Source organism: Pseudomonas sp. NMS19W, assembly GCF_051554255.1.
Classification (GTDB): Bacteria; Pseudomonadota; Gammaproteobacteria; order Pseudomonadales; family Pseudomonadaceae; genus Aquipseudomonas; species Aquipseudomonas kribbensis.
This window is the reverse complement of record NZ_CP136718.1, coordinates 5,001-62,671: the sequence shown is the minus strand read 5'-3', so window position 1 is coordinate 62,671 and position 57,671 is coordinate 5,001. Positions and strand designations below refer to the sequence as shown.

General features: G+C 61.9%; 32 protein-coding genes, 3 rRNA genes and 1 pseudogene (2 of these 36 cut by a window edge). 13 read left to right on the top strand and 23 right to left on the bottom strand.

From position 1 onward, the window contains the following. Window positions 1-79 carry the 5' portion of a sulfotransferase family protein gene (locus R1A29_RS00195; protein WP_085712623.1) on the bottom strand. It extends 767 nt beyond the left edge of the window, so 79 of the gene's 846 nt are visible here — the first part of the coding sequence; its start codon is at window positions 77-79; the stop codon falls past the left edge of the window. Window positions 80-217: 138 nt separating this feature from the next. Further along, entirely contained in the window at window positions 218-1,813 is a 1,596-nt protein-coding gene (locus R1A29_RS00190; protein ID WP_438300317.1) for a glycosyltransferase family 39 protein, read from the bottom strand. A gap of 241 nt (window positions 1,814-2,054) precedes the next feature. Between R1A29_RS00190 and R1A29_RS00185 the strand changes: the two genes are divergently transcribed. Both R1A29_RS00185 and R1A29_RS00180 read left to right on the top strand, forming a co-directional pair. Further along, window positions 2,055-2,642, top strand: a complete 588-nt coding sequence (locus R1A29_RS00185; RefSeq protein ID WP_085733413.1) for a phage tail protein — start codon at window positions 2,055-2,057, stop codon at window positions 2,640-2,642. A gap of 60 nt (window positions 2,643-2,702) precedes the next feature. Continuing rightward, window positions 2,703-3,014 carry a DUF6916 family protein gene (locus tag R1A29_RS00180; protein ID WP_248738721.1) on the top strand — a complete coding sequence of 104 codons (312 nt, stop codon included), beginning with the start codon at window positions 2,703-2,705 and terminating at the stop codon, window positions 3,012-3,014. Window positions 3,015-3,023: 9 nt separating this feature from the next. Here R1A29_RS00180 and R1A29_RS00175 read toward each other — a convergent pair whose 3' ends face one another. The 15 genes and pseudogenes from R1A29_RS00175 to R1A29_RS00105 form a co-directional block, all read right to left on the bottom strand. Then, window positions 3,024-3,512, bottom strand: coding sequence for a GNAT family N-acetyltransferase (locus R1A29_RS00175; RefSeq protein WP_438300316.1), 489 nt, complete (start codon window positions 3,510-3,512; stop codon window positions 3,024-3,026). A gap of 11 nt (window positions 3,513-3,523) precedes the next feature. Continuing rightward, a complete protein-coding gene (locus R1A29_RS00170; protein WP_438300315.1) occupies window positions 3,524-5,620 on the bottom strand; it encodes an HlyD family efflux transporter periplasmic adaptor subunit in 2,097 nt (698 codons plus the stop codon). After that, a complete protein-coding gene (locus R1A29_RS00165) occupies window positions 5,621-6,940 on the bottom strand; it encodes an efflux RND transporter periplasmic adaptor subunit (protein WP_438300314.1) in 1,320 nt (439 codons plus the stop codon). Then, on the bottom strand, window positions 6,937-7,716 hold the full coding sequence (locus tag R1A29_RS00160; protein ID WP_438300313.1) for an efflux RND transporter periplasmic adaptor subunit: 780 nt from the start codon (window positions 7,714-7,716) through the stop codon (window positions 6,937-6,939). The genes R1A29_RS00165 and R1A29_RS00160 overlap by 4 nt, the downstream gene beginning before the upstream one ends. Window positions 7,717-7,799: 83 nt before the next feature. Continuing rightward, window positions 7,800-9,250 (bottom strand): annotated as a pseudogene (locus R1A29_RS00155) (efflux transporter outer membrane subunit). Continuing rightward, window positions 9,247-10,317, bottom strand: coding sequence for an HlyD family secretion protein (locus R1A29_RS00150; protein ID WP_085733425.1), 1,071 nt, complete (start codon window positions 10,315-10,317; stop codon window positions 9,247-9,249). The pseudogene R1A29_RS00155 and the gene R1A29_RS00150 overlap by 4 nt, the downstream one beginning before the upstream one ends. Before the next feature lie 19 nt (window positions 10,318-10,336). Beyond that, window positions 10,337-11,872: an MFS transporter gene (locus R1A29_RS00145; protein ID WP_438300312.1), complete on the bottom strand. Its 1,536-nt coding sequence runs from the start codon at window positions 11,870-11,872 to the stop codon at window positions 10,337-10,339. Between the two features lie 101 nt (window positions 11,873-11,973). After that, complete coding sequence (locus tag R1A29_RS00140) at window positions 11,974-12,891, bottom strand: LysR family transcriptional regulator (protein WP_438300311.1); 918 nt, start codon at window positions 12,889-12,891, stop codon at window positions 11,974-11,976. Window positions 12,892-12,949: 58 nt separating this feature from the next. Next, a complete protein-coding gene (locus R1A29_RS00135; protein WP_438300310.1) occupies window positions 12,950-13,816 on the bottom strand; it encodes an ABC transporter permease in 867 nt (288 codons plus the stop codon). Window positions 13,817-13,836: 20 nt separating this feature from the next. Then, on the bottom strand, window positions 13,837-14,697 hold the full coding sequence (locus tag R1A29_RS00130) for an ABC transporter ATP-binding protein (protein WP_438300309.1): 861 nt from the start codon (window positions 14,695-14,697) through the stop codon (window positions 13,837-13,839). A 5-nt stretch (window positions 14,698-14,702) separates the two neighbouring features. After that, on the bottom strand, window positions 14,703-15,728 hold the full coding sequence (locus tag R1A29_RS00125; protein ID WP_134825062.1) for an ABC transporter substrate-binding protein: 1,026 nt from the start codon (window positions 15,726-15,728) through the stop codon (window positions 14,703-14,705). A gap of 18 nt (window positions 15,729-15,746) precedes the next feature. Next, entirely contained in the window at window positions 15,747-16,643 is an 897-nt protein-coding gene (locus R1A29_RS00120; protein ID WP_438300308.1) for a TauD/TfdA dioxygenase family protein, read from the bottom strand. A gap of 287 nt (window positions 16,644-16,930) precedes the next feature. Then, window positions 16,931-18,298, bottom strand: coding sequence for an HlyD family type I secretion periplasmic adaptor subunit (locus R1A29_RS00115; RefSeq protein WP_085712607.1), 1,368 nt, complete (start codon window positions 18,296-18,298; stop codon window positions 16,931-16,933). After that, the gene (locus R1A29_RS00110; RefSeq protein WP_438300307.1) at window positions 18,288-20,444 is read right to left on the bottom strand and encodes a type I secretion system permease/ATPase; all 2,157 of its coding nucleotides are present in this window, start codon (window positions 20,442-20,444) and stop codon (window positions 18,288-18,290) included. The genes R1A29_RS00115 and R1A29_RS00110 overlap by 11 nt, the downstream gene beginning before the upstream one ends. A 34-nt stretch (window positions 20,445-20,478) precedes the next feature. After that, a complete protein-coding gene (locus tag R1A29_RS00105) occupies window positions 20,479-21,831 on the bottom strand; it encodes a TolC family outer membrane protein (protein ID WP_085712605.1) in 1,353 nt (450 codons plus the stop codon). 360 nt (window positions 21,832-22,191) lie between these two features. Here R1A29_RS00105 and R1A29_RS00100 point away from each other — a divergent pair, with 360 nt between their 5' ends. Next, entirely contained in the window at window positions 22,192-38,424 is a 16,233-nt protein-coding gene (locus tag R1A29_RS00100; RefSeq protein WP_438300306.1) for an immunoglobulin-like domain-containing protein, read from the top strand. Window positions 38,425-38,572: 148 nt separating this feature from the next. Continuing rightward, the gene (locus R1A29_RS00095; protein ID WP_438300305.1) at window positions 38,573-38,911 is read left to right on the top strand and encodes a tryptophan synthase subunit beta; all 339 of its coding nucleotides are present in this window, start codon (window positions 38,573-38,575) and stop codon (window positions 38,909-38,911) included. A 214-nt stretch (window positions 38,912-39,125) separates the two neighbouring features. Here R1A29_RS00095 and lapD read toward each other — a convergent pair whose 3' ends face one another. Together lapD and lapG are read right to left on the bottom strand one after the other, a co-directional pair. After that, window positions 39,126-41,072, bottom strand: a complete 1,947-nt coding sequence (gene lapD, locus R1A29_RS00090) for a cyclic di-GMP receptor LapD (RefSeq protein WP_438300304.1) — start codon at window positions 41,070-41,072, stop codon at window positions 39,126-39,128. Between the two features lie 14 nt (window positions 41,073-41,086). Beyond that, window positions 41,087-41,779, bottom strand: coding sequence for a cysteine protease LapG (gene lapG, locus R1A29_RS00085; RefSeq protein WP_119428526.1), 693 nt, complete (start codon window positions 41,777-41,779; stop codon window positions 41,087-41,089). Between the two features lie 195 nt (window positions 41,780-41,974). On the opposite strand from lapG, the gene R1A29_RS00080 reads away from it, so the two are divergent. From R1A29_RS00080 to R1A29_RS00060, 5 genes are all read left to right on the top strand, one after another. After that, window positions 41,975-42,685 (top strand): GntR family transcriptional regulator, encoded by a 711-nt coding sequence (locus R1A29_RS00080; RefSeq protein ID WP_438300303.1) that lies wholly within the window; start codon window positions 41,975-41,977, stop codon window positions 42,683-42,685. Between the two features lie 752 nt (window positions 42,686-43,437). After that, window positions 43,438-44,211 carry a DUF3050 domain-containing protein gene (locus R1A29_RS00075; protein WP_408987243.1) on the top strand — a complete coding sequence of 258 codons (774 nt, stop codon included), beginning with the start codon at window positions 43,438-43,440 and terminating at the stop codon, window positions 44,209-44,211. Continuing rightward, window positions 44,208-45,137: a diiron oxygenase gene (locus tag R1A29_RS00070; RefSeq protein WP_127796537.1), complete on the top strand. Its 930-nt coding sequence runs from the start codon at window positions 44,208-44,210 to the stop codon at window positions 45,135-45,137. Before R1A29_RS00075 ends, R1A29_RS00070 begins: the two co-directional genes overlap by 4 nt. Before the next feature lie 13 nt (window positions 45,138-45,150). Continuing rightward, window positions 45,151-48,540: an amino acid adenylation domain-containing protein gene (locus R1A29_RS00065; protein ID WP_438300302.1), complete on the top strand. Its 3,390-nt coding sequence runs from the start codon at window positions 45,151-45,153 to the stop codon at window positions 48,538-48,540. A 23-nt stretch (window positions 48,541-48,563) separates the two neighbouring features. Further along, window positions 48,564-49,031 (top strand): SRPBCC family protein, encoded by a 468-nt coding sequence (locus R1A29_RS00060; RefSeq protein WP_085748542.1) that lies wholly within the window; start codon window positions 48,564-48,566, stop codon window positions 49,029-49,031. Between the two features lie 58 nt (window positions 49,032-49,089). Here the strand turns inward: R1A29_RS00060 and R1A29_RS00055 are convergent, their stop codons facing one another. Further along, on the bottom strand, window positions 49,090-50,970 hold the full coding sequence (locus R1A29_RS00055; protein WP_085712595.1) for a methyl-accepting chemotaxis protein: 1,881 nt from the start codon (window positions 50,968-50,970) through the stop codon (window positions 49,090-49,092). A 311-nt stretch (window positions 50,971-51,281) separates the two neighbouring features. Here R1A29_RS00055 and R1A29_RS00050 point away from each other — a divergent pair, with 311 nt between their 5' ends. The 4 genes from R1A29_RS00050 to R1A29_RS00035 all read left to right on the top strand — a co-directional run bounded on the left by R1A29_RS00050 (window position 51,282) and on the right by R1A29_RS00035 (window position 56,638). Then, window positions 51,282-51,782: a sigma-70 family RNA polymerase sigma factor gene (locus tag R1A29_RS00050; protein WP_438300301.1), complete on the top strand. Its 501-nt coding sequence runs from the start codon at window positions 51,282-51,284 to the stop codon at window positions 51,780-51,782. After that, window positions 51,782-52,795, top strand: a complete 1,014-nt coding sequence (locus R1A29_RS00045) for a FecR domain-containing protein (RefSeq protein ID WP_438300300.1) — start codon at window positions 51,782-51,784, stop codon at window positions 52,793-52,795. Before R1A29_RS00050 ends, R1A29_RS00045 begins: the two co-directional genes overlap by 1 nt. 86 nt (window positions 52,796-52,881) lie before the next feature. Then, a complete protein-coding gene (locus R1A29_RS00040; RefSeq protein WP_438300299.1) occupies window positions 52,882-55,383 on the top strand; it encodes a TonB-dependent siderophore receptor in 2,502 nt (833 codons plus the stop codon). A gap of 76 nt (window positions 55,384-55,459) precedes the next feature. After that, on the top strand, window positions 55,460-56,638 hold the full coding sequence (locus tag R1A29_RS00035; protein WP_438300298.1) for a PepSY-associated TM helix domain-containing protein: 1,179 nt from the start codon (window positions 55,460-55,462) through the stop codon (window positions 56,636-56,638). Window positions 56,639-56,711: 73 nt separating this feature from the next. Here R1A29_RS00035 and rrf (R1A29_RS00030) read toward each other — a convergent pair. The 3 genes from rrf (R1A29_RS00030) to R1A29_RS00020 all read right to left on the bottom strand — a co-directional run. After that, window positions 56,712-56,827 (bottom strand): 5S ribosomal RNA (rrf, locus tag R1A29_RS00030). 106 nt (window positions 56,828-56,933) lie between these two features. Further along, window positions 56,934-57,049: ribosomal RNA gene (gene rrf, locus R1A29_RS00025) — 5S ribosomal RNA — on the bottom strand. 155 nt (window positions 57,050-57,204) lie between these two features. After that, window positions 57,205-57,671 (bottom strand): 23S ribosomal RNA (locus R1A29_RS00020); it runs 2,424 nt beyond the window's last position.

The following is a 57,671-nucleotide window of genomic DNA, read 5'->3' as shown; positions in this document are numbered from 1 at the left end:
GCAAAAGGATCGCAGAAAGGAGGGTCGAGCCCGAGCGCGGCAAGCCGGAGATAAAGTGGAACTGCTGCAATCCCTTCACCTTACTTTGTAAGTCCTTTTGTCCGACGAGCGTAGTCCAACAATACCCTTTCGACTAGTAGTGTTTTGACATCAACATAGAGCAAAACGGACTTGTTAGACCATTTCTTATCGCGAACAGTAAGGTGAAGCGTTTAAGTCATTCCCCGTTGGTACGATCGTCCTTTTCCAGAACGAAAAGTCGTGCTTTCGCCCCGCCAGCATTGGACTGCTCACGCAACTGCCAGGTCTTGGGCAGAGGCAGGAACGGGTCCGCGACTTCCGGGTCCAGGTCACCGATCAGCCAGACCCGTGAACTGTCCTTCGGCAGATCGGCGAGACGATCCAGATAAACCTCATCGGACACCAGTGTGCCGAAACCGTAATGGTTCGGACGTGTCGAGCGCCCGTCGGCGGCAGGCGGCGTATACAAGCGGATTTGCGCATCCGTGCGGTTGTAGTAGACGTAGCTCAGGTACCAGAGCATATCGCTGGTAACGATCCGGTCACCGCTGACGAAGTGATGGTTGATGTGATCGACCATGACATTGAACTGGTCATTCGGATCGACCGTGGCGTTGGTGTTCACCCCGACCATTTCGATACCGACAAACGCCACCAGCACCGCCAGCGCCCATACGCGAACGCGGCTGTACAGTCGGTCGATGGCCAGCGCCGCCAGCATCGGCAAACCCAATGCATAAGCCGTCAGATAGCGCTCGATGAACACCGGGCTGATGAACGACACCGCGAACACCAGAAACAACGGCACACCGGTATAGAGCGCCAGCAACACGCTGCCATGGTTCACGCTGCGGTCACGGGCGACAGCCACGCCCGCCAGCGCCAGCATCGCCAGCGGCATGCCGCAGAACAGCAATAGCGGAAGATGATCGCCCTCGTTCTGGATCAGCCACAGCCAGATCATCGACGGCAACGAGGACAGAGTCACCGGGTCTTCCCAGCCCACATCGCCACCGACCTTGAGTTCCTCCATGTGCTGCGTCAGATCGAGCAGGTTCGGCAGCCACGGCAGGTAGAGCGCGACAATGGCCAGATTGGCCAGCCACCAGTCCTTGCGCTGGATATGTCGCAGGCGATAGCCCGGCAACAGGCGGATCAGCCCCAGATACAGCCAGTGGCTCAGCGCCGCCAGCACCGCGAAGTAGTGGGTGTACAACGCGGCGCCCATCAGCAGCGCATAGATCACCAGATACCGTCGGCGCTGCGGGCGTCTGACCCAGCAGATCAACGCCAGGGTAGTGCCGACCAGCAGCAGGCCGAGCAGCGAGTACATGCGCACTTCCTGGCTGTAGCGCACCGCCGTCGGCAGCAGCGCCAGCAGTACCCCGGCGATGATCGCGGCGCGACGGGTCGCCAGACGATCGACCAGGCACATGCCCAGGCCGACCGTGGCGATGCCGGCCAGGGCACTGAGGCTGCGGATCGACAGGATGCCGTCGCCGAAGAACCCGATCCAGCCATGCAGCAGCATGAAGTAAAACGGCGGATGCACATCGAACGCGGCGTGCTCCCAGATGCCACTAAGCGAATAGTTCGCCAACAGCAGGCTGGAGCCTTCGTCGCCCCAGATCGCGGCGGCGGTCAGGTCATAAAACCGCACGACGGTCGCCAACAGCAGAATCGGTATCAGCCACTGCTGGCGAACCCAGCGCAGCAGACGCCGGACACCGGCATTCGGTGCGGCAAACGGGTCCTGGGTATCCCCCAGCGGAGTCTCTCGACGCGCTTCCATCAACCTTCCCTTACGGTATTCCGAGTAAAAAACAGCGCCATTCATTGCGCACACTGTAGGCCAGAGCCGAAGCCGACGCGCGGGCGCGACGACGTCCGGCAAGTCCGCCGATCCGGGTCTACGCTACGGCTTGGCGTGACCTGCCCGCGCAAATGGAAGGCGTCAGTAAAACGTTTCGACCTGCCCGGCAACACAGGCTAACGCGCGGCGCGCCAACCACATAACAGAAGGATGAGGAACCATGGAAGTCTTTATGGGTACGATTCAACCGTTCGCCTTCAACTTCGCTCCCAGTGGCTGGGCCCTGTGTAATGGACAGATTCTTTCCATTGCGCAATACAACGCGCTGTTCGCGTTGCTGGGCACTTACTACGGCGGCAACGGCACGACCAACTTTCAGTTGCCCAACCTGCAGGGCCGCGTGCCAATGGCCCAGGGCAACGGCCTGGGCCTGACGCCGCGCGTCATCGGTCAGGTGGCCGGCACGGAAAGCGTCACCGCCACCATTGCCAACATGCCCAACCACACCCACGCGATGACCGGTCTTACCGCCAACACGGCCTTGTCGCTGGCGGTACCCGCCAGCAATCCGGCGACCGTACCGACTGCCACCAATTCCTACATCGGTGCTTCCGGCGGCGGCCCCGGCTCGGCGAACATCTATTCCGACGCCCAGGGCGCCACGCCGGTGCCACTCAAAGGGGTGACCACCACCGTCACCGGCGACATTTCCTCCACCGGCGGCAGCCAGCCGCTGGGCATCATGAACCCCTTCCTGGTCCTCAACTTCAGCGTTGCTCTGAACGGTCTCTTTCCGTCGCGCAACTGAGCAATCGTCCGGGGGCCTCGCGCCCCCGGACGTTTCGTTTTTTTTCTCTGGAGTCAGACCATGCTGCAATCGGTTCAGATCGAACATCTCCAGCCGTTGCTGGGGCAACAACGCACACTGCACCTGCCGGATGGCACGGCGCTGCCGATTCAACTCGCCCACCTTGAAGAAGTCCCGTCGGCGAAAATGCGCTACAGCGAACGCATGCCCTTCTGCCTCGAATTCAACAGCCTGGAGCCGACGGAATTTGTCGACGGTCTGTGCGCACTGGAGCTGCCGGAGTTCGGCCGGGTGGAGGACATTTTCGTGTCACGGGTGCCGGCGATGGGGCGGGATCCGCAGTTGGGCTATTTCTGCATTTCCTTCAACTGAAACACCGGACTACTGCGGATACCAGACCAACCGCTCCGCCGCCGGATTGCGCTCTTCCACCGCAAACCCCAGCGCCAGATAATGCTGGCGCGCATGGGGATTGTTGGCCCAGACCACCGTCGCCACCGGGCAGCGCACTTGCTGCGCGGCCTTCTGCACACCTTGCAGCACCGTACGACCGTAACCCTTGCCCCGGGCCTGAGGGATAAAGGCGATGTACAACACGCGAATTTCGTTGGGGCCGAAATCGGTGCTCAGCGCGCCAATGGCCGTGCCGAGTTTTTCCACGACGTAGTGCATGGCATTCGGATGGTTTTCACCCATGCCCTGCTCCTGCACCTGAAACTGCTGGGCAACGATTTGCTGCACCTGTTCCTGCTCGCCGTCGATCCATTGCAGATCCGGCCGCGCCGATTGATACAGGCTTTGCAGAAAGGGGCCGTCAGTGGCCCGCGAAGGCCGCACCACCAATCCGTCCGCTGCCAGGTTTTCCGTCATCTTCATGCTCCCTAGAAACCGCTTTCCCTGACCCCCAGCGCCGCCAGCCGACGCCAGGCCACGCCGAGCACCGATTCGCCGCTGCCCTGCAGAACCACCACGCCGCGTAAAGGCTGTACCGGCGTCGGTGGCTGATCCAGCGTAGTCAATCGCGCGCCGTATTGCGCCTGCACCGGCTCAGCCCGTTGCTGTTGATCGCGGCGTACGGCAATCGGCCCGTGATGGTCGGAGGTCAGGGCTTCCTGATCGACATAGGCCACGCCGTTGGTATCAATTTCATCAAGCTTCACGGTGATCGCCGGATGCATCGGATCATCGGCGATAAACCGCCCGGTGGCCCCCGGTTTGACCCGCCACAGTTCGGCCTCGGCCACATAACCACGCAGTCGCGAGCCGTCTTCGACCACCCGGGCCAGTGCATCCTTGCTCGACAGCCAGCGGCCCGGCGTCAGGTTCGGCAATAAGTCGCGCACAGTGCCGGCATGGGGTGCCCGCAGCAGCAGGCGTTCGCGGCGGGCGGACAGGCCTCGGTATTCCGCCACGGCTTCGGCGAGGCGTTGTTCGACGATGCCGGCGTCGGCAGCGGTTTCGCTGCGGCCGGCCTGACGGCGCATCAGCAATTGTTGAATCTGGATTTCCCGGCGGACGATGGCCTGTCGCGAATCGAGGTCCGGCGACTCCAGTTCGATCAGCACGTCGCCCTGAGCGACCTTCTGGCCGTCCGCAACCTTCACCGTTTTGACCCGCGCCGCCACCGGCGCATGCAACGCACTGGCCCGACCGCCCTCAAGCATCGTCGGCAGTTCCACCGCGCTGCGCCACGGCACGATCAGCACCAGCAACAGACCAAGCACCGCCAGGCTGCTGAGCAGCACGCGCGGGCCGTGAGCCTGTTCGCGGCGGCTCCACCACTGGCGCCACTCACTCATGATCGGCAGAAAGATGAACCACACCAGTTCCACCAGCATCAGGAAAATCCCCAACACCTTGAAGAACAGGTGATAGACCGCCAGCGCGATCCCGAAAAACAACGCCGCACGCCATAACCACGAGCCATACCCCCAGATCAGCAAACGCCGCTGCATCGCCGGCGACCAAGGCTCCGGCGCCGGTGCGCCATAGCCGAACAAGAACTCACGCAGGCGCCAGCGACAAAACGCAAAGGCCCGGCCCTGAAGGTTGTCGACTTCCCACAGATCGCTGAGCAGAAAGTAGCCATCGAAACGCATGAACGGGTTGAGATTGACCACCAGCGTGGTGATCCAGGTCGCACTGGCGAGCATGAACGCCGCCGTGCGTGCCGGGCCGTCCGGCAGCAACGACCAGACCAATAATGCGATGCAGGCCAGCAGCAATTCCGCCAGCACCCCGCCGGCACCGATCAGCAGCCGCGCACGTCGGTCATTGACCCGCCAGGCATCGCTGACATCGGTATAAAACATCGGCAGCAAGACCATGAACGCCACGCCCATGCTCTGCACCCGACACCCGGCACGCTTGGCCATGAACGCATGGCCGAACTCGTGGCAGAGCTTGGCGAAGAACAGCGCCACACCGAACGAAATCGCCCCGCCGAGGCTGAACAGGTGCGGAAAGGTGCCGACAAATCGCTGCCAGTCCCGCGACACCAGAAACACCCCGAGTCCGAGGGTTGCCGGAAAACCGTAGCGCAGGATTCTCGGCCCGAAGCGCTGCAGCCACGGCCACGCCCGATTGAGAAACGCGTCCGGGCGCCACAATGGAATACGAAAGAACAGATATTGATGCAGCAAGATTTTCCACAGGCTCTGGCGTTGCGCGAGGGCCTTGAGCTGATAGCTGGCGCGTTGCTGATCGTCGAGGGCGCTGATCAGGTCATGCCCGCGCAGGAACGTCAGCAATTGCTCCAGCTCCACACCATCGAGCGGCAAGCCCGGTTCGCGGTTGGCGGCGCGCAGCACTTGCTCCGGATCGCCCAGCGACCAGTGGCGCAACAGACGCATCGCCGCCGTGCCGAGTTTGAAATAGCGCCCGCGCACCGGGTCGGCCAGGGTCCAGCGCGGCGAGCCGTCCAATGCCGGCGCTGCCGGCGACAATTGCAGGTCGGCACGCAGGCTCGGCAGGTTCATTTACAGGCCCACGCTCTGACGCAAACCGGCCAGTGGGCGGCGCAGCAGATACAGCGCCAGCGGCGCGCGGTCGCCGAAGATCTTCGCCGTGCCGCGCAGGCCGATGCGCGGCGGTGCGTCGGTAAAATTCGCATCCAGCCGATAGGCCAGTTGGCCGCCGGCGGTGGGCTGCGCTTCGTAGGCCGAACGCTCGAGTCGAGCGACATGGCGTTGCAAAGGATCGCTGTCGAGGAACAATGCAATGTCGGCGCCCGGCTCCAGCGAAATCGCGTCCCCCACCGCCAGCTCGATACGCAATTCGGCCTGGCTCGGGTCGGCGATTTCCATCAATCGCTCGCCGGTCTGCACCGGTTTGCCGGTCCAGCGCTCGGCGTCGGCGAACACCGCAATGCCGTCGCGTTCGGCGCGCACTTCGCTGCGGTTGAGCAGTTCCCGGGCGTAATCCCGTTCGGCGCGCTTTTGCTCGACGCGGGCGGCCAGCAGATCCACCCGAGAGCTGGATTCGGCATCGGCGAATGCACGTTGGGAATTAGCTTTGAGTTCGGCTTCGGCCACACCGAGCGCACGCTCGGCGACATCGGCCTGGGCCTTGAGGGTGGTACTTTCGTAGCGCAGCAGCAGATCGCCGGTCTTCACGTTCTGATTGGGTTTGACCAGAAACTCGGCGATCACCCCGTCCAGCGGCGCCGCCACCACACGCCCACCCAAGGGCACCACTTCCGCCGGGGCCAGCACCGACTGGCGCACCGGAATCAACAAACCGAGCAGCAGCACAGCGACCAGCGCCACCTGGCGTTTGCGGGTCCAGCGCAGCCGCCACGGCTTGCGCGGTTGCAAGGCCAGCCAGGCGTGGCTGTAGCTGTCGCCCAGTTGCGACAACAACACTTGTTCGGAAGGGTTCCACGGCACGTCACGGGCCAGCCACAAGCCGCCGAACACCTGGCCCTCGCGGTCGATCAGCGGCAGCCAGAACACCTGCAGCGCCGACAGACTGCGCCAGTCGCTCTGGATCGATTCGCTGACCATCTCCGGCGCGATCACCCGCGCCACCTTCAGCACATCCTGCTTGAACAACTGCGCCACGGCCTGCTCGACGAACGCCACGAACGGTGCATTCGGCTCCACCGCACTAACGCCGGTCACCGCCTGCACCTTACCGGCGATCAGTAGCGCCGCATGCCGATAACCAAATAGCGGCTGCCCGTCATTGACCAGGCTGTAGGCCAACTGCGAAGCATCACGGGCGGCGCGGGTCTGCCGTTCGAGATCGAGAAACCGCGCGAACACCTGCTCGGCGCCGCCGCTCACCGGGGCGTTCACTTGAACTCCGGAAAACGCGCGGTGCCGCTCATGCCGGCGAGCAGGCCTTTGGCTTCAGGGAGTGTGGCGACCAGCAACAGCGTCTGGCTGCCCTCATCGATCCGTGCGCCAAGGCGTTTGACCGTAGCGTCGATGGGCTGGCCGGTTTCATCGGGAACAAAACTGAAGGTCTGGCCGGGCTTGAGCTTGGCCATCCAGCGCGACGGCACCAGCAAATGGATTTCCAGGGTACGGTTGTCGACCACATCGAGCAGCGGCGCCCCGGCCGACACGCTTTCGTAGCGTTGCACCTTGCGCTCGACCACTTGCCCGTCGAACGGCGCAACCACGCTGCAACGTTTGACCTGGACTTGATAAACCTGGGATTGCGCCTGGGTCTCGCTGACCTTGGCCTCGGCCCGGGCCACTTCGAAACGCCCGACGGAATTGAGCGCCGCCAGTTGCCGGTTGTGCGCCAGCTCTTCGCCGGCGCCACGGCTGGCGGCTTGCGCGGCATTCAACTGGGCCTGATAGGCCGAACAGTCGAATTTCGCCAGGGTATCGCCCTTCTTGAACGACTCGCCCTCGCTGAACGGCAACTCGACAATCCGCCCGGACAACTCACTGGCCAACGTCGCCTGGTCCCGAGCCCGCAACACACCCCGCGCTTCGCTGCTGGCCGAGGCATTGGCGGCCCCAGCGTTATCCTGCAGCGGATCGTCTGGCACAGGCGTTTGCGCCTGAACTGCACACGTTACAAAGGTCAATCCGACAACCCAACCACGAAAACGCCGCATAACCGTTACTCCCTGACGGATGAGCGGAGTCTACGACAGCGGGGTTTAGCGTCAAGCGAAAGGCCATCATTCGAGTGCGAGAATCAACGCTGCACCATCTCCCCCACCGGATACACCGACTCCCACCCCCGCCCAACGCCCGGTACAACCCGACCATCGCCAGTGAAACGCCGGTGGAGCTTTCCACCCATTGTTCCTGGGTGGCGAGCAGTGCGCCTTGCACGGTGAGGACGTTGACGAAGTCGGCCACGCCTTCGACGTATTGCTGTTGCGCGGTGCGCAGGGCGATCTGGTTCTGGCGCACGGCTTCGGCGAGGCTGTCGCGGCGGCGCTGGCTGGCGTTGTAGGCGGTCAACTGGTCGTCGATCTCGTGCCAGGCGCGCAGCACGGTCTGTTGATAACCGATGGCGGCTTCCTGCTGCTGGGCTTCGCGCAGTTGCAGCACGCCGCGCAGGCGGCCGCCGTCGAACAGCGGCAGGCTGAATTGCGGGCCGATGCCAAAGGCGCGCGAACCCCATGAGCCGAAATCACTGAGTTGCATGGCCTGCGAGCCGAGGTTGCCGGACAGGGTGATGCGCGGATAGAAATCGCCCTTGGCCACACCGATGTTGGCGGTGGCGGCATGCAGCCGGGCTTCGGCCTGGCGAATGTCCGGGCGGCGCTCGGCCAGTTGCGACGGCAGGCCGATGGCGACTTGTGGCGGCGACTGCGGCACGGGCGCGTCTGTGGATAACTCTTTGGCCAGCGCCTGCGGCGGTTCGCCCATCAACAGGCTGATGGCGTTGATCAATTGCGCCTGACGTTGCTCCAGGGCCGGCAGTCGCGATTCGATAGCCGCCACTTGCGCGGCCGCTTCGGCCACGTCGAGATCGGTGGCCACGCCGTCGTTGAGGCGCAGTTGCGAGAGCTTCAGGCTGTGCCGCGCGACATCGAGGTTCTGCTCGGTGACCGCGCGGGTGTTCTGCACGCCGCGCAACTGGATGTAGTTCTGCGCGGTGTCCGCGAGTACCGCCAGCAGAACGCCGCGCCGGTCGTTTTCCGCCACTTCGAGGTTGGCGTCGGCAGCTTCGGTTTCCCGGCGCACACGGCCCCAGAAGTCCAGCTCCCAGGAAGCAGAGAAACCGGCATCCCACAGGTTGAAGGCGGAATCGCCGTTGTGCCCGGACGGGTCGTTCAAGCCTTCGCCGCTGTTGCGTTTTCGGGCGTAGCTGCCGGTGGCGGCGGTCGTTGGATAACGGTCGGCGGTGATCACCTGACGTGCGGCGCGGCTTTGTTGCAGGCGGCTGCTGGCCAGTTTCAGGTCGAGGTTGCTGCTCACGGCGCGTTGGGTCAGGGCGGAAAGTTGCGCGTCGTGAAAGACTTCCCACCAGTGCTCGTTCAGGGGTTCGCTGACGGCCTGGCTGGGTGCGGATTTGCCGGGCTTGGCCCAGTCGGCAATCTGCGTGGCTTCGGGCTTCTGGAAGTCCGGGCCGACGGTACAGGCTGCCAATGCCGAAAGGCTCAGGGCAATCGTCATGGACTGGACACGATTCATCGCTGCGTCACCTCACGCACCGACGTCGCCGAGCTTTTGGTATCAATGCTCGCCTCCACCGACATGCCCACCCGCAAGCGCTCGGCCAGTGGCTGGCCCGGTTCCAGCAGGATTTTCACCGGAATCCGCTGCACGACTTTGGTGAAGTTGCCGGTGGCGTTGTCCGGTTTGACGGCGGCGAAGGTCACGCCGGTGGCCGGAGCGATGCTTTCGACGCGACCGCTCAGGGCTTCGCCGCCGAGACTGTCGACCCGAACGACAACATCCTGTCCGGGTTGCACATCGGTGAGCTGGGTTTCCTGAAAGTTGGCGACCACATAGGCCTGCTTCAGCGGCACCACCGCCAGCAGCTTGCTGCCCGGCGTCACATAGGCGCCGACCCGCACGGCACGCTCGCCGATCATGCCGTCCTGGGGCGCAGTGATGCGCGTGTAGGACAGCTCGAAACTGGCGATTTCCAGTGCCGCCTGCGCCTGTTTCAGGCTGCCTTCGGCGGCATCGCGCTGCGCTGTCAGAATCTCGACCTGTTTGCGCTCCGCCGCCAGTTTGGCCGTGGCGGTGTCCAGCCGCGCAGTCGCCTGATCGATGCGAGTACGCGCCTGTTGCGCATTCTGCACGGTGCCGGCACCGACGCCGGCCAGGTGGTTGTAGCGATTCAATTCCTGCTGGGCGAAGGCCATTTCAGCCTTGGCCGAGACCACTGATGCCTGCGCCTGAGCGATCACCGAGGTCTGCCGCTCCAGGGTGGCTTTGGCGTTTTGCAATTGAGCCCGGGCAACCACGGTGTGTGCATCGGCAGCTTCGGCGGCGGCGCGCAGGTCGCGATCATCGATCAGCGCCAGCAATTGCCCGGCCTTGACCTGCTGGTTGTCTTCCACCAGCACTTCCTTGATGAACCCTGCCACACGCGGCACCACCAGAGTGAAATCGGCGGAGACGAACGCATCGTTGGTGTTCTGCTGAGTACGCTTGCCGAACAGGCCGGGCATCGCCAAATACACCAGCACGCCGACTGCCAGCGCGGCGGCCACGGCCACCGCGAGTTTTTGCTTTGCTTGAGTCGTCATAAAAAACCTTCTGTTTCAGTCAGGTCGGTGCGCGTGGCGGATAGATCCGCGTCGGCAGCCAGAAAATCAGCAGGATCAGCGCCACCGCGACGCCGGCCATGCACAGATAAAGATCCGAAGAAGTCAGCACCACCGCCTGTTCGTGCAGGCGATGGGCGAGGCCGGGGTCGTTGCTTGCGGCCAGCGGTGAGTTGCCGAGGCGATCGACCAGCATCGTCGAGTGAAAATGCAGGCGCGCCGTTGTCAGTGCCTCGATGACCCCGGTGGCGACCACGGCCGCCAGGCCTTTCACGGTGTTGAACCAGGCCGAAGCGAACGGCCCGTCCTGGGGCTGGATGCTGCCGGTCGAGAGCATCAGCAACGGCAGCACCGCCATAGGCTGACCGAAAATCTGCAGCCATTGCAGGACGTAGAAATTGTTGCGAATCCACACCGAAGTCAGCTGCGATCCGCCCAGGCAGGACAGGACCAGCATGCTCAACCCGATCCCGAGCACCCAGCGGCAATCGACCCAACGCAGATTGCACAGCGCCGCCACCAGCGGCAGCGCGATCAGTTGCGGCAACGCCGCCAGCAGCATGATTGGCGCAGTCTGCACCGGCCGGTAACCCTGCACCTGAGCCAGATAACTCGATGGAATCAGCACCACCGCCAGCAACACCACCAACACCCCGGCCAGGGTCATCAGGGCGAACGACAGGTTGCGAATGCCGAGCATCTGCAACTTGAAAAACGGAATCGGCTGCGACCACTCATGGATCAGAAACGCCACCAGCAGCAGCGAACCGGCACCGAGCAGTGCGCAGATCAGATTCGACTCAAACCAGTCCAGGCGATTGCCCTGCAACAGACCGATCACCAGCATGCAGATCGCCGGAAAGCCCAGCAGCAGACCTTTCCAGTTGAAGGTCTTGAGACGCTCCAGCCGCAGCGGGTCCTGAGGGATGCCGTACGCCACCATCGCCATGGCGATCAGGCACGGCACGATGATTTGCCAGAACGTCCATTGCCAGCCGACGTATTCGGTCCACAACCCGGCCAGCGGTGTACCGAGGCCTGGGCCAAACGTGGCGGTCAGGGCGTAACCGGCGAGGCCGTAAAGCTTGAAGTTGGGTGGCAGAAACCGCAGCGCAACGGTCATCAGCATCGGCGGCAACGCACCGCCGGCCAGGCCTTGCAGAATGCGCATCAGCAGCAGGCTTTCGTAGTTCGGGGCGAACGGACAGAGCACCCCGAGCAGGGTGAACAGGCCGATGGCACACAGGGTGAAGCGACGCAGGGAAAAGGTCACCGAGCACCACGGCGCAAACGCCATGGCCGCCACCGAGGTCGCGGTGTAGCTGGCGACCAGCCAGGTGCCTTCGTCGTAGCCGATACTCAGGGCGCCGCGAATGTCGGCCAGGGCGACCTTGGTCACCATCTCGTTGAGGCCCGACACCAGCACCGCCAGCAGCACACCGACCAGGCCGATGATGATCCGTGCCCCGAACACCGGTGGCGCGGCGGCCATCGGAGCGGCAGCGGCAATCGGCGCCGTGACCGTCAGGGATGTCATGCAGGCAAACTCCGGAGGAAGAATACCGGAGCATGGTAGTGGGGCTTAGTGCTGACGAAAATTGACTTCTTGGCAGTTTATAAGTGCATCAGACGCAATCATCAGGGCTGCGCTGCGAGCCAGGTTTCATCGCAGCAGGTCTTGAGGGTTTCCCGCAGCCAGCGGTGGGCCGGATCCTTGTCGAAACGCGGGTGCCAGGCCTGGGTCAGCATCAGGGTCGGAAGCGGAATCGGCAGGTCGAACGAGCGCAGTTTCAAACCCAGCCGTCGCACGCTGAGCAGCGCTTCCTTGGGCACCGGCAGGATCAGGTCGGAGTCCGGCAGGGCGAACATTGCCGCGTGGAAACTCGGTGCGATTACGGCCACCCGCCGCTCCAGGCCCAGCGCATTCAGCGCAGTGTCGATAGGCCCACGGGCGATGCCCCGGCGGGACATGCTGATGTGGGAAAATCCGGCGTAACGTTCAGCGGTAATTTCACCATCCAGCAGCGGATGATCCTCACGTACCAGACCGACGAAGTGGGTGGAAAACAGATTCTGTATTTTGACTTCCGGCGTCACCGGACGGGTGTTGCTGACACTCAGGTCGATCCGCCCTTCACGCAGCGCTTCATCGTCGCCGTCGCCCTCGGGGACGAAGCGCAACTCACAGTGCGGTGCCAGTTGATCGAGGGTATCGAACAGCTTGCCGCCGTACACGCCGACGAAAAAGTCGTTGGCGCGAATGCTGAAGCGTCGGCGCAACGTGCCCAGATCCACGGCATCTGCCGAGCGAAACAGCAACGCCGCCTGCTCGACCACATCGCGCACCTGCTCGCGCAGTTCCAGCGCCTTGGGCGTCGGCACCAGTCCCCGGCCGGCACGTACCAGAATCGGATCGCCGATGGCTTCGCGGATCCGTGTCAGCGTGCGGCTCATGGCCGCCGGGCTGAGGTTCATCCGCCGCGCGGCGCCGACCACGCTGCCCTCGTCGAGCAAGGCGTCGAGGGCGACCAACAGGTTCATGTCCGGGAGTTGCATGCTGAGCACTCGTGACCGATCAGGATTGATTTGCACGCAATGCTAGCAGATCAAACAATCAGCGCTGCATGCCCCAGCGCTTCACCGTCACCCGCTCCAGCGTGTCGAACACCAGATTCTCCACCAGCAGACCGATGAGGATCACCACCGCCAGACCGGCAAAAACCTTGTCGGTGTACAGCTCGTTGCGGTTCTGGAAGATGTACCAGCCCAGGCCACCCTTGCCGCTGGTGGCGCCGAACACCAGTTCGGCGGCGATCAGGGTGCGCCAGGCGAAGGCCCAGCCGATTTTCAGCCCGGCGAGGATCGACGGCAGCGCCGCCGGAATCAGGATGAACAACACGAAGCGCATGCCCTTCAAGCCGTAATTGCGCCCGGCCATGCGCAGGGTTTCCGAGACGCCGAGGAACCCGGCGTAAGTGTTCAGCGCCAGCGCCCACAGCACCGAATGCACCAGCACGAAAATCAGGCTGTTCTGGCCCAGTCCGAACCACAGCAACGCCAGCGGCAACAACGCAATCGCCGGCAGCGGGTTGAACATCGAGGTCAGGGTACTCAGCAAGTCCCGGCCGAATTGGGTCGAGACCGCCAGCGTGGTCAGGGCAAACGCCAGGACGATGCCGATCAGGTAACCCTTGAGCAACACCACCAGCGAGATCCACACCTTGCCCAGCAATTCACCGCTGAGCAGGCCGTCATACAGTGCATGACTGGTCTGCAAAAAGCTCGGCAGCAGCAGATCGTTGTTCTGCACCCGGGCGACCACTTCCCAGAGCACTGCAAGCAGAATCAGGATCAGGCTTTTGCGCAACCAACCCTGTTGCCACAGGCGCTGGCCCAGCGGCAGTTCGCGCTCCACCGGCACGCTGGTCAGCGGTTGCAGATCGTTTTCGAATTCTTGACGTACGGATGATGAATGGCTCATCGGGCAATCCTCCGGGTGGCTCAATAAGCGATGCGAATGTCGTTGAAATCGTGCTCGCGCTCGCTTTCCGGCGACTGCCCTTCATCGAACAACAAGCGGTGAATACGCCGCGCCGATTCCTGAAACGCCACGCCGCCAAGGCTGTGCAGATCGTATTGATGACTGTGCACTTCCGCCCTCACCCGGCCCGGATGCGGCGACAGCAACAGGATGCGATTGCCCACCACCAGCGCTTCTTCAATCGAGTGGGTGACGAACAGCAGGGTGAAACGCACCTCCTCCCAGAGCAGCAGCAACTCCTCCTGCATCTTGCGCCGGGTCAGGGCGTCCAGCGCGGCGAACGGCTCGTCCATCAGCAGGATTTTCGGCTGCATCGCCAGCGCTCGGGCGATCGCCACCCGCGCCTTCATGCCGCCGGACAAGGTGTGCGGATAAGCATCGGCGAACGCCGCCAGACCGACCTTTTCCAGATAGTGCAGCGCACGCTCTTCGGCTTCCTTTTTCTTCAGCGTGCGCGAAGCCAGCAGCGGAAACATCACATTCTGTTTAACGGTTTTCCAAGGCGGCAGTTGATCGAATTCCTGGAACACCACGATCCGGTCCGGCCCCGGCGCGTCGACTCGCTGACCTTGCAGACGGATCTCACCCTCGCACGGCGCAATGAACCCGGCGACGGCTTTGAGCAAGGTGGATTTACCGCAGCCGGACGGACCGAGCAGCACAAAACGATCCTGTTGATCGACTTCGAAACTGACCTGATGGGTGGCGCGCACGACGCGCTGCGGCGTGCGGTATTCGAGGCTGACCTGATCGACCGCCAGCAGCGCCTGCGCCGTGGCGATCGGGTTGCTGGCCGCGTGGCCTTGCAAAGGGGCGTTCATCTCGATCAGCTCCCTTGCAGCGGTTTGGCGTCCTGGAAGAAGTAATCCTTCCACGATTCAGGTTTGTTCTTGATCGCGCCGACGCGGTAGAGGAACTCGGCGAGCGGGTAGGTGTTTTTCGGCGTGACGCTGAATTCGAACTGCGGGTTGTCGATGATTTTCAGCAGCTCGGCGCGGTCGATCTTGGCTTTGGTCACGCGGATGTAGGTGTCCGCCGCTGCGCCTTTGTCGTTCTGTGCAAACTGCGCGGCTTCGGTCAGGGCTTCGACGAATGCCTTGTAGGTTTTCGGGTTCTCGTTACGGAATTTCTCGGTGGCGAACAACACGGTCGGCGAGTTCGGCCCTAGCACGTCATAGGAATTGAGTACGACGTGCACGTTCGGGTTCTGCAGCGCCTGATCCTGGAACGGCGGGTTGGAGAAATGCCCGGTCAGTTCGGTGCCGCCGGCGATCAACGCAGCGGTAGCGTCCGGGTGCGGGACGGCGATGGTGTACTTGTCGAGGCGATTGAATTCCTTGTCGCCCCACTGCTTGGCGGCCGCGTATTGCAGGAAGCGCGACTGCACGGAAACGCCAACCGCCGGCACCGCGATGCGGTCCTTCTCGGTGAAGTCGGCGATGGTTTTGACCTTAGGATTGTTGCTGACGAGGTAGTACGGGAAGTTGCCCAGCGAGGCCACGGCTTTGACGTTCTGTTTTCCGTGAGTGCGATCCCAGATGGTCAGCAACGGCCCGACGCCGGCGCCGGCTATGTCGATGGAGCCTGAAAGCAGCGCATCGTTGACCGCCGCGCCACCGGACAACTGAGTCCAGTCGACCTTGATGTCGAGCCCTTCCTGCTTGCCGTACTTCTCGATCAGTCCCTGATCGCGCACCACGTTGAGCAACAGATAGACAATGCCGAACTGTTCGGCGATGCGGATTTCACCTTCGGCGTGGGCCACGGTCGGTGCCACCAGACTGCCGGCGATCAGGCTGAAACCGAGGCCGATAGCCGCCGCCAGCGGTGCGAATGGAAGACGTTTGGACATGATCGGATCTCCGGCAATTCAGAAAGGCGCGTCGCCCTGGATGGTGGTGCGATACAGCTTGCGGCGCAGGTGCGCCGGGCAGCCGGCGGCAAGGTGGATCAAAGAACGGTTGTCCCAGAACACCAGGTCGTGGGGCTGCCATTGATGGCGATAGATGTTCTGCGGCAGCACGCTGTGGGCGTAGAGCTCGTCGAGCAGTTGCTTGCTCTCGTCTTCCGGCAGACCGACGATGCGAGTGGTGAAGCCTTCGCTGACGAACAACGCCTTGCGGCCGTTTTCCGGGTGGGTGCGGACGACCGGGTGCACGACTTCCGCGACCTGAGCCAGTTGCTCCGGGGTCAGGGTCGGGCGCCAGTTGCCTTCGAATTTGGTTTCGCTGTAACGCGCAGTGTAGGAATGCGCAGCCGAGCGGCCTTCGACGGCTTTGCGCAGCGCGTCGGGCAGGCTGTCCCAGGCTTTGTGCATGTCGGCGAACAGGGTGTCGCCGCCTTCGGACGGCAGCTCCTGGGCGTGCAGCATCGAGCCGAGGCTCGGCAGCTCTTTATAGGAAAGGTCCGAGTGCCAGAACTTGCCGGCATCACCGAGGCCGATGTTCTGGCCGTTCTCGACGATGTTGGAAACGATGAGGATTTCCGGATGATCGGCCAGCAGGAATTGCTTGAGCACGTGGATCTGCAACACGCCGAAGCGGCGGCTGAAGTCGATCTGTTGTTGCGGGGTGATGCGCTGGTCGCGGAACACCACGACGTGATGATCGAGGTGCGCGCGGTGGATGCGGGCGAAGTGCTCGTCGTTGACCGGACGGGTCAGGTCGAGGCCGATGATTTCGGCACCGACGGCACCGCTGAACGGGCGGATTTCGAAGGTTTGCGGCGCGGCAGTCGCGGCGCTTGGGGTAGCAGTAGCTGCGGACATCAATCAATCTCCCACGCACGGCGCGCTCAAGGGCGCGCGCGTCGATCAGAAACTCACGCTGGATTGCGTGTGGGTTCGTGTCGTGCGGCGCGCCGATTGGTCGGCAGGTACGCAGGAGGCTGACTTTATAGCTATAAGAAGCTTAATTTAAATACCGTTAGCGAATAACGATATGGCGATTGCTTCGGAATGGACTGGATGGTGAGTGACCATTTGCGTCACTTCTGGACGGGATGTGGTGTTGCGGCGGACGCCTTCGCGAGTCCCGCGAAGACGTCCTTGAAGGCTTACCGCTCGTGTAAAGCCTCGGCCCGCGCCCGGATGATCGGCTTGAGCAGGTAGCTCAGCACGGTCTTCTTGCCGGTGATGATGTCCACCGATGCCACCATCCCCGGGATGATCAGCAACGGCTTCTCGTCAGTGCCGAGATGGCTGCGCTCGGTGCGCAGCTTGATGATGTAGTAGGTGGTTTTCTTGTCTTCATCGGTGATGGTGTCGGCGCCGATCTGCTCGAGCTTCGCCTTCAGGCCGCCATAGATGGTGTAGTCATAGGCGGTGAATTTCACCGTGGCGTCCTGGCCCGGGTGCAGGAACGCGATGTCCTGCGGGCGGATCTTCGCTTCGACCAGCAAGGTGTCGTCCAGCGGCACGATTTCAAGCAGATCGCTGCCCGGCTGGATCACGCCGCCGATGGTGTTGACCAGCATCTTGTTGACGATGCCCCGTACCGGCGAGGTAACGAGCGTACGGCTGACCCGGTCTTCCAGCGCCTTGCCGGTGGCCTGAGCCTTGTTCAGGTCGGTGCGGGCCTCGTTGAGCTGGGTCAGGGCGTCGCTGCGGAATTTGCCGCGCGTCTCGTCGATCTTGCGCTGGACTTCCTTGATTGCCGATTCGGCACGCGGGATCGCCAGGGTAGTGGCGTCGAGCTGACCACGGGTTTCCACTTCGGCACGCTTGAGCCGCAGCACTTCCACCGGCGACACCGCGCCCTGGGCCACCAGCGGCTCGGACATGTTGATTTCCTGGCGTTGCAGGCCGAGTTGCTGGCGGTACTGCGCCTGCTTCGAGGTGAATTCGCGCAGTTCTTGCTGACGCTGAATCAACTGCTCCTGCAAACCGCCGACTTCATCGTGCAATTGCTGACGACGGCTGACGTACAGCGACTCTTCACTCTTGGCCTGACCCGGCACGGCCTTGAGCACGTCCTCGGGAAAATTCAGCGGCCGGTCATCGACCTCGGCGCTCAGACGCTCCACTCGCAGCAGCATCGACAGGCGATCAGCCTCGGTTTCACCGACGTTGGAGGCGAAGCGCGTGTCGTCCAGGCGAACCAGCGGCGCGCCGGCCTCGACGATCTGGCCTTCCTTGACGAACAGCTCGGAGACGATCCCGCCCTCGAGGTTCTGGATTTTCTGAATCTTCGACGACGGAATCGCCTTGCCGTCGCCCTTGGTCACTTCGTCGATCACGGCGAAGTTGGCCCACAGCATCAGGAACACGAAGAAACCGATGATCGCCCAGATCGTCAGCCGCACCACACGCGGCGCATCCTCGATCAAGGCCTTGTTGACCTCCGGCAGCGGCTGACCCTGCAACGAGGCAGAGCCCTTGAAGTAGCGACGGATCGAATCCTTGAAACCCGACTTAAGCAACACTGATCTGCCCCTTCTTCAACGCTTCCATCACGGCGGCTTTCGGGCCATCGGCGAGAATCTGCCCACGGTCGACCACCAGCAGGCGATCAACCAGCGACAACAGTGATGCCCGGTGCGTCACCAGCACCACGGTCTTGTTTTCAACGACTGCAGCCAGGCGTTGCTTGAGGCGTTCTTCGCCGGTGTTGTCCATGGCGCTGGTCGGTTCGTCGAGCAGCAGGATCGGCGGATTGAGCAGCAGCGCCCGGGCCAGGGCGACGTTCTGCCGCTGACCGCCGGACAGGTTCTGCCCGCGCTCGCCGACTTGCAGTTCATAACCCTGCGGGTGCAGGCGGGCGAACTCATGCACGCCGGCCAGTTCGGCGGCTTGCAGCACCAGCTCGTCCTCGACGTAGCGGGCGCCGGAAATCAGGTTGTCGCGCAGGGTGCCGGCCAGCAGCTGGATGTCCTGCGGCACGTAGCCGATGTTGTAGCGCAGCTCGCTGACGTCGATCTGGCGGATGTCGACGCCGTCCACCAGCAACGCGCCGTCATCCGGCTGATACAGGCCCACCAGCAGTTTGGCCAGCGAACTCTTGCCCGAGCCGCTGCGGCCGATGATGCCGATCTTCTCGCCGGGACGGATCACCAGGTTGATGTTCTTCAGCGCCGGGTTCTGTTGATCGGGGTAGGTGAAGTTGAGCTGACGGCATTCGATCGCACCTTGCAGCACCTTGCGGCTCAGCGGGCGTTCTTCGAAATTGCGCTCCTGCGGCAGCTCCATCATCTGGTCGACCGAAGTCATGGTCACCCGCGCCTGCTGGTATCGGGTCAGCAGACCGGACAGCGACGCCAGCGGGCTCAGTGCGCGGCCACTGAGCATGTAGCAGGCGATCAGGCCGCCCATGCTCAAATTACCGGCGATGATCTGGTACACGCCGAAAACGATCATGATCACCCCGGCCAGTTGCTGGATCAGCAGGGTGATGTTCATCGCCAGGCCGGAAAGCATTTTCACCCGCAGCTCGAGGCGGCTGAGGGTGCCGATGGTCTGCTCCCACTGGTACTGGCGTTCGCTTTCGGCGTTGTTGACCTTCACCGCGTCAAGGCCGGCGAGGGTTTCGATCAGGCTCGACTGCCGCTCGGCGCCCAGCGCCATGGTGCGCTCCATGGTGGCCACCAGCGGCTTCTGCAAGGCGTAGCCGATCAGCAGCGCAATCGGGAAGGCCAGCACCGGAATCCACACCAGATGCCCGCCAAGAATGGCGATGACGATGAAGATCAGAATGGTGAACGGCAAATCGATCAGGCTGGTCAGGGTCAGCGAGGCGAGGAAGTCGCGCAGGCTCTGGAACTCATGGATGTTCTGGGCAAAGCTGCCGACGCGCGCCGGGCGGTACTTCATGGCCATGCCGACGATGCGCTCGAACAGCGTGGCGGAGATGATCAGGTCGGTTTTCTTGCCGGCCAGATCCAGGCACAGGCTGCGCAGGCTCTTGAGGATCAAGTCGAACAGGTAGGCACCGGTGATGCCCAGTGCAAGCACCCACAGGGTCGCTTCGGCCTGGTTCGGCACCACGCGGTCGTAGACGTTCATCACGAACAGCGGGGCTGCCATGGCGATGATGTTGATCAGGAAACTGGCGGCGATGGCGTCGGCATACAGCCAGCGCGAACGCTTGAGGGTGTCGCGGAACCACGAGCGGGCGCGCGGGATCAGCGTGCCGTGGTTGACGTCGAATTTGTGTTGGGGCTGGGCGAAGAACACTTTGCCGAGGTAGTCGTCGTTCAGCAGCTCACGGTTGACGAGAGATTCGCCACCATCGCTTTCGCTGAGCAGCACCCGGGCTTCGTTCTCACCCTGCCAGCCGAGCAGGACGGCACTGCGGCCATCCTTGAGCAGCAACAGCGCCGGCATGGCGATGGCCGGAATTTCTTCCAGCTTGCGTTGCAGCACCCGCCCCTGCAGCCCGGCGCGTGCCGCTGCACGGGGCAGCAGTTCGACACTCAGGCGTTGCTTGGGCAGCGGCAGACCGGTGGTCAGCATCGCCGCGCTGGCGGGTTTCTGGTGCAGCATGCAAAGGGCGAGCAGACCATCCAGTAACGGATCGTCGTGCAACGCGCGTGGATCATGACTGAGATGAACTCGACTGACTTCTGATTCCACGCTCGACACTCTTTAACAGTTGAAAAGGGACAACTCAATTCATCCCGGGCAGTTGAACCTTGGGCTTCACGTCGTTCTGCACAACGGATGCCATCGGTGCGACCACTCCCTGGCTCTTGAGCAACTCGCCCATGGTCGCCTTGATTCGGTATTGAGTAAATAACTGAATGTTCTTGATCTCGGCTAGACGGCGCGAAGCGGTGAACAGTTCGTTTTCACTGTCGAGCAAATCCAGCAGGGTTCGCTCGCCGAGGCTGAACTGGCGCTGGTACGCGGTACGAACTGCGGTGCTGTGATCAACGTACTGCTGAGCGATCGGCACCTGGGCATTAGCGTTATTCAGGGCGTTCCAGGCCAGGCCCAGTTCTTCGTTCAACTGGCGCAGGGCGTTGTTGCGGATGTCCAGCGCCTGGTTCGACAGGTAGGACTTGGATTCCAGATCGGCCTTGTTGCTGCCGCCGGAATACAGGTTGAAGCGCATGCGCAGCATGGCCTGCCATTCATTGTTGTGACCGTTCTGGCCATCGAGATCGTTGTCGGCGGTGCGGCCCAGCTCGGCGTCGAAACGCGGGTAGAAGGTCGACTTGGCGGTTTCGTACTGCTTTTCGGCAGCGGCGATGTCGGACTCGGCCGAACGCAGGATCGGGCTGTTCTCCAGCATCTGCGCGCGGGCCTCATTGAGGTTGGCCGGCATCATCGCCATGAACGGCGCCGGACGCTCCAGCTGATCAGGCATCTGGCCGACAGCGCTGAGGAAGTTGGTTTCCGAGTCGGCGAGGTTGGTCTGCTCGGTGATCAGGTTGTTGCGGGCCTGGGCCATCCGCGCTTCAGCCTGGTCGAGGTCGGCACCGCTGCCGACGCCACGCTGGGTGCGCAACTGGATCTGATCGTAGATGCGCTGGTGGCTCTTGAGGTTTTCTTCGGCCAGGCGCACGAATTCGCGGCGGGTCAGCACATCCAGGTAAACCTGGGCCACGGTCAGCGCGGTACGCTCGGAAGTGCCAAGCAAGGCATAGGCGCGGGAGTTGACGGTGGCTTGTTGACGCCCGACTTCGCTGGACGTCGCAAAACCGTCAAAAACCATTTGCGACAGTCGCACACTCGACTCGCCACGGTTCAGGGTTTCCCAGTGATTGCCACCGCCGTTGGCACGGGTGGTGACGCTGTCGGTGCCTTCACGGCCATAACCGCCGAGCAGATCGACCTTGGGCAGGTATCCACCTTTGGCAGCCTTTAACTGATAATCCGCAGCCAATCGACTGTTGACCCCTGCCTGGATTTCCGGATGGACATCCAGTGCCTGTTGCATGGCTTCCGGTAAGGATTGTGCTTGAGCAAAAGACGCGGCGAGAGCGAAAGGTAGAGCCTTGAACAGGGGCGAACGCATGGTAAGGAATTCCCAAAACTTCTTGTCGTGAATCACAGCAAATAAGGGTGCTGCGTCGGATGATGGCAACCGGAATGACCGTATGTCGGAAAGTTTAAAACCGGAACTGGATCACATGCTCAAGGGCAAGTCGCCGCGTAAATATCAATGTGACATTAGTGGGGCGATTGTTTAGGATGGCATCCATAAGGTCAATAGTTTGGCATAAAGTTAATAGCGAAAGATTCTAGCCAAAATATTGACGAAGATCAGCGTCAAACTTGATTCACATTTTTTTAAAAGTACGTCCAGACTGAATCGGCGCAGAAAAGCCATCAGGTCTATGGAAGTCAACTGAACGTGACACCCGGAGAGTCTTCAATGAGCAGTGTTGTGGCCATCGTCAAAAGCATTGTCGGTCAGGTTTTCGTGGTGTCCCCAGAGGGCGTCCGTCGCGTACTCGTTGAAGGCGACCGTCTGTTCGCCGGCGATCAGGTCGATACCGGCGTCTCTGGCGCGGTGTCCCTGGAACTGGCTGATGGCCGCACCCTCGACCTGGGTCGTGACACTCAATGGAGCGCCGACACGCCGGACTCCACCACCGACCTGGCCGAGGCCACTGCACAAGCTGCACCGTCCGTTGAAGAGCTGCAGCAAGCCATTGCTGCCGGTGCCGACCCGACCACCGACCTTGAGGCCACCGCTGCCGGCGCGACCGCCGCAGGCACTGGCGGTGCTGCCGGGGGTGGCCACAGCTTCGTGATGCTCGATGCGACCGCTGGCCGTGTCGATCCGACCATCGGCTTCCCGACCGCGGGCATCAACTCCGGCGGCCAGGCCGCCCAGAACATCACCGGCGGCCAGACCACCGACACCACCACCAACGCCCTGCGCGACTCGACCCTGAGCCTCAGCGCCACGCCGACCATCACCGAAGCCGGCGGCGTGCTGGTGTACACCGCGACCCTGACCCAGGCGCCGCTGACCGACCTGACCGTCACCCTGTCCAATGGCGCGGTGATCGTGATTCCGGCCGGCTCCACCACCGGTACCGTCAACGTGCCGCTGGCCCCGAATGACACGGTCTACAACGACGCCAGCCAGATCAACGTGATCGTCACCGGCACCACCGGCGGCAACGGCATTACCGTCACCGTGCCGACCACCCCGGCCGTGACCCAGGTCACCGACACCATCGACACCACCACCGTCACCCTGACGGCGGGCAGCAGCGTCACCGAAGGTGGCCAGATCACCTACACCGCCACCCTGACCAACCCGGCGCAGACGCCGGTCACCGTCACCCTGTCCAACGGCTCGACCATCACCATCGGCGCCGGCCAGACCACCGGCACCGTCAACGTGCCGACCGCACCGAATGACGTCTACAACAATGGCAGCACCGTCACCACCACGATCACCGGTGCCACGGGCGGCAACTTCGAGAATCTGGTACCGAACCCGACGCCAGCCGTCACCAATATCGTCGATTCGGTCGACACCACCAACCTGACCCTGACCGCGACCGGCACCGTGGTCGAGGGTGGCCAGATCACCTACACCGCGACGTTGACCAACCCGGCGCAGACGCCGGTGACCGTCACCCTGTCGAACGGCTCGACCATCACCATCGAAGCCGGCAAGACCAGCGGCAGCGTCAACGTGCCGACCGCGCCGAATGACGTCTACAACAACGGCGGCACCGTCAGCACCACCATTACCGGTGCTACCGGCGGCAACTTCGAAAATCTGGTGCCGAACACCACGCCGGCGACCACCACCGTCACCGACTCCATCGACACCACCAATCTGTCGCTGAGCGCCACCGGTTCCGTGGCCGAAGGCGGCTCGATCGTTTACACCGCGACCCTGACCAACCCGGCCGGCACGCCGGTGACCGTGACGTTGAGCAACGGCTCCGTCATCACCATTGAAGCGGGCAAGACCACCGGCACCGTGACCGTTCCGGCACCGGCCGATGACGTTTACAAGGACGCCGGCAAAGTCGAAGTCAGCATTACCGGCACCACCGGCGGCAACTTCGAGAACCTGGTGCCGAGCACCGTTCCCGCCGTGACCGAAGTCACTGACACCATCGACACCACCACGGTAAAACTCACCGCGACCGAAACCGCAGCCGAAGGCGGCACCGTTACCTACACCGCCACCGTTGGCGCGCCGGTGACCGGTTCGCCTGTGACCGTGACCCTGGCCAATGGTCAGCAGATCACCATCGAAGTCGGCAAGACCACCGGCACCGTGACCACCACCGCGCCGAATGACGCGCTGACCGGCAATCCGCCGCTGACCAACTCGATCACTGGCGTGAGCGGCGGCAACTACGAAAACCTCGTAGCCGACAAGACCCCGGTTTCGACCACGGTCACCGACACCGTCGACACCACCAACCTGACCCTGAGCGCCACTGGCTCCGTGGCCGAGGGCGGTTCGATCGTCTACACCGCGACCCTGACCAATGCCGCCGGCTCGCCAGTCACCGTGACCCTGTCCAATGGCGCGGTGATCACCATCGAAGCCGGTAAAACCACCGGCACCGTGACCGTTCCGGCCCCTGCCGATGACGTCTACAAAGATGCCGGCAAGGTTGAAGTGACCATCAAGGATGCATCCGGCGGCAATTTCGAGAACCTCGTTCCGAGCACTGTCCCGGCGGTTACCGAAGTGACCGATACCATCGACACTTCAACCGTGAAACTGACCGCTGACACCTCGGTCGCTGAAGGCGGCACCGTCACTTACACCGCCACCGTTGGCGCACCGGTGACCGGCTCCCCGGTCACCGTGACCCTGGCCAACGGTCAGACCATCACCATCGAAGTCGGCAAGACCACCGGCAGCGTGACCACCACCGCGCCGAACGATGTACTCAACGGCCACGCGCCGCTGACCAACTCGATCACTGACGTGAGCGGCGGTAACTACGAAAACCTTGTAGCCGACAAGACACCGGTTTCGACCACCGTCACCGACACCGTCGATACCACCAACCTGACACTGAGCGCGACCGGCTCCGTTGCCGAGGGCGGCTCGATTGTTTACACCGCCACCCTGACCAACCCGGCGGGCACTCCGGTGACCGTGACCTTGAGCAACGGCTCCGTCATCACCATTGAAGCGGGCAAAACCACAGGCACCGTGACCGTTCCGGCTCCGGCCGATGACGTCTACAAAGACGCCGGCAAGGTCGAAGTCACGATCAAGGACGCGTCCGGTGGCAACTTCGAAAACCTGGTGCCGAGCACTGTTCCGGCCGTCACCGAAGTCACCGACACCATCGACACCACCACGGTCAAACTGACTGCGACCGAGTCGGCAGCTGAAGGTGGAACTGTCACCTACACCGCTACCGTCGGCGCACCGGTGACCGGCTCGCCAGTGACCGTGACCCTGGCCAATGGTCAACAAATCACCATCGAAGTCGGTAAAACCACCGGCACCGTGACGACCACCGCGCCGAACGACGCGTTGAATGGTCACGAACCACTGACCAACTCGATCACTGACGTGAGCGGCGGCAACTACGAAAACCTTGTAGCCGACAAGACTCCGGTTTCCACTACTGTCACCGACACCGTCGACACCACCAACCTGACCCTGAGCGCCACTGGCTCCGTGGCCGAGGGCGGTTCGATTGTTTACACCGCAACCCTGACCAACCCGGCCGGCACCCCGGTGACCGTGACATTGAGCAACGGCTCCGTCATCACCATCGAAGCCGGTAAAACCACGGGCACCGTGACTGTTCCGGCGCCAGCCGATGACGTCTACAAGGACGCCGGCAAGGTTGAAGTCACGATCAAGGATGCGTCCGGCGGCAATTTCGAGAACCTCGTTCCGAGCACTGTCCCGGCGGTTACCGAAGTCACCGACACCATCGACACCACCACGGTGAAGCTCACCGCGACCGAGTCGGCAGCAGAAGGTGGCACTGTCACTTATACCGCTACCGTTGGCGCACCGGTGACCGGCTCGCCTGTGACCGTGACCCTGGCCAATGGTCAGCAAATCACCATTGAAGTGGGCAAGACCACCGGCACCGTCACCACCACCGCGCCGAACGATGCATTGAATGGTCATGCACCGCTGACCAACTCGATCACCGATGTGACCGGTGGCAACTATGAAAATCTGGTTGCTGATAAAACTCCAGTCTCCACCACTGTCACCGATACCGTCGACACCACCAACCTGACCCTGAGCGCCACTGGCTCCGTGGCCGAAGGTGGCTCGATCGTCTACACCGCCACGCTGACCAACCCGGCCGGTACGCCGGTGACCGTGACCTTGAGCAACGGCTCCGTCATCACCATCGAAGCGGGCAAAACCATCGGCACCGTGACTGTTCCTGCGCCGGCCGATGACGTCTACAAGGACGCCGGCAAGGTCGAAGTAACCATCAAGGACGCGTCCGGCGGCAACTTCGAGAACCTTGTTCCGAGCACCGTCCCGGCTGTCACTGAAGTCACCGACACCATCGACACATCGACTGTGAAGCTGAGCGCCGATACATCGGTGGCCGAGGGCGGAACCGTCACCTACACCGCGACCATCAGTGCGCCTGTGACCGGTTCGCCAGTGACTGTCACTTTGGCCAACGGCCAGACCATCACCATCGAAGTCGGCAAGACCACCGGCACCGTGACCACCACCGCGCCGAACGATGCGTTGAACGGTCATGAACCGTTGAGCAACTCGATCACTGACGTGAGCGGCGGTAACTACGAAAACCTCGTAGCTGACAAAACTCCGGTCAGCACCACAGTGACCGACACCGTCGACACCACCAATCTGTCGCTGACTGCGACCGGTACCGTGGCCGAGGGCGGTTCGATTGTTTACACCGCTACCCTGACCAACCCTGCCGGCACCCCGGTGACCGTGACGTTGAGCAACGGCTCCGTCATCACCATTGAAGCGGGCAAAACCACAGGCACCGTGACCGTTCCGGCTCCGGCCGATGACGTCTACAAAGACGCCGGCAAGGTCGAAGTCACGATCAAGGACGCGTCCGGTGGCAACTTCGAAAACCTGGTGCCGAGCACTGTTCCGGCCGTCACCGAAGTCACCGACACCATCGACACCACCACGGTCAAACTGACTGCGACCGAGTCGGCAGCTGAAGGTGGAACTGTCACCTACACCGCTACCGTCGGCGCACCTGTGACCGGCTCGCCAGTGACCGTGACCCTGGCCAATGGTCAACAAATCACCATCGAAGTCGGTAAAACCACCGGCACCGTGACGACCACCGCGCCGAACGACGCGTTGAATGGTCACGAACCACTGACCAACTCGATCACTGACGTGAGCGGCGGCAACTACGAAAACCTTGTAGCCGACAAGACTCCGGTTTCCACTACTGTCACCGACACCGTCGACACCACCAACCTGACCCTGAGCGCCACTGGCTCCGTGGCCGAGGGCGGTTCGATTGTTTACACCGCAACCCTGACCAACCCGGCCGGCACCCCGGTGACCGTGACATTGAGCAACGGCTCCGTCATCACCATCGAAGCCGGTAAAACCACGGGCACCGTGACTGTTCCGGCGCCAGCCGATGACGTCTACAAGGACGCCGGCAAGGTTGAAGTCACGATCAAGGATGCGTCCGGCGGCAATTTCGAGAACCTCGTTCCGAGCACTGTCCCGGCGGTTACCGAAGTCACCGACACCATCGACACCACCACGGTGAAGCTCACCGCGACCGAGTCGGCAGCAGAAGGTGGCACTGTCACTTATACCGCTACCGTTGGCGCACCGGTGACCGGCTCGCCTGTGACCGTGACCCTGGCCAATGGTCAGCAAATCACCATTGAAGTGGGCAAGACCACCGGCACCGTCACCACCACCGCGCCGAACGATGCATTGAATGGTCATGCACCGCTGACCAACTCGATCACCGATGTGACCGGTGGCAACTATGAAAATCTGGTTGCTGATAAAACTCCAGTCTCCACCACTGTCACCGATACCGTCGACACCACCAACCTGACCCTGAGCGCCACTGGCTCCGTGGCCGAAGGTGGCTCGATCGTCTACACCGCCACGCTGACCAACCCGGCCGGTACGCCGGTGACCGTGACCTTGAGCAACGGCTCCGTCATCACCATTGAAGCGGGCAAAACCACAGGCACCGTGACCGTTCCGGCTCCGGCCGATGACGTCTACAAAGACGCCGGCAAGGTCGAAGTCACGATCAAGGACGCGTCCGGTGGCAACTTCGAAAACCTGGTGCCGAGCACTGTTCCGGCCGTCACCGAAGTCACCGACACCATCGACACCACCACGGTCAAACTGACCGCGACCGAATCCGCAGCTGAAGGTGGCATCGTCACCTACACCGCGACTGTGGGCGCTCCGGTAACCGGTTCCCCGGTGACCGTGACCCTGTCCAACGGTCAGTCGATCACCATCGAAGTCGGCAAGACCACCGGTACCGTGACCACCACTGCACCGAACGACGCACTCAACGGTCACGAACCGCTGACCAACTCGATCACCGGCGTGAGCGGCGGCAACTACGAAAACCTCGTGGCTGACAAAACCCCGGTCAGCACCACCGTGACCGACACCGTCGACACCACCAACCTGACGCTGAGCGCGACGCCGGAAGTCAATGAAGGTGGCCAGATCACCTACACCGCGACCCTGACCAACGCCGCCGGGACCCCGGTGACCGTGACGCTGAGCAATGGCGCGGTGATCACCATCGAGGCTGGCAAAACCACTGGCACCGTGACCGTCGACGCGCCGAAGGACGACGTCTACAAGGACGCCGGCACCGTTGAAACGACCATCAAGGGCGCCACCGGCGGCAACTTTGAAAACCTGGTCACCAGCACGGCCCCGGCGGTCACCACCGTTCACGACACCATCGACACGTCCACCGTGTCGCTGACCGCTACCGCCAACGTCGCCGAAGGCGAAACCGTGGTCTACACCGCGACCGTGACTGCGCCAGTGACCGGCTCGCCGGTCGTGGTGACCCTGTCCAACGGCCAGACCATCACCATCGCCGTGGGCGAGACCACCGGCACCGTGAACTTCGTCGCGCCGAACAGCCCATTGGCGGGCGGCAGCTCGCTGAGCGTGACCATCGACAAGGCCACCGGTGGCAACTACGAGAACCTGGCGGTCGATAGCAAACCGGCCAACACCTCGGTTTCGGACACGGTCGACACCACCAACCTCAACCTGACCGCCACCGACTCGGTAGCCGAGGGTGGTTCGATTGTCTACACCGCGACCCTGACCAACCCGGCCGGCACCCCTGTGACCGTAACCCTGTCGAACGGCGCAGTGATCACCATCGAAGCCGGCAAGACCACTGGCACGGTGACCGTTCCGGCTCCGGCCGATGACGTTTACAAGGATGCCGGCAAGGTCGAGGCGACCATTTCGACCGTCACCGGTGGCGGTTTTGAGAACCTGGTGCCAAGCACTGTTCCAGCCGTGACCAACGTCACCGATACCATCGATACCACCACGGTGAAACTCACCGCGACCGAAACCGCTGCTGAAGGTGGCACTGTCACCTACACCGCGACTGTTGGCGCACCGGTGACGGGTTCTCCGGTTACCGTGACCCTGGCCAATGGTCAGCAAATCACTATCGAGGTCGGTAAAACCACCGGCACCGTGACCACCACCGCGCCGAACGATGTGCTGAACGGCCATGCGCCGCTGACCAACTCGATCACTGGCGTGACCGGCGGCAACTACGAAAATCTGGTGGCTGACAAAACTCCGGTCAGCACCACCGTGACCGACACCGTCGACACCACCAACCTGACCCTGAGCGCCACTGGCTCCGTGGCCGAGGGCGGTTCGATTGTTTACACCGCCACACTGACCAACCCGGCGGGCACGCCGGTGACTGTGACCTTGTCGAACGGCGCCGTGATCACCATCGAAGCGGGTAAAACTACCGGCACCGTGACCGTTGCGGCCCCGGCGGACGACGTCTACAAGGACGCTGGCAAAGTCGAAGCAACCATTTCGACGGCTACTGGCGGCAACTTCGAGAATCTGGTGCCAAGCACCGTTCCGGCCGTGACTCAGGTTACCGACACCATCGACACCACCACGGTCAAACTGACCGCGACCGAGTCGACGGCTGAAGGCGGCACCGTCACCTATACCGCGACTGTGGGCGCGCCTGTGACCGGTTCGCCAGTCACCGTGACCTTGTCCAACGGTCAGCAAATCACCATCGAAGTCGGCAAGACCACCGGCACCGTGACCACCACCGCACCTAACGATGCGCTGAACGGCCATGCACCGCTGACCAACTCGATTACTGATGTGAGCGGTGGCAACTATGAGAACCTCGTAGCGGACAAGACGCCGGTCAGCACCACCGTCACCGACACCATCGACACCACCAACCTGTCGCTGACCGCGACCGGCACTGTGGCCGAAGGCGGCTCGATTGTTTACACCGCGACCCTGACCAACCCGGCCGGCACGCCGCTGACCGTGACGTTGAGCAACGGCGCCGTGATTACCATCGAAGCGGGAAAAACCACCGGCACCGTAACCGTTCCGGCCCCGGCCGATGACGTCTACAAGGATGCCGGCAAAGTCGAAGTCACCATCAAGGATGCAACCGGTGGCAACTTCGAGAACCTCGTTCCGAGCACCGTTCCAGCCGTAACGGAAGTCACCGACACCATCGACACGACGACCGTGAAGCTCACCGCCTCCGAAACCGCCGCCGAAGGTGGCACCGTTACTTACACCGCGACTGTGGGCGCTCCGGTGACTGGCTCGCCAGTGACCGTGACCCTGTCCAACGGTCAGCAAATCACCATTGAAGTGGGCAAAACCACCGGCACCGTGACCACCACCGCGCCGAACGATGTGCTGAACGGCCATGCGCCGCTGACCAACGCAATCACCAACGTGAGCGGCGGCAACTACGAAAACCTCGTAGCGGACAAGACTCCGGTCAGCACCACTGTGACCGACACCATCGACACCACCAACCTGTCGCTGACCGCGACCGGCACCGTGGCCGAAGGCGGCTCGATCGTCTACACCGCAACCCTGACCAATCCGGCCGGCACCCCGGTAACCGTGACCCTGTCGAACGGCGCGGTGATCACCATCGAAGCCGGTAAAACCACTGGCACCGTCACCGTTCCTGCGCCAGCCGATGACGTCTACAAGGACGCCGGCACCGTGGAAGCGACGATCAAGTCCGCGACCGGTGGCAACTTCGAAAACCTGGTGACCAGCAACACGCCAGCCGTGACCAATGTCACCGACACCATCGACACCACCACGGTCAAACTGACCGCGACCGAGTCGGCGGCTGAAGGCGGCACCGTTACTTACACCGCGACTGTTGGCGCTCCGGTAACCGGTTCCCCGGTGACCGTAACCCTGTCCAACGGTCAGTCGATCACCATCGAAGTGGGTAAAACCACTGGCACCGTGACCACCACCGCGCCGAACGATGCGTTGACCGGCCACGCGCCGCTGACCAATGCGATCACCGGCGTAACCGGCGGTAATTACGAGAACCTCGTTGCCGACAAGACCCCGGTTTCGACCACGGTCACTGACACCGTCGACACCACCAACCTGACCCTCAGCGCCACCAACTCGGTCGCCGAGGGCGGTTCGATCATTTACACCGCCACACTGACCAACGCTGCGGGCACCCCGGTGACCGTGACCTTGAGCAACGGCGCCGTGATCACCATCGAGGCCGGTAAAACTACCGGCACCGTGACGGTTCCAGCCCCTGCCGATGACGTCTACAAGGACGCCGGCACCGTGGAAGCGACGATCAAGTCCGCCACGGGTGGCAACTTCGAAAATCTGGTGACCAGCACGGTTCCTGCGGTGACCCAGGTTACCGATACCATCGACACCACCACGGTCAAACTGACCGCGACCGAGTCGGCAGCTGAAGGCGGCACCGTTACTTACACCGCGACTGTCGGCGCGCCAGTGACCGGCTCGCCAGTCACTGTGACCCTGTCCAACGGCCAGACCATCACCATCGAAGTGGGCAAAACCACCGGTACCGTGACCACCACTGCGCCGAACGATGCGCTGACTGGCCACGCGCCGCTGACCAACGCCATCACCAACGTGAGCGGTGGCAACTACGAAAATCTGGTCGCCGACAAAACACCGGTTTCGACCACCGTCACCGACACCATCGACACCACCAACCTGTCGCTGACCGCGACCGGCACCGTGGCCGAGGGTGGCCAGATCACCTATACCGCGACCCTGACCAACGCCGCTGGCTCGCCAGTGACCGTGACGTTGTCGAACGGCGCGGTGATCACCATCGACGCGGGCAAAACCACCGGCACCGTAACCGTTCCGGCCCCAGCCGATGACGTCTACAAGGACGCCGGCACCGTACAGGCCACGATCAAATCCGCCACCGGTGGCAACTTCGAAAACCTGGTGACCAACAACACACCAGCCGTGACCAACGTCACCGACACCATCGACACCACCACGGTCAAACTGACTGCGACCGAAACCGCTGCCGAAGGTGGCACCGTCACCTACACCGCTACCGTGGGTGCACCGGTCACCGGCTCGCCAGTGACCGTGACCCTGTCGAACGGCCAGACCATCACCATCGACATCGGCAAGACCACCGGCACCGTCACTACCACGGCGCCAAACGATGTGCTGACCGGTCACGCGCCGTTGACCAACGCCATCACCAACGTTTCCGGCGGCAACTACGAAAATCTGGTCGCCGACAAAACACCGGTTTCGACCACCGTCACCGACACCATCGACACCACCAACCTGTCGCTGACCGCGACCGGCACCGTGGCCGAGGGTGGCCAGATCACCTATACCGCGACCCTGACCAACGCCGCTGGCTCGCCAGTGACCGTGACGTTGTCGAACGGCGCGGTGATCACCATCGACGCGGGCAAAACCTCTGGCACCGTCACTGTTCCGGCTCCAGCCGATGACGTCTACAAGGACGCCGGCAACGTACAGGCAACAATCAAGTCGGCCACCGGTGGCAACTTCGAAAACCTGGTGACCAGCACCACGCCAGCGGTGACCAGCGTCACCGACACCATCGACACCACCACCGTGAAGCTGACGGCGACCACGACTGCGGCCGAGGGTGGCACCGTCACCTACACCGCCACCGTGGGTGCACCTGTCACCGGCTCGCCAGTGACCGTGACCCTGTCGAACGGTCAGCAAATCACCATCGAAGTCGGCAAGACCACCGGCACCGTCACCACCACCGCGCCGAACGACGTGTTGAATGGTCATGCGCCACTGACCAACGCCATCACCAACGTGAGCGGTGGCAACTACGAAAACCTCGTGGCCGACAAGACCCCGGTTTCGACCACGGTCACCGACACCATCGACACCACCAACCTGTCCTTGAGCGCCACCAATTCGGTCGCCGAGGGCGGTTCGATCATCTACACCGCCACCCTGACCAACGCTGCGGGCACTCCGGTAACCGTGACGTTGAGCAACGGCGCCGTGATCACCATCGACGCTGGTAAAACCACCGGCACCGTGACCGTTCCGGCTCCAGCCGACGACGTCTATAAGGATGCCGGTACTGTTCAGGCAACCATCACCAACGCCACCGGTGGCAACTTCGAAAACCTGGTGACCAGCAACACGCCAGCGGTGACCAATGTCACTGACACCATCGACACCACCACCGTGAAGCTGACCGCGACCGCAACAGCGGCCGAGGGCGGCAACGTCGTCTACACCGCGACTGTTGGTGCACCTGTGACTGGTTCGCCTGTGACCGTGACCCTGTCCAACGGCCAGACCATCACCATCGAAGTGGGTAAAACCACCGGCACCGTGACCACCACTGCGCCGAACGATGCGCTCAACGGACACGCGCCGTTGACCAACGCCATCACCAATGTCAGCGGCGGCAACTACGAGAATCTGGTCGCCGACAAGACTCCGGTTTCGACCACCGTCACCGACACCATCGACACCACCAACCTGTCGCTGAGCGCGACCGGCACCGTGGCTGAAGGCGGTTCGATCGTCTACACCGCAACGTTGACCAACGCTGCGGGCACTCCGGTGACCGTGACTCTGAGCAACGGCGCCGTGATCACCATCGACGCTGGCAAAACCTCTGGCACCGTGACCGTTCCGGCGCCAGCCGATGACGTCTACAAGGACGCCGGCACCGTTCAGGCCACGATCAAGTCGGCTACCGGTGGCAACTTCGAAAACCTGGTGACCAGTAACACGCCAGCGGTGACCAGCGTCACCGACACCATCGACACCACCACCGTGAAGCTGACCGCGACCGCGACAGCGGCCGAGGGCGGCAACGTCGTCTACACCGCGACTGTCGGCGCGCCGGTGACCGGTTCGCCAGTGACCGTGACCCTGTCCAACGGCCAGACCATCACCATCGACATCGGCAAGACCACCGGCACCGTCACCACGACGGCACCGAACGACGTGTTGAATGGTCATGCACCGCTGACCAACTCGATCTCCAACGTCAGCGGCGGCAACTACGAAAACCTCGTGGCCGACAAGACGCCGGTCAGCACCACCGTGACCGACACCATCGACACCACCAACCTGTCGCTGACTGCGACCGGCAGCGTGGCCGAAGGTGGCCAGATCACCTACACCGCGACCCTGACCAACGCGGCCGGCACCCCGGTGACCGTGACCCTGAGCAACGGCTCGGTGATCACCATCGAGGCCGGCAAAACCACCGGCACCGTGACCGTTCCGGCACCGGCTGACGACGTCTACAAAGACGCCGGCACCGTGCAGGCAACCATCACCAACGCCACCGGTGGCAACTTCGAAAACCTGGTGACCAGCAACACGCCAGCGGTGACCAACGTCACCGACACCATCGACACCACCACCGTCAGCATCACCGGCAGCACCTCGGTGACCGAAGGCCAGACCGCGACCTATACCGTCAGCCTGACCCACCCGGCGCAATCCGAAGTGACCCTGAAAATCGTCTACAGCGGCACCGCCGCCGACGGTTCGGACTTCACCGGCGTGTACACCGTGAAGATCCCGGCGGGCGCCAGCAGCGCGCAGTTCAACGTTGCGACCATTGACGACAAGATCACCGAGGGCACCGAGAACTTCGTGGTCAAGATCGACTCGGCCACCGGCGGCAACTTCGAAAACCTGGCGGTCAGCAGCACCAACGGTAGCGTCAGCACCTCGATCATCGACAACGATGCGCCACCGGTCCTCGACCTCGACGCCAACAACTCCAGCGGCGCCACCGGGGCCGACTACAAGGTGACCTTCACCGAAAACACTCCGGGTGCGGGCGTGTCGATCGCCGACACCGACATCAGCATCACCGACCCGGACAGCACCATGCTGACCGGCGCCACCATCGTGCTGACCAACCGTCAGCCGGGCGACTCGCTGAACCTGGGCAACAGCGTCAACGGCATCACCATCAATGCCAACAGCAAGGATGGCTCGATCACGCTGACCCTGTCGGGCAACGCGACGCTGGCCGACTACATGCAGCAGATCAAGAACATCACCTTCACCAACAACAGTGAAGATCCGAGCACCGTGCCGCGCATCATCACCGTGACGGTGACCGATGGCGGCAACTACTCCAACGTCGCCACCACCACGGTCAACGTGGTGGCCGTCAACGACGCGCCGGTCGCAGCACCGGTCAACGTCACCGGCACCGAAGACACCCCGCTGATCCTCGGCTGGTCGACCTTCGGCGTCACCGACGTCGACAGTCCGGCCTCGAGCCTGGGCGTGAAAATCACCCAGCTGCCGGGCGAAGGCAAACTGCAGTATCTGGACGGTTCGACCTGGAAAGACGTCGCCACCAACCAGACTTTCAGCAAGGCCGACATTGACGCCGGCAAGCTGCGTTTCCTGCCGGATGCCAACGAATCGGGTGTGAACGGTTATGGCGGCACCGGTCTGGGCAACAACCAGGCTGACTACGCGCAGATCAAGTTCCAGCCAACCGACGGCCAACTGCTGGGCAACACCGGCACGATAAAGATCGACATCACGCCGGTGGCGGATGCGCCGACCCTGTCGGTGGCCGACAACAGCGTGAAGTCCACCGGGCTGATCAAGGAAGTCTGGACCGGCCTGTCGGGCCTGGGCACCGACGGCAGCGGCGCGAACTCGACCACCCTGAAAAACGTGATCGACGGCGCCGGCACCGCGAACTCCAAAGGCAACGTGACCAACGTGCAGTCCGATGGCAACGTCGCGGCGGGCACCGCGTCGAAGACCTCCGGCCTGATCTACCTCGAAGCCGGCAAGACCTACACCTTCACCGGCATCGGCGATGACAGCCTGCTGGTGAACATCGGTGGCAAGAACGTGGCCTCCACGACCTGGGGCGCGGGCGGCAACCTCAACGGTTCGTTCACCCCGACCACCAGCGGTTACTACACCCTGGAGATCTACCACCACAACCAGAGCGGCCCGGGCAGCTACGACGTCAACCTGTCGGTCAACGGCGGCACGGCGATCGACCTGAGCAGTGCTGGCGTGCCGATTTACACCGGCGTTCAGGACCTGGTGAACTCCGGCGTGACCGTCTCCGATCTGCACGGCACCAACGGCGAAGGCTATTACGACGGCTACAAGCTCAACACCGGCGCCGAAGGCACCACCGTGAAACTGTCGTCGATCAGCACCGCGCTGACCGACACCGACGGCTCGGAAACCCTGAGCATCAAGATCAGCGGCGCACCGGTCGGTTCGGTGCTCAGCGACGGCGCGGGCCACAGCTTCACCGTGACCGCCACCAGCGGCGACGCCAACGTCACCGGCTGGAACCTCGGCAGCCTGACCGTGACCCCGCCGGCCTACTACAACGGCCAGTTCAACCTGACCGTGACCTCGACTTCGACCGAAGCTCTGGGCGGCTCGGCCAGCACCACCGCGACCATTCCGGTCTCCGTGGTGCCGGCGGTCTACAACTCGATTGTCGCCACCTCGGCTGATGACACCGTTACCGGCACCGACGGCAACGACATCATCGTCGCCGACATCGGCGGCCTGACCGTGGTGCCGGGCACCAACTACAACATTGCGTTCATGGTCGACAGCTCGGGCAGCATGAGCACCTCGTCGATCAACGCCGCCAAAGACTCGCTGACGTCGGTGTTCAACACCCTCAAGCAGAGCATGGGCAACAACTCGGGTACGGTGAACATCTTCCTGGTGGACTTCGATACCCAGGTCAACAAGTCGGTGTCGGTGAACCTCAACGACCCGAACGCGCTGACCAAGCTCAAGGCAGTGCTGGACTCGATGACCTCCGGCGGCGGCACCAACTACGAAGACGTGTTCAAGGCTACGGCCAACTTCTTCCAGAGCGCCGAAGCCGTGGCCAATACCGGGGCGAAGAACCTCACGTACTTCATCACCGACGGCCAGCCGACCTACTACCAGAGCGGCGAGCAGACCAACCCGACGCTGTACGGCAACGTGAAGCTCGACGACGTGGTGAAGACCAGCAACTACAAACTGGGCGACCGCTTCAGCACCTACATCGACAGCACTCACTACCTGACCATCAGCACGGCTGGCGCTGTCGTGTTGCAGACGCTTAAAAACGGCAACTGGAACTGGAGCAACGTGGGCACCATCCACGCCCAGGGCGACGGCACCTACGAGCTGTCGAGCCTGGCAGGCTCCGGCAGCAGCACCAGCCAGGCCACCACTGACAACGCCAACAGCGCCTTCGCACTGCTGGGCAACCTGTCCAATGTGGAAGCCATCGGGATCAACAGCGGTGTCAGCCTCAACGACCTGAAACCGTACGACACCGATCACAACCCGCAGACCAACATCGATCCGAAGGACCTGGCCAACTCGATCATCGGCCACACCGAAGCGACGATGCCGGGCAACGACACCGTCAACGGTGGCGACGGCAACGACATCCTGTTCGGCGATCTGGTGAGCTTCAACGGCATTGCCGGCGAGGGTTACCAGGCGATGCAGGCGTTCGTTGCGCAGCAGACCGGTGTGGATGTCAGCAAAGTCACCACCAGCAACGTGCACCAGTACATCACCGAGCACTATCAGGCGTTCGATGTGTCCGGTGCCCACGACGGCAACGACACGCTGCTGGGTGGCGCAGGCAATGACATTCTGTTCGGCGGTGGCGGCAATGACGTGCTCGACGGCGGCAAGGGCAATGACATCCTGCTCGGCGGCTCCGGCAACGACACGCTGATCGGCGGCCCGGGCAACGACATCCTGATCGGCGGTTCCGGTGCCGACACCTTCGTCTGGAAAGCAGGCGACACCGGCAACGATGTGATCAAGGACTTCAACGCCAGCGAAGGTGACCGCATCGACCTGCGCGACCTGCTGCAGGGCGAGTCCGGCAGCACCATCGACAACTTCCTGAAGATCACCACGGTCGACGGCGTGTCGTCGCTGCAAGTCAGCTCGGCGGGCAAGTTCAACTCCGCCGATGCGGCTGCCGCGACACCGGATGTGACGATCAAACTGGAAGGCAACAACTGGTCCACTGCCAACATTCACAACCTGATTGCCGGCAGCGATCCGACCATCAAGGTCGACCACAACAACAGCTGATGCGTGAACAAAACGGCCGCCCCAATGGGGCGGCCGTCACGTTTGCGTCTTTCTTCCCGGTGACGATTGCGTCGCCGCACCGCATACTCCCGTGCAGTTGGCTATGCTGCTGACAGCATGACGCTGGTCCATTTCCGAGGGATGCTCAATGTTTTACGTGCAACGCGATGCACAGGGTCAGTTGGTTCGCGTGGAAGCTGCGGCCTGGGCCGAGGCCACGGAAACGCTGCCCGCCGACCACCATGAAATCCAGGCCTGGTTTGCCAACGCGGCCGTGGAAAACAGCCTCAAGCAGCTCAAGCAGAGCGACCTGGAGATGATTCGGGTACTCGACGACCTGATTCAGGTCCTGACCCAGAAAGGCGTGATCCGCGTCACCGACCTGCCGGCGGCGGCCCAGGCCAAGCTGATGGACCGTACCCAGGCCCGGGAAGCGTTGGGCGGGTTGAGCCAGTTGATTGATGATGAAGAGACCGGGTTGATCTGATCTGCCCGGAATCAAAAGCCTGCCCTCACCCCAGCCCTCTCCCTGTGGGAGAGGGGGCCGACCGAGGTGTCAGGAGATCTACATCGACCTGAAAAACCGAGTCGATTATGGATTCAGCGAAGCTCTTTCACGTCGGCGTATTACCCCAATATTTCACGGTCAGTTCCCTCTCCCTTTGGGAGAGGGTTAGGGTGAGGGCAGCGACCTCAATGACTCACCGCCAAGGCCGAGGTTCACCGAACAGCTGCCCCTGAACCCCATACAAGCCCATCTCGCGAATCACCGACAGTTCCCCTTCCGTCTCGACCCGCTCCGCAATCAGCGGCAGATCGATGCTGTGCGCCGCCCGCTGGATCGCCTCGATGAACAGGCGCTTGTCGCTCTCCTGGTCGATCGCGCGGATGTAGCTGCCATCGATCTTCAAGTACGCCAGCCCCAGTCGCGCCAGGTTGCCGATCATGCTGAAGCGCCCGCCGAAACGTTGCAGGCTCAGGGAGAAACCGAGTTCGCGCAAACGTCGGGTCAACTGTTCCAGCACCGCTTGTTCCGGCAGTTGCTCCTCGCCGATTTCCAGGGTCAGGCGCGGCCCCAGATTGGAGTGCGAGCGCAGGATCTCGAAGACTTTGTTCAGCGCCTGTGGATCGGCCAGGGTCGCCGAAGACAGGTTCAGCGCCAGGGATTCTTCATGGCCGGCCATTTGCTCCAGCACTCGCTCGAGCATCAACCGGTCCAGTCGTGCAGTCCAGCCAAAGCGCTCCAGCCACGGCAGGAAGCGCCCGGCGGGAATGGTCTGGCCCTGTTCGTCGAGCAGGCGCGACAACACCTTGTAATGCAGCACCAGTTTCGTGTCCTGTGCAGCCACCACCGGCTGGAAGAACAGCTCGAAACGCCGCTGGTTCAACGCCTGATCGAGCAAGCGATGCCAAGCGTGGTGATCGTCGCCGACGTCCGCCACCAGACTCTGATCGAGGCACGCCCAGTTCTGTTCGCCCTGACCTTCGGCCTGAGCCAGGGCCTGATCGCCGAGGCTGAGCACCGATTGTGGGGAATCGCCATGAGCGAACGGCGCCACGCCGATGGAGGCCACGGCGGCCACGTCGGTGGCGCCCGTCGCATGCAGGCTTCCCAAGGCGCTGTCGAGGTTCTGCGCCAGTTGCAGCGCTTCTTCGCGAGTCAGTCCCGGCGCCAGCACGGCGAATTCACCGCCACGGATACGGGTCACGAGGTTCTGGGTTTCCGGGTATTTGGCGCACTCGCGAGAGAGTTGCTGGCCGACCGCCTTCAACAATTCATCGGTACGCTGACCGCCAAGACGCTGGTTCAGCCCGGCCAGATCCTTGACCCGCAGGAGCAACAGATAACCGGAGCTGGCCTGCTCCGGGTTGCTCACCCGGGCGTTCAGTTGCATCTCGAAGTAGCGCCGGTTGGCCAGCCCGGTGAGGTTGTCCTGATAAGACTCGGTGCGCAGTTTTTCACTGCGCTCGGCCTGCTCCTCGAACAGCGCCTTGAGCTTCTCGACCATCTGGTTCATGGCCAGCACCACGCGACGCAGTTCAGGCGTGCGCGGCAGGTCCGGCAGGCTGAGGAATTCGCGACGGGCGATGGCGTGGGACTGCTTGACCATGTAATCCAGCGGTCGCAATTGCCGGCGCAGCAACAGCGCGCCCAGCACCGCACTCACTGCACCGCAGACCAGCAACCAGCCAAGACTGCCCAAGGCGCTCTGCCAGAGTTTGGCCAACGCGAACATCGGGTGGCTGACCACCTCGACCCGCGCCGCCTGTTCCCAGCCACGACTGACCAGCGCATCGCCGCCGGCCGGCTCAAGGCCGATCAGTTTGACGAACCAGTCCGGCACGTTGGTGACGGCGGGAATGCCACTGCGCTCGACGATGGTCTGGTCGGTCTTCAGATCGACCACGCGGATGCTCGAGTAATAGCCGCTGTCGAAGATCGAACTGACCAGCAGCTCGACCATCGCCGGGTCGTCGATGTTCGGGGTCAGCGACAACGCCAGCGCCGTGGCGGCGTCCTGGGCGTGGGAGCGCAACTGGTTGACATACTGGGTGCGCGAGCTCTCCAGGCTGACCATGAAGCTGCCGGTGAAGGCGACCACGAGGAACAGACAGATAGCGATCAACAGCTGTTTGAACAAGGACATCTGAGCGCGTGCTCCTAGTTAGTCGTCTCGACCGGGAATCCTTCGGCCTGCATTTTTTTCAACACATCCTGCCAGCGTGACAGGCGTTTGGTGTCGCCGACCTTTTTGTTGCCCTTGGCCCCCGGCAGGTACAGACCTTCGGCATTGAAAGAGTAGACCGGCAGCAAATCGGTTCGCTCGGACGCCGGCTTGATCGGGTCGATCAGGCTGTCGAGCACCAGCGGCATGGCGTCGGGACTGGAATAGTAGGTCAACACCATGTGCGCGCGGTTCTGGCGCAGGGCCTTGACGTAGGTGATGCGCAATTTGTCACTGGCCACGCCGAGATGGCGCAGGCTGAAATACTTGGCGATCGCGTAGTCTTCGCAGTCACCGGCGCCTTTCCACAAAGCTTCGATGGGTGTCTCCCAATAATCGACCTGACCCCACAGGTCGATGTCCTCGACGTAGCGCATCTGTTTGTTGAAAAACAGGTTCACCACTTTGAGCTTTTCCATCTCGCTGACCTGTTTCTGAGTGGCCAGCAGATTCTGCCAGGCATCGATCCGTTGTTGCCCGGCGCCCAGCGGTCCGTACAATGCCGTGGCCTTGCGGCTGATCGCGGAAAAATCCCAATCGGCATGCAGGCCGCCCAGCATGACGCCGGCCAGCAGCAGCGCGCAGGCGAGCCAGCGCGCAATCCGGGGAATCGCGAAACGTACCGCCAATGCAAGGCATCCAGGGCAGGAGGAAAGGCGTTTGATGGTGAAGGTTAGCCGAGCAAAAAACAATGGCACCCTGAGATCATCGCCCGCGCGCTAAACTTCAGATGTGACAGGGTTCCTCTACACGGTTTGACAACCTGTAGAGCAATCACTAGTGTCCTTTGGATCCAAATTCCGCAGTCAACAGGGTGTGCAGTTGTGACCCAAAAGCCCAAGCCACTCCACAGCATCAAAGTCGAAGGCCCGATTCCCGCGCATCTGGCGCGCTCGGTCATCGAAGAAACCCTGCGCTCGGCGATTCTCGACGGGCGCCTGCCGTGCGGCACCGCCGTGCGCCAACAAGACCTGGCGGACCTGTTCGGCGTCAGCCGCATGCCGGTGCGCGAAGCCTTGCGTCAACTGGAAGCCCAGGGTCTGTTAAGCGTGGTTGCCCACAAAGGCGCCGTGGTAGCGCCGCTGATCCAGGGCGACGCGACCGAAACCTACGAACTGCGCATCCTGCTGGAATCCGAAGCCCTGCGTCAGTCGATCCCGCTGCTGACCAGCGCCGATCACGAGCGCGCCGCCGGCTACATCGAAGAGCTGGAAACCGAGCACGACTACACCGAAATCGGCCGGCTCAACCGCCTGTTCCACATGACGCTTTATTGCAAATCCCCGAACGGCCGTCTGCTGCGGCTGGTCGAGGACGGTTTGAATGAAGAGGAACGCTTCCTGCGCTTCAACCTTGAGGCCATGGGCCTGGGCAAGATCTCCCAGGACGATCACCGTGCGCTTTTGCAGGCCGTGAAGCAACGAGACACCCCGCTCGCTGTGGCGTTGCTGGAGCAGCACCTCAACCGCGGTGTCGAGGTCATCACCCGTTACCTCGCCAGCCCCGCCGCACAAAACCGCAAGACAGCCCGCTGATTCCCCCCTTCCGGGTGAGCTCCCGCTCACCCGGCGAATAACCCGCTTACAAATCCCCACGCCGGTCACGCTCAATTGCCGTGGCACTTCGGCGCCTTCGCTCTAACCTCCCCCTGCTTTGGACAGCCCGGAAATTGCACCGCAAGGAAGTCATTTTCGACGATAGCCGCGGCGCCGATTTACGCGCACCCTTGAATCGCCAACCCAAATAGAACGGGGACGCGCCGCCCCGGCAGCAGTCTCCGCAACAGGAACCTACGGAAGGAGCCTTGTCACGGGAAAAGGAAGATTCGCCGCCGTATCAGGCCAACTTCATCCCCTCAGATCATTTCAATTACTTACTTTAAAAGTTGCTTTGAGTGAGGCATTCACTCTTGTTATTCAATTTTGGCCTTTAAAGGCCGAAAGGAGCAACTACGCCCAAATAAAACTTAAATTAAAAGTTTTATCGACCCCACTCATACTTGAAAAACAGCAAACTTAAATTAATTAAAAATATACTTGTTAAGTTGTTTTGCGATGTATTAGTTTTTCTACGCCGGGTTTTGTACCGAACCGAAAAGCCGGCAAGCTCCAACAATATGGCCCGCTGCACGTCAGCCCTTGCTGACGTTCCGATGTAGCAGGCCTCTCGATACAACTTCAACTTTCATCGAAACGAATGAGGCTATCGCTCGCCTGGAAACTCTATCCAACGTTGTTAGCCATTGATTGAGCAATCCCTATATCCCTATAAGCCAGAGGCTCGCATCATGCCAACTAAAGAACAACTCGCCCAAAAGAAAGCCGAACTCAGCGTTCACCCGATCTTCTCCGAAATCGATTCGCTGTCGGTGTTGCGACGCTTCATGGAATCCCATGTCTTTGCCGTATGGGATTTCATGTCGCTGACCAAACGCCTGCAACAGGAACTGACCTGCACCCGACTGCCGTGGCTGCCACCGCGCGACCCCCATGCCGCACGATTGATCAATGAAATCGTGCTTGGCGAAGAGTCGGACGATCGGCTGTCTCACGGGCATTACAGTCATTTCGAGTTGTACCTGGATGCGATGCGCGAAGTCGGTGCGAGCACCACGGCGGTGGAGCGCTTTGTCGCGCTGCAACAGGAGGGCGTGAGCTATGACGTCGCGCTGCAAAGTGTCGAGGTCGACCCGGCCGCTGCGCAGTTCGTCCGCGACACCTTGCACACCGCGCTGCATGCGCCGGGGCACAGCGTCGCCGCCGCCTTCCTGCATGGCCGCGAGAGCGTGATCCCGACCATGTTCCAGCGCATGCTCGATGCCTGGGGCATCGGTGTCGAACAGGCGCCGACCTTCCGTTACTACCTGGAGCGACACATCGAAGTCGACTCCGAAGACCACGGCCCGGCCGCCGAGCAACTGCTGGAGCGCCTGGTCGATGGCGATCCGCAGCGTGAGGCCGAGGTCTATGCCAGCGCCATCGCTGCCGTGGAAAGCCGCATCGCCCTGTGGGACGGCCTGCGCCTGAGCATGCGCGAGCCGCTGGCGGAGGTGGCCGAATGAACGCCGCCGACTACCAATCCTTCGCCGACGCCTGGGAAAGCCGCGCCACCATCCGCACCCGGCCGCGCCGCGTACTGGAGGACGATGCGCGGCTGATCTATCCGCTCAGCCGCCAACCCTTGGTGCTCAGTGAAACCTTCCTGCGCGAATGCCCGGAACAGCGTGATTTTGCCCTGGTGCAGACGCTGTACAAGTTCATCAACGACGTGGTGATTTTCGAGACCGAGATCGTCGACAAGACCGCCCGCAGCATCGCCAAGAATCGCTTCGCCGTGGCTTTCCCGTTCGCCTGTCGCTACGACGCCATGACCGTGGTCGTGGACGAGGATTACCACGCGCTGGTGGCGATGGATTTCATGCAGCAGACCGTGGCCATGACCGGCATCGAGCCCATCGAGCTGCCAAATGAAATCGAACTGAGCCGGGCGATTCCGGCCGCCGTCGAACTGGCCCCGGAACACTTGCGCAGCGCCGTGGAACTGATCTGCGTGGCCATCGCCGAGAACACCGTGACCGGCGATGTTGCGGCATTCGCCCGGGACGACACGGTCAAGCCGTCGATCAAGGGCCTGATGGCCGACCACTTGCTCGACGAGGGCCGTCATTCGAGTTTCTGGGCACGGATGGTGCGCATCTACTGGCACACCGCGAGCGATGCGGATCGCGAATGCATCGCGCAGATCTTGCCGGTGTTCATCGGCCACTACCTGACCAACGACATCCAGAAGTCCTTCGACCTGCGCCTGATCGATGCCTTGCCGGTCAACGATGCCACCCGCCGCGCACTGAAGGACGAGATGGCCGGGCTGGCCTTCCCGATCAATCGACACCACCCACTGGTGGGCAACATCGTGCGCTTTTTCCACAACAGCTCACTGCTCGACACACCGTGCGTACAGCACGCCCTGCGCGACTACCTGGTTTGACACGGAGGCTGACATGAGACGTCTCGACATTTTGCTGAAGGGCCGCAGCCAGGCCTTGACCGACCTGGCGCTGGAGCTCGAACAACACGGTCATTCATTGCTGTCGGAAGCGGCTCCATCGATGGATCTGGTGATCGACGACGGCAGTCTTGCACCACAGGGTTACGGCGTGACACCGCACCTGACCTTGCGTCTGGGCATCGGTGCAACGGGCGCCGGCGCACTGCCGGTGCTCGATCTGCTATGCCTCTGCAACTCGACACTGCTGAGCCGCGTGCCCATCGCCGACGAACCCTCCGGCAACGGTCAGGCCCTGCGCCAGCGAACACTCGCGCTGGTGGTGGACGAAGTGGCACTGCTGGTCAGCCGTTTTTCCCGCGATGCCGAGTATTTCCAGCATGCGACGACGGCCCGCGCGCCGGACTTCGAGCAGGTGGAAAACCTGCTGTTTATCGACAGCCTGGCCTATGTCCATCGCTTCAATGCCACGGCCAATCCGGCCTTGCTGCAACAGGCGCAGATGCCGGTCATCGAGCGCCTGCAACAGAGCTTGATCGAGCACGCCGAGCGCCCGGCGCTGCACCTCGCCGAGCAGTCGATCAGCTATCGCCAGTTGCATGATCACAGCCGGGCGATCCAGCAGCCGTTGCTGGCAATGCTGGAGGAACATCCGCAACCGTGGGTGGTGGGGATTTGCCTGCCGAAATGCGATGCGCTGTTTGCTTCGATTCTGGCGGTTCTCGGCAGCGGCGCGGTGTATCTGCCGCTGGAGCCAAGCCATCCGCTTCAGCGCCAGCAGTACATTCTGGAAAACGCTGGAGCGGTGTTGTTGCTGCATGACGGCGAACACCCGCTGAGCGATTCGATGCCGGGGCTGGATGTCTGCCGCATCGACCGCACTGAAGTCGATCCGGCGCTACCGCTGATGCTGCGCCGCCCCGAGCTCGATTCACCGTGCATGGCGCTCTACACCTCCGGCACCACCGGGCATCCGAAGGGTGTGCTGCTGAGTCAGGCGAACCTCGCGCACTTCACCGCGTGGTACGCCGATTACGTGCAGTTGCAGGCCGAGAGTCGGGTGCTGCAGTTCTCGTCGCTGAGTTTTGACTCGTCGCTGATCGATATCTTCCCGACCCTGCTCGAAGGCGCGGAACTGGTGGTGCCCGACGACAACCAGCGCCGCGATCCGCTGCAACTGGTGGCGTTGATCCGCCGTCGGCAACTGACCCACGCGTTCCTGCCGCCAGCACTGCTGAGCATTCTGCCGCTGGAGCAGCTGCAAAGCGTCGGGCAGATCATGACCGGCGGCGATGTCTGCGAGCCCTTCGTGATCGAGCAACTGACGCGCCAGGGCAAACTGCACAACCTCTACGGCCCTACCGAAGCCACTGTGCTGATTACCGCGCGGCAGCTGCAACCGGGCGACAGCAATCGCACCCTCGGCGGGCCGATTGCCAACAGTCAGGTGCTGATCCTCGATGACGATCTGCAACCGGTGCCGGAGCAAACGGTGGGCGAATTGTTCATCGTCGGCCCCGGCGTGTGCCTGGGTTACTTGAACAATCCGCAGCAGACCGCCGAGCGCTATCTGGACCTGGCGTTGCCGGGCGGCCAGCGTCTGCGCGCCTACCGCAGCGGCGACATGGCCAAGTGGGGCGAGGACGGCATCGAGCTGTGCGGACGTCGCGACAATCAGGTGAAGATCCGCGGCTTCCGGGTCGAGCCGGAAGAGATCGAACGGTGCCTGCGCGAGAGCCAGCTGTATCGGCAGATCGCCGTGGTGATCGACAGTCAGCGGCGGATTCTGGCGTTCCTCGCCCAGCCGCAATCGGACGCCGCCCGCGATGCGCTGAAGGCACATGCCCAGCAATTCCTGCCCGACTACATGCAGCCCGTGGCGTGGACGGAACTGCCGAACATGCCGTTCGCCGCCAACGGCAAAGTCGACCGCAAGGCGTTGCTGGAGCTGCCGGTCAGTGTGCAGGACAGCGGACCCAAATGCCTGCCGGCCAACGCTGATGAAGCGCTGCTGCTGGAGATCTGGGGCGAGTTGCTGGAGCTGCCGACCAGCGACATTTCCACCGATGAAAGCTTCTTCAATCTCGGCGGTCACTCGATTCTGCTGTCGCGCATGCTCCTGCGTCTGCGGGAGGAATTCGGCCGCAGCATCTCGATCAACCGCTTCATCGAACTGCCGACCATCGCCAAGCTCGCCACGCTGGTGCGCGGCACCGATGACAGCGCGGTGCTCAGCGCCCAGGCCATGGCCGACGCCGAGCGCCCGCTGGATATCGAGCCGTTGCCGATCAGCCGCATGGGCGATGTGCACAAGGTGATCGTCACCGGCGCCAACAGTTTTGTCGGCGTGCACATCGTCGAGGCGTTGCTGGGATGGGGTGCCAGCGAGGTGGCGTGCCTGGTGCGCGACGGCGGCGGGCAAACGGCGGCGCAGCGCTTTGCCCAATCGCTGCGAGAGAATCGGCTGGAGCATCTGGACCTGAGTCGGGTGCGGGTCTATTCGGCGGACATCACCCGGCCGCAACTGGGCCTCGCCGATGACGACTTCGAGCGACTGGATCGCGAGTTCGGCGCCCTGGTGCACAACGCCGCCAACGTCAATCACGTGCTCGATTACGAGTCGCTGGCGGCGGACAACGTCGAGCCGATTTTCGAACTGCTGCGCCTGTGCGAAGGGCGCAGCAAGAAGGTGTTCAATTTCGTTTCGACGCTGTCGGCCTCCAGCACCGTGGATGACGCAGGCCGGGTGCTGGAATTGCCCGCTGCACCGACGCCGCCGATCTACATCCGCAACGGCTACAACCTGTCGAAGTGGGTCGGCGAACGCATCCTCGAACGGGCGCGGGAGCGTGGGGTGCGGGTCAATCTGTATCGGCCCGGCAACATCAGTTTCAACAGCCTCAGCGGCGTCTGCCAGCCGCACAAGAACCGTTTGATGCTGATGCTCAAGGGCTCGATCCAGCTCGGGCAGGTGCCGGCCTTCGCGCTGAATTTCGACCTGATGCCGGTGGACTTTCTCGCCCGTTTCATCGCCTTCCACGCCAGCCGTTACTCGGCCGAACGGGCGGTGTTCAACCTGCACAACCCGGAGCCCCTGAGCTGGGATGCCTACGTCGCGTCATTCCGCGAAACCGGCAGCGAGTTTGCGCTGGTCAGCGTCGCCGACTGGCAACAGCAACTGGGCCGGGTCGATGCCGACAATGCGCTGTTCGGCGTGCTCGGCTTCTACCTCAACGGCTTCGAGGAAGACATCGGCGACATCTCCCTGATCGGCCACGCCAACGCCCAGGCCGGCGTGCAGCAGATGGGCGCGCATTACCCGGAAAAATCCCCGGCGCTGCTGCGTCGCGGCTGCGACTACCTGAAAGAAATCAACTTCATCTGACTCAACCACCAAGGAGCAACACCATGAGCAATCTGCAACCCGACACCCTGATCAAAAACCCTCACGGCTGCCACGTCGTGTCTTCGGTGGAAGTGCCGGTGGACGCCAAACAGGTGTGGGCAGTGGTCGGAAAATTCGACGGCTTCGACCGTTTCATTCCAGCGCTGTCGCACATCGAGATGACCGGCGAAGGCGTGTCTTCCCTGCGCAAGAAATTCTTCAAGGATGGCAACGTGGTAGTCGAGCAACTCAACTCCCGGGACGACCAGGCGCTGAGCATGACCTGGACCACCATCTACAACACCCTGGGCGTGGCCAACCTGTGGGCGGCGATGAATGTGGAATCGCTGGGCGCGGGCAAGTCGCGGGCGACCTGGACGATCATTGCCGAGCCGGCCTCCGGCGGCCCGGAAGCGCTGCCGGGGTTCAAGGATTTCGTCCAGGGATTTGCCGATGACGCCATGGGCAATGTGCTGAAGCTGTTTGTGTAAGGCATGAAAAAGCCCGCTGCGGATCACTCCGCAGCGGGCTTTTTTTGACCGCAAGCGATCAGATCTTGAAGCTGTCGACCAGTTGTTTCAAACGGTTGGCCTGCTGCGACAACGCATCGCAATCCTTCAACGTTTCATTGAGGTTGGCCACGCTCTGCTGGTTCAGCAGGTTGATCTGGTTGACGTCGACGTTGAGGGTTTCCACCACGGCGGTCTGCTCTTCGGTCGCCGCTGCCACCGACTGGTTCATGCCGTCGATTTCACCGATGCGCTGGGTCACGCTGACCAGACGCAGACCGGCCTGGTTCGCCACTTCGACGCTCTCTTCGCTGGACGCCTGACTGGCGTTCATGGTGGTCACCGCTTCGCGGGAGCCGACCTGCAGCGAGGTGATCATCTTGTGGATCTCTTCCGCCGATTCCTGGGTGCGGTGAGCAAGGTTGCGCACCTCGTCCGCCACCACCGCAAAACCACGTCCTGCTTCACCGGCACGGGCCGCTTCGATGGCCGCGTTGAGCGCTAGCAGGTTGGTCTGCTGGGAGATGCCTTTGATCACATCGAGAATGTGGCCGATGTTGTCGGTGCTCGCATTCAGGGTTTCGATCTGGGTGCACGACAGGCTGATCTTCTGCGACAGCTCGGTCATCGCCTGAATCGTCTGCTCGACCACCTGACGACCGTCATCGGCCTGCTCGCTCGCGCCGCTGGCGTGTTGCGAAGCATCGGCGGCGTTGCGGGCGATTTCCTGAGTGGCGGCACCCAGTTGATTGATCGCGGCGGCCACGCTGTTGGTGCGTGCGCTTTGTTCGTCGGAACCGATGATCGAAGCGTTGGAGGATGCCATCACTCGTTGCGACAGGTCGTGTACGTGGCGAGTCGCGGAAGACACTTCGGAAATGGACGCGTGAATACGTTCCACGAACTGGTTGAACGAACTGCCCAGCTCGCCGAACTCGTCCTTGCTTTCCACCACCAGGCGACGGGTCAGGTCACCTTCACCCTGGGCGATGTCCTGCATCGCGCGGCCCATGGTGATCAGCGGACGCATCAGCACAGTGATCAACAGACTCAGGAATACCGCAATTGCGCCTACAGCGACGAACATCGCGATCAGTGCCGAAGTACGGAACTGGCTGAGTGCTGCGTAGGCCTTGTCGCGATCGATCGACAGACCGATGTACCACTCGGCATTCGGCAGACCGGTGACCGGGGTGAACGACAGGATGCGCTCCTGACCGTTGAGCACCACGTTCTGGTTGCCCTTCTGGATGCGCACATCGGCGTTCGGGTAGATGTCCTTGAGGTTCTTCATCACCTGGTCTTTATCCGGGCTGACGATCACCTGACCGTCACCGCTGACCAGGAATGCGTGGCCCAGGCCACCGAAGTCCACCGAGTTGATGATCTTCACCAGGGTTTCCAGGCTCAGGTCACCGCCCACCACACCGAGCAGCTCGCCGTTCTTTTTCACCGGCATGGCGATGGTCACCACCAGACCGCCGACGGCGGCCATGTAGGGCGGGGTCAGCATGGTCTGGTCAGCGGCCACGGCCTGCTTGTACCAAGGGCGCTGACGCGGGTCGTAGCCGTCCGGCATCTTCGCGTCAGGACGCTGGGTGAACACTCCGTTGGCCTGGCCGACGTAGGTGAACTGGAAGTTCGAGGTGAAGGCCGGTTGATCGACCAGCCCCGGGAAATCGGCGTTCTTGCCCTGATGAGCGACGTTCTGCGCGAGGTTTTCCAGCACCAGAATCCGCCCGCTCATCCAGTTCTGCACACTGCTGGCGGTCAGGTCGCCGGCCTGCTGGACGGAGGACTGCAGGTTCTGGCGAATGGTATTTCGCTGCAGATAGTCGTTGTACAAAGTGAACAGCGCGAACGCCAGGACCACGACGCCCGAGGCGGCCAACAGGATTTTATGGCTGAACTTGAGATTCATTTCATGGGACTTCTTATGCCAAAAGTGGGGATGCGTTCCGGATGCAACATTCCATGTACAGCGCAGGCAGCGTTCTGATGGCTGCTCTACTTTGGTGCACGCATGTCTCACCAGTCTGTCGGCACGATTCGGAGAAAACTTAGCGTTTTGTAGGAAATGGACGGCATTTCTGCCAGCTTCCCGCCGAACGGCGTGCCAGAGCGTTCGTCTTTCATTTTTTGATGACTGTTTTGCAGCGCCGGTTGCAAATTCTGTAACCCTTGATGACAATGCGACTAATTATCATTTGTGACGTTCGGGCTGTCGCGTTCATGTCCTCATCTGAGTTTGCAGTACAGGCGCTTTACAGTCGTCATCACGGCTGGCTCAACGGTTGGTTGCGCGCGCGACTGGGCAATGCGGCCGATGCGGCGGATCTGGCGCAGGACACTTTCGTGCGCCTGCTGCAACGCACAGAACGCCTCGAACTCAAGGCGCCCCGTGCGTTTCTGCGCACCATTGCTCGCGGACTGGTGATCGACCATTGGCGTCGCGAAGAAATCGAGCGCGCGTACCTGGAAACCATCGCTCACTTGCCCGAAGCCGAGACACCCGGCGCCGAGGCCCGCGCACTGGTGATCGAACTGCTGGAAAGCATCGCCCGCATGCTTGAAGGACTGAAGCCCAAAGTGCGTCAGGCGTTTCTGCTGGCGCAGTGCGAAGGTATGACCCACAAGCAGATCGCCGAGCAGATGGGCCTGTCCTTGCGCTCGGTGGAACGCTACGTCGCCGATGCGCTGTATCACTGTTACGTGCTGCGGTACGAAAGCTGATGCCGGTGGATAACTTTTCAGCCGCCCGCAGCGCCGAGCCACAGCAGAAAGTGGTCAAACAGGCGATCCACTGGCTGCTGCGCCTGCGCAACAATCATGGCAATTCACGCTTGAACCACCAATGCGAACAGTGGCGCGCCGAGCACCACGATCACGAACTGGCCTGGCAACGGGTGCAGTCGCTGCAAAACGAATTGACCCACAACCTGCGTGCCGTGCCGGGCGCACAAGTCGCATTCAACACATTGGAAAACAGCGCGCAGGGCCTCGGTCGCCGCCAGGCGATGAAACTATTGTCCGGTGCGTTGTTGATGGGCTCCGCCGCATGGCTGGCCAGAGATACGTCGGCCTGGCAGCAATGGAGCGCCGATTACGCCACCGCCACCGGCGAGCGCCGTGGATTCCAGCTGCCCGATGGCACGCGGATCGAACTGAACACGGCCAGCGCCGTGGACCTCGACTATACGGCGCAACAGCGACTGATCAAATTGACTCGGGGCGAGATCATCGTGACCTGCGGCGGCGCCGGCGAAGGTTCGGCGATTGATCGACCGCTGCGAGTGCAAAGTCGTCATGGCACCTATGAGCCGTTCGACGCGCGCTTCATCCTGCGTCAGGAAGCCGATTGCACGCGCCTGAGCGTCACCAGTGGCCGGGTCGCGATTCTTTCGCCACGGTCTGGCGATGGTGCTTCCACCGAGGTGCTTGCCGGTCAGAGTTACTTGATCGACCACCATCAGGCGCGCCCTGCTCCGCCGCTGGACATGGATGCCGGCGCCTGGATCGACGGGCTGATCGTGACGCGCAACATGCGCCTGGGCGACTTCCTCAGAGAGGTTGGTCGCTATCGTCCAGGCTTCTTGAGTTGTGCTGCACAAGTCGCCGATCTGCGTTTGTCCGGCGTGTTCCGCCTCGATGACACCGACAAGCTGCTGGCGATCCTGCCGCAGACCTTGCCGGTGCAGTTGCGCTATCGCACCCGCTGGTGGGTAACGCTGGAACGAGCGGTCTGAAATTTTTTGGCGGGTTTTCGTGGCACGACCGGCTTAGTCAGTAAGCACTTCAATTCAGCCTTCGCGACTTGCCACGGAAACCTACAATGACTGCGCGCGTTACCTGTAAGAACCCTCTGAATTTCACTGCCGAATCGGGCCTTCTGCGCCAAGCGATTCGGGCCGCGTTGTTCTCCACCGCACTGGGCGTCGGCCTGCTGCCGAACCTGAGCGTCGCGGCGAGCGCCAGTGAGGTCAACAGCCACCGCTACAACATCGCCGCCGGGCCATTGGGCGAGGCGCTGAATCAGTTTGCGCGCCAGGCCGGCATCACCTTGTCGATGACCCCGCAGCAAACTCAAGGCCGACAATCACCCGGCGTGCAGGGCGAGTATTCGACCGATCAGGCGTTGAGCCATCTGCTGGGCGGCTCAGGTCTGGAGGCGGTCAGCCAGGACGGCAGCAGCTACGTCCTGCGCTCGATTGCGGAAACCGAAGCACTGGCCCTGCCAACCACCGATATTAAAGGCTTCGCCCTCGGCAACGCACTGGGCAGCATGGACGGCTACAACGCGACACACAGTCAGATCGCCACCAAAACCAGTACCGCGCTGCTGGAAACGTCGCAAAGCGTGTCCGTGGTCACCCGCGAGCAAATGGACGATCAGGGCTCGCAAACCGTGTCCCAGGCCATGCGCTACACCCCCGGCGTGCTGACCAACCCCTATGGCGCCACACACCGTTACGACTACGTGGCGATGCGCGGCTTCAACGATGGTTCGGTGGATAACATCTATCTAGACGGCCTCAAATCCATGGGCGACAGCGGCACCTACAGCACGATGCAGGTCGATCCGTATTTCCTCGAGCGAGTCGATATCCTGAAAGGCCCGTCGTCGGTGCTCTACGGCCGTAGCTCCCCGGGCGGCCTGGTGGCACTGACCAGCAAGAAACCGCTGTACGAGGCCTATCATCAGGTTCAAGCCACCGTTGGCACTCAGGGCCAGCGCGGTGTCGGTTTTGACTTCAGCGGCCCGGTCGATGACGACAAGCGTATCGCCTATCGTCTGATCGGTTTGACGGATCAGTCCGACACGCAATTCGACCACAACAAGGAAAAGCGCTTCGCTCTCGCACCGACCGTCAGCATCGACTTCAACGAAGATACTTCGCTGACCCTGCAGGCCTATCTGCAGCATGACCCGGATGGCGGCTACCACGGTGGCGTGCCGGCCGACGGCACGATTCATCAGCGCAACGGCAACCGCATCTCGCCGCACTTCTTCGAAGGCGAACCGGGAGTCGATGGCTATTCCCGCGATCAGCAGTCGTTCGGCTATCAGTTCGAGCATCGCTTCAACGACGTCTTCACCGCGCGGCAGAATTTCCGTTACCTCGACTCCAAAGTGAACATGGATCAGGTGTACGCCTATGGCTGGACGTCGCCGACCAGCAACGAACTGAATCGCTACTACACCGGCGGTGACGAGCGCCTGCATGCATTCATCGTCGACAACATGCTCCAGGCCGAATTCTTCACCGGCGCGACCAAGCACACGGTGCTGATGGGGGCGGATTACCAGCGGCGCAAAACCGTGGTCGACTGGACCAGCGGAGGTCTGGCGCCGATCAATGCGTTCAATCCGGTGTACGGCAATGCCGCCATCGATATGTATGGTGAGACCAGTTATCTGCGGCGCCTGGAGCAGACCGGGGTTTACCTGCAGGACCTGATTGAAATGGACAAATGGCGCTTCTCGCTCGGGCTACGTCAGGACTGGGTAGAGACGTCCGAGGAGAACCGGATTGCCGAAGTGAGCCGCCCGGTCGGCACTGAGATCAGTGACAAACGCACCAAACTGACGGGCCGTGTCGGGGCGCTCTATCTGTTCGATAACGGCCTGGCGCCGTACATCAGCTACTCGGAGTCGTTCAACCCGAACTCCTATGCCGACAGCGCCGGTAATCCACTGGCCCCGACGGATGGCACGCAGTGGGAGGCAGGTCTGAAGTACCAGCCACCCAGCACCGACAATCTGTTCACGGCCTCGCTGTTCCGCATCGATCAGGAAAACCTGGCGACCAAACTGCCGCAGGAGAACTTCTATCGCGCTGTAGGCGCTGTCCGCTCTCAGGGTCTGGAACTGGAAGCGCATATGCAGCTCACCGACAATCTGAAAGTGCTCGGTAGTTACACTTTCACCGATATCGAATACTCGAAGTCGATGGTCAGCACCCTGAGTACCCCGACAAACGTGATCGAGAACAAAGGCAACTCGCCAACCCAGGCGCCGCGGCACATGGCTTCGCTGTGGGCGGACTACAAGTTCGACAGCGCGGCGCTTGATGGCTTGCGAGTGGGCGGTGGTGTGCGTTACGTCGGCTATAGCTGGGCGGATGCAGAGAACACCATGAAGGTGCCGTCCTACACCTTGTTCGACGCGTCGATCGGTTATGACCTGGGCAAGGTTGGTTTGAAGGGCGTCGATGTACGCCTGAATGCGAACAACCTGACCAATGAATCCTACGTGGCTTCCTGCGCCAGTCTGAACTTCTGCTACATGGGCGAAGAGCGCAACGTCGCTGCCACGGTCAGCTACCAGTTCTAAGCCTTTGTCTTGTGCATAAAAAAGCCAGTCCCTGATCTTCAGGGACTGGCTTTGTCGTATTCGTGGGGAAATTTTCATGCGTTCGTTTTTGGTTTTACTGCACCGGTATATCGGGCTGGCCACGGCGGCTTTTCTGTTGTTGGCGGGGATTACGGGGAGCATTCTCGCGTTCAACCATGAGTTGGATGAGTGGCTGAACCCGGGGTTTTATGCAGCTTCGGCTGAGGGGCAGCGTTTACTGCCAGGCGATTTGGTCGATGCGGTGCAATCCGTACATCCCAAGCTTCAGGTCTGGTACATGGAGTACCCGAATGAGGCAGGCCACACAGCCTTGCTGGCGGCAGTTCCACGTAGTGATCCGGCGACGGGCAAACCTTTCGATGAGCGTAATCAGGTGTTTTACCTCGATCCGGTCAGCGGCGAACAAAAGGGCCAGCGCTATTGGGGCGAGTGCTGTTTCCAGCGAAAGAACTTTGTTCCGTTCATTCTCGAGTTCCACTACAACCTGACGCTGCCCGGGAATTGGGGGTTGCTGTTGATGGGGTTGGTGGCCATTGCCTGGGTGATCGATTGCTTTATCGCTCTCTGGCTGACGTTGCCGCGAGGCAAACCCTTTTGGAGGAAGTGGTCGAGCGCCTGGAAGATCAAGGGCGGGCATGCCTATCGGCTCAACTTCGATCTGCATCGGGCGGGGGGCTTGTGGCTATGGTTGTTATTGCTGCCGATAGCCGTCAGCAGCGTGGCCATGAACTTGCCGAGCCAGGTCTTCAAACCGGTGGTGTCGCTGTTTTCTCCGATTGAACCGAGCGTATATGAGGCCCGAGGTCGAATGCCTGCCGATGAGTTAGGGATCACTCGCTTGAGTTATCAACAGGCCTACGAAAGGGCCCAGCAGGAGGGAAAAAGGTTGGGGCTTACAGCGGCTATCGGGGAGTTGTATTACAGCTTTGAGTACAACTTCTACGGCGCAGGGTTTGGACAGCATGACACCGAGGCCCACGGCAAATCCTGGTTGTTCTTCCACGGTACCGACGGACGATTACTGGGGCAGGAGATTGCAGGAGAAGGGACGTTGGGAGAGCGGTTTTATCGGTTGCAGCTGCCGATACACGGGGGACGGATCATAGGCTTTACCGGGCAAGTGATGATCGCGGTATTGGGTGTTCTGATTGCGGGGTTGTCCGGGACTGGCGTCTACATCTGGTGGCGAAAATGGCAGGCTCGTCGAAGCAGCAAGGCACGCAGAGCAGTTTGAAGATGGGGCTTTTGCAGGCTCTGAAACGACAAAACCCCTGTCTGCATTCGCAGACAGGGGTTTCGGAATTTAATCTTGACGATGACCTACTCTCACATGGGGAAACCCCACACTACCATCGGCGATGCATCGTTTCACTTCTGAGTTCGGGATGGGATCAGGTGGTTCCAACGCTCTATGGTCGTCAAGAAATTCTGTGACCAGCCCGTTACCGCAGTAACGCACCGGCAAAAACTGGTGACTTCTACTAAAACAAAACCCCAACTGCTTTCGCAATTGGGGTTTCGGAATTTAATCTTGACGATGACCTACTCTCACATGGGGAAACCCCACACTACCATCGGCGATGCATCGTTTCACTTCTGAGTTCGGGATGGGATCAGGTGGTTCCAACGCTCTATGGTCGTCAAGAAATTCGGGTACTGACTCGTGACCGGTTGGCCTCGCTTCAGCAAATTGGGTATGGGATAGTTTTCGGTGTTTTGTAAGCGTCGAACTTTCGGTTCTTTCGTCTTCACACACCGCAATCTGGCCTCTTTCGAGTCTGCAGATTGCTTGGGTGTTATATGGTCAAGCCTCACGGGCAATTAGTATTGGTTAGCTCAACGCCTCACAGCGCTTACACACCCAACCTATCAACGTCGTAGTCTTCGACGGCCCTTCAGGGAACTCAAGGTTCCAGTGAGATCTCATCTTGAGGCAAGTTTCCCGCTTAGATGCTTTCAGCGGTTATCTTTTCCGAACATAGCTACCCGGCAATGCCACTGGCGTGACAACCGGAACACCAGAGGTTCGTCCACTCCGGTCCTCTCGTACTAGGAGCAGCCCCTCTCAAATCTCAAACGTCCACGGCAGATAGGGACCGAACTGTCTCACGACGTTCTAAACCCAGCTCGCGTACCACTTTAAATGGCGAACAGCCATACCCTTGGGACCGGCTTCAGCCCCAGGATGTGATGAGCCGACATCGAGGTGCCAAACACCGCCGTCGATATGAACTCTTGGGCGGTATCAGCCTGTTATCCCCGGAGTA

Bases quoted from the DNA above. Each gene is read 5' to 3' on its own strand.
- R1A29_RS00190 (WP_438300317.1), bottom strand. From the start codon at position 1,813: ATGGAAGCGCGTCGAGAGACTCCGCTGGGGGATACCCAGGACCCGTTT.
- R1A29_RS00185 (WP_085733413.1), top strand. From the start codon at position 2,055: ATGGAAGTCTTTATGGGTACGATTCAACCGTTCGCCTTCAACTTCGCT.
- R1A29_RS00180 (WP_248738721.1), top strand. From the start codon at position 2,703: ATGCTGCAATCGGTTCAGATCGAACATCTCCAGCCGTTGCTGGGGCAA.
- R1A29_RS00175 (WP_438300316.1), bottom strand. From the start codon at position 3,512: ATGACGGAAAACCTGGCAGCGGACGGATTGGTGGTGCGGCCTTCGCGG.
- R1A29_RS00170 (WP_438300315.1), bottom strand. From the start codon at position 5,620: ATGAACCTGCCGAGCCTGCGTGCCGACCTGCAATTGTCGCCGGCAGCG.
- R1A29_RS00160 (WP_438300313.1), bottom strand. From the start codon at position 7,716: ATGCGGCGTTTTCGTGGTTGGGTTGTCGGATTGACCTTTGTAACGTGT.
- R1A29_RS00150 (WP_085733425.1), bottom strand. From the start codon at position 10,317: ATGACGACTCAAGCAAAGCAAAAACTCGCGGTGGCCGTGGCCGCCGCG.
- R1A29_RS00145 (WP_438300312.1), bottom strand. From the start codon at position 11,872: ATGACATCCCTGACGGTCACGGCGCCGATTGCCGCTGCCGCTCCGATG.
- R1A29_RS00140 (WP_438300311.1), bottom strand. From the start codon at position 12,891: ATGCAACTCCCGGACATGAACCTGTTGGTCGCCCTCGACGCCTTGCTC.
- R1A29_RS00135 (WP_438300310.1), bottom strand. From the start codon at position 13,816: ATGAGCCATTCATCATCCGTACGTCAAGAATTCGAAAACGATCTGCAA.
- R1A29_RS00130 (WP_438300309.1), bottom strand. From the start codon at position 14,697: ATGAACGCCCCTTTGCAAGGCCACGCGGCCAGCAACCCGATCGCCACG.
- R1A29_RS00125 (WP_134825062.1), bottom strand. From the start codon at position 15,728: ATGTCCAAACGTCTTCCATTCGCACCGCTGGCGGCGGCTATCGGCCTC.
- R1A29_RS00120 (WP_438300308.1), bottom strand. From the start codon at position 16,643: ATGTCCGCAGCTACTGCTACCCCAAGCGCCGCGACTGCCGCGCCGCAA.
- R1A29_RS00105 (WP_085712605.1), bottom strand. From the start codon at position 21,831: ATGCGTTCGCCCCTGTTCAAGGCTCTACCTTTCGCTCTCGCCGCGTCT.
- R1A29_RS00100 (WP_438300306.1), top strand. From the start codon at position 22,192: ATGAGCAGTGTTGTGGCCATCGTCAAAAGCATTGTCGGTCAGGTTTTC.
- R1A29_RS00095 (WP_438300305.1), top strand. From the start codon at position 38,573: ATGTTTTACGTGCAACGCGATGCACAGGGTCAGTTGGTTCGCGTGGAA.
- lapD (WP_438300304.1), bottom strand. From the start codon at position 41,072: ATGTCCTTGTTCAAACAGCTGTTGATCGCTATCTGTCTGTTCCTCGTG.
- R1A29_RS00075 (WP_408987243.1), top strand. From the start codon at position 43,438: ATGCCAACTAAAGAACAACTCGCCCAAAAGAAAGCCGAACTCAGCGTT.
- R1A29_RS00070 (WP_127796537.1), top strand. From the start codon at position 44,208: ATGAACGCCGCCGACTACCAATCCTTCGCCGACGCCTGGGAAAGCCGC.
- R1A29_RS00065 (WP_438300302.1), top strand. From the start codon at position 45,151: ATGAGACGTCTCGACATTTTGCTGAAGGGCCGCAGCCAGGCCTTGACC.
- R1A29_RS00060 (WP_085748542.1), top strand. From the start codon at position 48,564: ATGAGCAATCTGCAACCCGACACCCTGATCAAAAACCCTCACGGCTGC.
- R1A29_RS00055 (WP_085712595.1), bottom strand. From the start codon at position 50,970: ATGAATCTCAAGTTCAGCCATAAAATCCTGTTGGCCGCCTCGGGCGTC.
- R1A29_RS00050 (WP_438300301.1), top strand. From the start codon at position 51,282: ATGTCCTCATCTGAGTTTGCAGTACAGGCGCTTTACAGTCGTCATCAC.
- R1A29_RS00045 (WP_438300300.1), top strand. From the start codon at position 51,782: ATGCCGGTGGATAACTTTTCAGCCGCCCGCAGCGCCGAGCCACAGCAG.
- R1A29_RS00040 (WP_438300299.1), top strand. From the start codon at position 52,882: ATGACTGCGCGCGTTACCTGTAAGAACCCTCTGAATTTCACTGCCGAA.
- R1A29_RS00035 (WP_438300298.1), top strand. From the start codon at position 55,460: ATGCGTTCGTTTTTGGTTTTACTGCACCGGTATATCGGGCTGGCCACG.